Below are 57,384 nucleotides of genomic sequence, written 5' to 3'. Positions count from 1 at the left end.
GCTGCGGCGGGGCTGGTTGTTGCGGCCGGGCTGCTCGGAGCATGTTCTGGGCACGTCGAGATTGGGAAGACCGCCGGCGTCGACAAAGAACAGCTCGCGAAGGTCGTCAAGCAGAAACTTGAGGCCCAGGCGGGCTCCAAGGCCGATTCTGTGGTGTGCGATGACGATCTGCCGGCCAAAGTCGGTGCCACTCAGCGGTGCGTGCTGACTGTCGACGGCACCAAATATGGCGTGACCGTCACGGCCAACTCGGTCGACGGCGGCAAAGTCAACTTCAATGCCAAGGTTGACGACGAGCCTATGGGCTGAGTGGATTTCGCGGCATGGGTTTGTTTTCGCGGCTGAGCGGCAACCGTAAACCTGATCCAGATGTTGTCCCGGTGTCGTCGCACGAGTTGTGGCATCGCTTGATGGGGCTGAACAATGAAGCGGCGCCGTGGCATGTCCGCAGGGGCGATGACGAAGAGGTCGATCTCGTCGCCGAGTGGAAACGAGGCCACCCGTACTGGCAGCCGATCTTCGATGATGTCAACGTCAACGACACCTACATCATCCGGATGGTCTTCGACCATGAAAAGAAGGAAATCCGCGCCAAGGACAGAGCTCGGGAGTGGAAGCGTGATTCCGACGATCCCTTGCACTGGAATCAGACGAAAACCAATGGTGATCTTCGCTTTTCGGTGACCGGGTGGGTCAATGGCCAGCGATATGACTTCGATACCAACGACATGAAGAATCCGATCCGCGACGTCGTGGCGGCCTCCGGGTGGACATACCGGGCCTTGATTTTTCGTGGTTTGTGACGGGCGCTCCGTTAGTCGCGAAAGCTGAGCCAGACGGATTTACGGCCTACCCCGACGGCGACTGCGGACCCCTTCCCTGCGCAACCGCGCGGCTCATCGCTTGGAGCACGGCGCCGCGCTTAGTCCTGAAGTCGGTTCCGTCGCGCTCGATGCGCGAATCGCCGCTGTGTGCATCCTCGGTCTTTACCGCAGTGTCACTCGGTTTGGGCTCATAGTGCGGCGGCGTCAAGCCCATGCCTCCGAGGATTTCCTCGCACCTGGCCGCTTCAGCAGCCAGCTCGGGGTACGGCGCCACCCACAGCCGCTCGCCCGGCCAACGGGCCCAGAACGCCGACGAGAATGTATATAGACGGGCCCGCTTCTGATATTCCGACTTCTTCGTATACCACGCGGCCACAAAAAATAGGAGTGCACATGTAATACCGATTATCAGAATAACGGTGATCAAGAAGGGAACCGGCCCCTCAAATTGAGAACGCAGATCGAATTGAGCAGCGGATATCACTGGGAATACCTCCCGGTTGCAGGCTGTCGCTCGCGCTCAGCGGCCGAGTTTAACGCCGCTACTACGGTATCGATCCAATGACGTAACTCAGAAATCTTGCTTCCTTCAGCGCCGTGCGGGTAGCTCTTCGAATTATCGGAATGTTCAAGAACAAAGATCAAAGCCCAACACCGCTGCGCTTCATCGCTCAGCTCACTGTAAGGCGCGAAGTTCAGTTGGTCCTGCGGCCAACGCGTGCGGAATTCAGCCGATTCCTTTTCCAACCGTCGACGGTAAGCATTCGGCCGGTTGGTGAAGCACCACCACCAGAGGAACCATCCCACTAGACCAACCAATCCTGCGCCAATCGCGACGGCGCACACGAGTGCGATCAGGTTGGCCAATGCCTCCTCAGGAGTGTCAGGCCAACTACGCCCGGACAGCGGTTCGATTGCCACAGCAAGGGCCAGCATGGCGGCAGTCTACTGGGCTTGGGCGTCAGTTGAGGGCCGCCAGCTGGCCAAAAATGGCGCATGGACGGTGGCCGAGACCCTGTTAGGGTTACGTAGTCAAGAGGAAGGTGGGGATTAATGGGCCTGCTAAACCTGGATTCGGTGAAATCGTTCGCCGAATATACCTTCGCCGCCAAGGGGGCTTATGAGCACTTGGATGCGTTAGGCTCAGATGACCCGGGAAGTGTATTTCTGGCCAAGGCAGGTCTGGTCGCAGACGGTATTGGCGCTACCCAAATGGTGGGGGAGCTCGGTATTGCGAAATACGGAGATAAATTCGTCAATAAACTTCCACAGAATCTGAAGGTGTTCGGCGAGTCAACTCCCGGATTGAAATCCGCGTACAGCCCGGCGCGCCAGATGAAGGGGCTCGGCACGCCCATTATCGGCGCGGCCCTTCTGGCCATCAATGGGTTGCAGTTGATGTGCGGTGTGGGAGATCCGGAGACCGGTGACCGGTTTGCGAAGGGGGCTGATGGCTTCAATCAGATCTCAAACGCATTGGACCAGACTAAGCCCACCGAGCAGTGGCGTAGCAGTGGATCAGAGGCCTACGCGGCTCAGAATGAGCGGCAGCAGGAACGCGCTGCAACGATGAGCAAAATTGATGCCGAAGTGAAGGGCATCATCGCTGACGAGGCGGAGCAGATAAAAAACACGCGGGACGCCCTCGATATCGTCGCGACGTCCCTGACCGTCATGATTCCGATTGCGATTGTCATCGGAAAGATTCCCCCTACGGGCCCGGCGAATCAGATGGCGTTCGAGCTCGGTGCAGTAGCGGGAGCTATGCCCATCGCGTTAGGCGCGTTCGGGACGATGGAGGCGCTGACGTTAGGGAATGCGCAGAAATTCCAGCAAGCCGCCAGCGCCTACCGAGAGGTCGCCGCCGGCGCCAAGCCCACGGCGGCACCGCCGGCGCTCATATCGCCGCCCGGGGGAAGTACGAGGTCACGGCCATGGTCACCGTCCGGCGGCGCATCGACAGGAACCGGAGAGGGATCGATCAATGTCTGAGGGGATGCTTGGCGTCACTACGGCGCATGTCCGAGCACTCGCCGACGGGCAGAGCACGGTGAAGGACTATCTCGAGCAGGTATCTCAGGTGACTGATGGCGTCAGTGCCTCCATGATGGTCAATCATGGGCCGGTCTGCGCGGTGAGTATCACCGCCTTGGCTTTCGCCAACAGTGCCCGCGAGGCTGCATGTGCGGCGATGGCCTCTGTGTCGGAGGATCTGTCGGAGAAACTGAACGTCGCTGCGTCGGGATACGACCAGACGGACTGCCAAGCCGGAGGGTGGCTGGACAAAGAAATGCATCCACGGTGACCGTGGCTGACGGGTATCGAACGGTGCGCTGCAATTGGTATGACTGACACATGACGCCTGATGGTTCGGACAATTGGGACGACACCGAGGACGACAGCGGACTCGATGCGCTCGACTTCGACACTCCAGTGATCGATGACGACAGCTCCGATCTCGACGTGCTACCGGATTACGCCCTGGACGACGCCTGCCAGGTCGGCTTGCATGACGACGGCTTTGAAGCAGTCCACGACTACGCCAGCCACGAAGTCGAGGACTTCGAGGACGACGGATTTGAGGCGAGCGACGGCGAGGCGGAACCCGAAGATGAAGAGCAGATTCCGGTCGTCCAGGCTGTCAACCCACCGGGAACTGTCACCGTTGCCGCCTACCTCAATGGCTCGGTTGCCCGGGTGGATTTGGATCCGAAGGTGACGATGTTGACGGAGGCTCAGTTGGCCGACGAGGTCCGGTTCGTGGCTGGCGTGGCAGCCAAGCGCGCGACCGCGGTGGTGCACATCAGGGTGGTGAACATGCTCGTCGAACAGGGCATGGACTTCCGTGAGGCACGAGACTTCGTGGGTACCAACATGCCCTACGCGACCCCGGAACAGGCCGGTGAGGCCGAACTTGCACTCATCGCGCGCCACTCCGAACAGCACGCCTGACTTGCTATCACTGGGCAACCGAGACCGTTTGCACGAGCGTGAGGTAACTGGGTGCGGTGAGCACTGACCTCTATAGATTCGTGCCCGAGACCTGGCCTGGCCTCGGGTAGCATTTTTCTGGACTAGTGGTAGAGGGGCCCATGACGGTCGTCGCTGGAATGATGGGTTTTGGCGGTCGCACCTCGCCGTTGGACATTGACCTCCGGCGGCTGGTGCGCGTGGCCGTGAGTTCCTCGCGTCTACTTGATGGGGGTGTCTGATGACCGAGATGCGGGTCAACGTCGCAGAACTGCGGGCGGGCAGTTTGGGTTTTAAGGATGCTGCCGACGCGCTCCCAGATGCACCCAGTGCGTTCCCGTCGCTTGGTGAGGATCGATTGGCGCAGGCGTTGACGAGTCGCACTAACGAGATCGAAGCGCCGTTGCAGCAGTCTTTGCCAACCACCAGGAATGATGCGCGGACGACCGCCACCAATATCGGCGTGGCAGCTGATCGGTATGAGCAGACCGATCAGCAGGCGCATACCGACCTCAAAGCTCGGTTGGCCGAGTTCGACTCGCAGTTCGGCACCTCAAGCGGGAGCGCCGGCGGCGGGGCGACGGATGCAATGGGCCAGTTCGGTCAGATGATGCAGATGCCGATGCAGATGGCTCAGCAGTTGGGTCAAATCCCAATGCAGATGGCTCAGCAGTTGGGGCAGATTCCGCAGACCATCATGCAGGGTGTGCAGCAACTCGGTCAGATGGGCGGCGGACTCGGCCAAGGCGGTGCTACGGGGGCAGACGGTTCGGGAACCGGTGCCACTGGGCCGAAGTCAGATACTGAGCAGTCCGCCGCCTCGGATGACGAAAATCGCGACGACCGGGATGAGCGCGAGGATCGGGACGAGCAGAAGGATTCGGATGAGCAGCGAGAGGACGCGGCCGCACCCGACGGTGCGGCGGAGCGAGCTCCGGTAGCCGAATCGCCGGCGGCTCCTGCACCTTCTGGCCCGACGGTAGAGGCTGCGCCCGTCCAGCGGCCGAGGCCGCCGGTTGATCCTTCAGTGTTGTTGTGACCGATTAAGTGCTCTTGACGTGAAGGTTTGGTGATGACGCTTCCTCCCCAGGGTCCGTATGGTTCACAGCCCTCCGAGGGTGGTGGGCCGCAATGGGGTGGGCCGCCGCAAGGTCCTGGTGCCCAGCAGCCATACGGTGGTGGTCCGGCCGGACATCCGCAGGGTGGCCCGCAGTATGGGCAGCCTGGAGCGCCCTGGCCACAGCAGCCGTGGGTAGGCGGCCCTCCGCAACCGTCGAATAACGGTGGTGGCAAGGGCAAGTGGATTCTGATCGGACTGGCGCTTGTCGCGGTCATTGCTGTCAGCGTGGTCGGCACTGTGCTTGTTCTTCGGCCCGATTCGGGTGGGGGTAACGGCCAGTCCAACACCGCCAACGGTGCCTCCGAGTTCGCTAGTGCCAACGACACCGGGCCGGTGAATATCGTTACCGAAGACCCCACGTGTGAAGCATGGACAAAGATCTCGCATGAGATGGATGCGGCTGTCCCGGGATGGAATAAGCAAGATTATTCTGTGCCGGCGGCAGAGTGGTCGCAGGAACAGCGAGAGGTGTTTAATAAACAGGCGGAAGTACTTGCAAGCGTAATCCCCAAAGTGGCTAACCTTGCCAAGAAGACACCCCACAGGGTGATGCGTGAACTCTACGGCCAATTCAACGCATATGCCCAAGCGGTCATAGACTCGATTCCAACATACTCAACTGCAGATAACGAACTAGTTGCCGCGTCAAACAAATTTACTGGCGCGTTGATTCGGGTGTGCGATGCGATCTACTTCCATGCTGCGCAACAAACGGCTCCATTAGTAGACGTGCCAGCCCCCCCGTCCGAGGTAAATCGGCCAGAGGGCGATGGAAAGCAAGTGCCCGTGCGATTTTTGTCGGATAACAGTCACCAATGTGGCGATTGGATTCCGATGGTGGCGCGGTTCAATGACAATACTACGGCGTGGCGTGGAACCGATTCTAAACTTTCAGTTGCGGAATGGACGTCGGAGCAGAGGGCCATCATGGATGCTGTGGGCCCTGTGATGACAATTTATGCTGACGATATGGAACGTCTGGGCAGAGGCAGCAGCAACCCGATCTGGGAAGACTTCGCAGTATTCGCGGCGCAATACATGCGGGCGTATGTCCAGGCGATTCCGACCTATAACTCGAACGTCAGCTATATGGTTTCCCAGGCGACATCCGTCGCAAACGCGATCAATTGGGCGTGCAAGGCGGCATCGTGAACGCGGTTTCCAATCCTGTGAACGGTGGTCCGGTGCTTCCTACCGATCTCATGGGCCTTGCAATGCTGGGCGAGTCTACGATTAGCAAGCCGACGGGAAAATATCTCGATATTATGACTGGCCCGGACGCATGGCCGGATTTTGATGAATCGGTGTTCGATCAGCGAAAAGCCATGCTGGGCGCACTGCAAGTGGCAGTCACTCTTGCCCGTATGGGGTGGGATGCGACACACGCAAATATTTTCAACGGGGAACTCGTGTGGGTGGGCGACAGTGCGACGGCAGCTGGGACTAAGGCCCAGCAGCACAGCGAGGCGATGCAGCAGATCCAACAGCAACTGACTGATGCCATGGAATGGTGCGGCACCGCTCGGTTGACCGCCATGATGGCGAAAAAGGCAATTTACGATTTTTCTATGACTAAAGATCGGGAGATTACGGATCTCCTGAACGAGGCGACCGACAAGGGGGAGGACGCTTCCGATAAGGCGCAGGACATTGCCGAGCAAGCCTATCGTGCCAACAAGCAATTTCTTTCCGATCTGGCCGCCAGCCTAGTCGGAGGAACCAAAGCGGACGTGCCTCCGTCATCTGATGGTCCTGCCGCCACACCACTCGATAACGGCACGGAATCTCCTGGTTCGCCGGAATCCAATGGGGAGTCGTCGGGTTCGGGTTCGGGTCGTCCGGGGTCTGCTTCATTTATGAGTGGCCAAAACCCGGAGAACTCGGATGGCGAGGATAAGACACCCGGAAGTTCTGAGGATCCGGCCGCGGTGGATTATGGGGCTGCGGATTCGACTGGTCAGGACACGCCAAAAGCGGCGGCACCCGTCGATGGTGGCCCAGACCCTGCGGCGGCGGTAGATTATGGGGCTGCAGATTCGACTGGTCAGGACACGCCAAAAGCGGCGGCACCCGTCGACGGTGGCCCAGACCCTGCGGCGGCGGTAGATTATGGGGCTGCAGATTCGACTGGTCAGGACACGCCAATTGCGGGCGCACCCGCGTTTGTCGCGCCGAGCGTCACCCCGCCAGGATCTGGCACGAAATCACCCGCGAGCCCAATGTCTCCGTCTATCCCCGCAGCGCCGGGGGCTCCAAGCCTCGGTGGAGCTGGTGGTGGGTCCAGCGCCGCTAGCGGAGCGAGCAGCCCATTGAGCAGTGCAGCTTCCGCAGCATCGGGTGCAGGCAGTGGCTTGGACCCGTCGAAGGCAGCAGCAGGTGCTGAGGCGCTCGCCGGTCGTGCGCCTGTGGATCCGCTGCAGCAATTCTCGCAGGGGCTTGCGGATTCAGCGGGAACCCCGGTTCACAGCGCGTCCGCGGGCGGCAGCGCTCCACCTCCATTAGCCCCGTCTCCCACGGTGCCGGCCGGCGACACCATGGCCCCAGCCAGCACAGGCGCTGCGTCGACATCCGTCAGCAGTGCACAGGCTCCTGCCGCGCCGGTGCAGGCTCCGGCATCAGGCGGCGGAATGGGCATGGGTGGCGGAATGCCGATGGGTTCGCCACCGTTGGGTCCGCCGCCGACGGCGCCTCCTGCTGCACCGGTTCCGCCGCCGGCGGCAGCTGCTCCGCCTCCCGGACCCGTGCAGCCGGCGAACATCGCTGGCGGCGCCCAGGTTGCGCCTATTCCGGTGTCGGCCGCGCGGGCTGAACGCGATGCCGCACAGAACGCAGCGAAGCGGACCGGCTCGGGTCCCTTGGAGTTGGCCCGTAGGATCGCTGCGGCGCTCAACGCTCCTGATATGGCCAACGTCGAAGACTTCAACTTCTTCTGGATCACGGCGGTCACCGTGGACGGGCGAATCGCGGTGGCCAACAACTACGGGCTGGGTTACTTCCCCGCGCAAGTCAATCTGCCCGATCAGGTGGTAATGGTCTCCGCAGATGAGTCGATCTCGCCTGCCGAGCGCGCCACCTGGGCCACGTATCCGATTCTGGCAGTCCAGCGTTGGGCGCAGGAGAATGACACGACCTTGCGAGCGGTGATTGCGCTTGAGCACCAGTTCACCAACGCCGATTCCGGCGTGCACCAGGAAGTTTTGGCGCCAGAGGACATTCCGGCGAAAGGGAAGATGGCTGGCCGTGACCGTCTGCAGGTCATTTCCCCGCAGATCAGCGGTCGACTGGCGCAAATCGGTGATGGCGACCTGGTGAAGATTCTCCCGCCGGCGCCGGTTGATACGAATCCGCCCGAGGACCGCCGATCGGACTTGTGGGACAAGGTGTGGCAGCCGTTGTTCAGCGGCGCCTCCAACCGCGGTCAGGTGCACCTACAGGCATTCTTGGCGTATGCAGAGCATGCCCAGGAGTGGGCCGTCTATGAGGCACACGCCGTCGGCGACGGACCCGGGCAACGCCGGGCCGTTGCCGACTTCATCTACTGGCAGCACGTCGGACAGCTGGTTGCTGACGCGATCGCGGAGTAGATTGCCACTGTTCGCGCCAGGATTGACGGCGTCTAGCAAAGCCATGCGTAGCAACGTCGGCTGAGGTCGAGCGGACAGAAAGTGCCGCATTGCATGCCCCTGACGGGCCCTTATGATTGTCGCGAGAAAGCGGTATGGCTTGTTCGGCCGACATTTCGTTTTTCGTGAGGGGCGCGTGGGACGGTCGGTCGGCGTCATCGGCATAGGGAGGATGACTAGCTGTGGCAGAGGAGTTGGGGTGGACATCCGACGGAATGAAGCAAGCGGCCGCGAAAGTTGAAGAGTTTCCGGCGTCAGCGTCAACTGGAGTATCCGCGCCGGGGGCACCCAATGATCTGGCCATCACCCAAGCTGCGATAAATCAACTTCAAGCGTCGTCGGACACATTGAAAGGGATGCTCGACGCCGGGGATATCGAGTCGAAACGGATGGGGTCGGCCCTCCGTGCCGCGGCCGATACCTTCGACAAGGTTGTCAGCCAGTCGAAGGAAGCATTCGACAAGCAGATGCACAGCGACCGCGACCGTGCTCGGCCATCGCACGAGGTCGAGACCGTGGTTCCAAGCGCAGTAGATATGCTCGCCGCTCCGGCTATTGTGGATATACCGTACCCCCCCGCAGGGGAATGGGATTTCTTCAACGATTGGCGAACGGTGGCGAAAGCCATCCATTCGGGGGATACGGCCGCGTCGGAGCTAAAGCGTTTTCGGGATGACTGGGAGAGCTATAAGACATGGCTTCCGACGCATGCAAAAGATTTCGTTGCGCCGGACGGGAAGGGTACTGCAGCCGAGGCATATACGCAGGCTATGCGTCTCCTGGGTAGCTGGTGGGGCGACATGGCCGACGAGTGTGGGAGATTGGTCCAGCAGGTGGACAAGTTAATCGCCGCGCACGAGAAACTGGTCGCGGATCACCCCACGATGGACGATGTGGCGACATACGACAGCGTCCCTACATTGGCAGTAATGACGCCGATTGGAGCCGTTGGAAAAGGGGGTCTGTACGCGTATTTTCAGGCGCGTTCGGAGCAGGCGATGATTGAGTACGCGAATGGCGCCGGTCTCCAGGAGATAAGGCCGGGTAAGCCGCCGTCAATTCGCGGGTTGCCATCGACAAGCCCTGGCGGTAATCCACCCGGCGTCACCCCACCGCTGGGTGGCGGCCCCCCGCCCGGCGGTAGCCCTCCGCCGGGAGGAGGCGCTGTGCCCGAGATGCCGCCGATGCCTGAGATGCCCTCGATGTCACCCGCCAGCGCTGAACCGTCGGCGGGTGAGGGTTCGGGAGGTTCACCGAGTGGCGGCGCACCCTCCGGCGGTGGCGCGCCATCGGGCGGCGCGCCGTCTGGTGGCGCTCCGTCGGGTGGCCTTCCGAAGGGAACCGAAGGCATGCCCGAGATGCCGGGTGGTCTAGAGGAACCCAGCCTCAAGCCGGCCAGTGCCGGTGGTGGCGGCGGAGGTATGGGTGGCGGCGGTGGCGGTATGCCCGCTGGGCCACTCGGCCCCGCCGTCGGCGCAGAAACTGTCGCGGCATCTCCGGCTAGCGCCCGCGGCGTCGGCGCCGGACCCGCTGGCGCCCCGGGCGGTGCCGGTATGGGTGGTATGGGCGGCGGCATGGGTGGTATGGGCGGCGGCCACGGTCAAGGCCAGGGCAAGGAAAAGCGTCGCAATCCGAACCTTTCGGAGGACGAGGATCTCTATAAGGAGGACCGCGCCTACACCGAGGCGGTCATCGGCCGTCGTGCGCGCCCAGAGGCAAAGGACACCAAGAAGTAGCAGGGACGCGCCCGCCGCGATGGCTCGCGTTCAACGGTCAACCATATCGGCTGGTTGGGGTTCAGGGGTTGTCCCCCGAACCCCGCCCGGAAGACCTCGCAGGACTCCCGGCGCCGGGTCCAGAGGTCAAGTCCGGAGACGTGGTGTACGTCGACGCGTGATTCTTCGTGGCGGACAGTCCCGCAGCATCTACAAGTCTGGACTCATTGGGGGTAGTTCAGTCCCGTGAGGCGGGAGCTGAGGTCCACCACCGCGTGCGGTGACGTAGGCCATGGCTTGCTGAACTGTAGTCAATGTGGTCCGGTACCCGGAGATTTGATTGACCAACTCGTCATTGGCGGAGAGCGCGGTCGGGCTAGTGCGCCGCTTTTCGAGAATCGTAATGATCTGCCAGCACCGTGACGCCTCGCGGGCGAGGTCAGCGTACGGTACCTGCCACAACTGGACGTGCTGCCAGCGAGACCTGAACTCGGCCGATTCTTGGAGTAGGCGCTGCTCGTGTTCATCCTGTGGTCCATGGCCACCGAGCTTGTCGAGAATCCATGGCCCGACGATCACCAGGAAGAACAAGAACGCAAAAATGCTGAAGAGTATGCCCGCATAAATGCCGAGGAGAAGCAGCCATTCGCCTGGCGTGGTCGGAGGGTGTCTCAATCCATCCTCGCTACGGTCAATTTGCAGTCGATGGGGTGCGGCAATCGCACGGTGTCGGGGACTGCTTAGGGCGGGCATACCAGTGGACTGGGTTTTGTTTGACGTTAGCTTACTGTTGCCCAGCCTGGCCGGCGAGGAACGACAACGACGCCGTGGTCAGTCGCATCATGGCTCGGAAAGAGGGGGTCGCGACGGCCACCTGATTCGGCGCGAGGCCGGGTGAGGTGTCGTCAGGAGTGGGCAGAAATGGTGCATCGACGCGGGTGGGAGCGCTGTTAGGCTTGCCGGGTTGGGGGATAAGTTTGGGGATGCGAGGTTACTTTGGCTATCAAAGAGGCGATCGAAGTTGTCTTCGCGGGCAAAGGTTGGTTCGACCACATCCAAGGAGCCACGGATGAGAAGGCCAATGTCGTAGACCAGGTGCTGGCGGGCGCCGGGCTTGGCGCGGACGCCCTCGGTACGGCTCAGATGGTGCCGACTATGGCGGCGAAGCTCTACCCCAAGGTGGCACCGGTGGTGGAGGGGGCGTTCCCCAAGGCCGCGTCCTTCGCGTCGAAAGCTATCCCCAAGGTAGCCGCTCTCGAGACCCCAATAATCGGATCCACGTTGCTTGCAATTAATGCTCTTTCCCTGACCTTGGGCATTGGTGATCCCGAAACTGGCCACCGCTTCGAACAGGGGGCAAGCAAGTTCGAAGGCGTACGCGGCACGCTGGAATCCGCAACACCGACTGGCCAGTGGGTGGGGGACGGATCTGAGGCCTATCGTCGGCAGAACGAACGGCAACAAGTCCGAGCCGAGCACATGCGTTCAACCGATGGCAAACTAAAAAGCGTTATCGCCAGCCAGGCCGATCAGGTCCTCATGGCAAGGCGAGTTCTCGACGGTGCGGCCACGGCGCTTACCGCGTGTATCCCGGCCGCGATCTCGCTTGGTTTGACTCCGGTTCCCCCAGTGGGCGTGCCTGCTCAGCTTTCCTTCGAAACCACCGTGTCGAACATCGCCCTGGTTACCTGCGGGGCAGCCCTGCAAATGTTGAATGCCGCAGTTCTTAAGAACGCCATGGACATAACGATGGTAAGTGAGGACTACGCCAAAGACCCGCACGCGGCGGCATCAGGGGCTAAGTCGGGTTATCTGCGCGTCGCCACCGGGCACGTCCGAGAACTGTCTTCTGCGCAGGGGCAAGCGAGAGGTCAGATTCAAGCCGCCTCAACCATAACCAACGGTGTCAGTGCGTCGATGTTCGCAAACCATGGTATTGCCTGTTCGGCGGCTAACACAGCAGTCGCTATGGCGGACAGTCGCCGTGGCAGTGCATGTTCAGAAATGGCGACTGCGTCCGAACGTCTTTCCGACAAGCTGGGCATTGCCGCAGACCGTTACGACGGTGTTGATGCAGCGATGAGCGGTCGACTCGGTAAACAGATGCACCCCCGGTGATGCTGACGATTTATGCGCCGCGCTTCGGCTGCAAATGCAATTCACAAAAGGACATGACTGCAAACGATGACTGGCATTTACGACGAGTCCGATAGCGGCCACGACTTGGACGCGCTGGATTTCGGCGAGTCCCAAGTCGTTGACGTTCCGTCTGATCTCGATGTCTTAGCTGAGGTATACACGCCGGAGGAGACGGGCTATGACCGCGCTGGGTGCGACGACACCCAGTTGGACGCGATACCGGACAGTGTGCCCGTTCCGGAGCAGGATGACTGGGATGCGCTCAGCGGTCCCGAGGAGGCCGACGAGGAAGTTGTTCCGGTCATCCAAGCGATGAATACGCCGGGCACCGTGGCGTGCGCCGTCTTCCTTAGCGGGACGATCTCTCATGTCAGCTTGGATTCAAGCGTATCTTCGCTCGACGAAGCGCAACTCGCTGAGGAAATCCGAGTTGTCGCTGACGTTGCCACCAAGAAGGCGTCAGCACTCCTCCATATCAATGTGGTGGAAACGTTCGTTGAACAAGGGTGGAACTTGCGAGAAGCTCGCGAATTTGTCGAGAAAAACGCACCGTTCACCACTCCTCAGCAGGCTTACGAAGCCGAACTCGCACTCAGTGCGCGGCATTCCGAACACCGGGAGTGAACCGACCGTAAGTCGAGGAAAAGCGCCGCAACGCGCTCGCGGAGGACGAGGACCTCTACGTCGAGGACCGCGACTACACCGAAGCGTTCATCGGTCGCCGCGCGCGCACGAATGCCAAGGACGGCAAGTAGTCAAGCGTCCGTGGACGAGGGCGAGTTTCGTTGGGCACTAGCCTAGTCAATTTCCGCCGAATGCGAGCCACACAAATCAGCCCGCCTCGCCAGGGCGAGACGGGCTGAACTAGTGGGGCACAGAGACTTCAGCCCGGCTGTTGGCCTTCCGCAGTCAATTCCGCAACCATCGCATCCAGCCGTTCACGGTCGGCTTCGATCGAGGTCGTCGCGGCGGCCGTGGCCTTTTGAATGGCCTCGTTGAGACGTTGTTCGACGGTCTGGGCGCCCAACCGCAACAAGCCATCTTTGATGTACACGTCGATCAGATGGTGGTGACCGTTGAGCGTCACCTCGACGCTCTGGGCTTCGTCTGTCGCGGTGAACGTTTCGGTGTTCATCTTGTGCAGTTGGTCGTCCATCAGGGACTGCAGCTGTTGCGCCTGGCGCAGGACCGCGGCGACCTGCGGGTGCATCTCGTCTGCCATGACTATTCCTCCCGACCTTTCTGGGTCCCCTCGCCCAGGAAGCTTGATGTCATTGCTCCAGCGCCATCTGGTAACGGCTCTCTTCACGCGGATTGATCAACGTGATGGGCAGCTGACGGTGCCGCGGTGTGTCAATGAAGTTGGGCCGCATGATCACTCGACCCACGCCTTGATGTGGTCCGAGATAGGTCGTGGCATTGGGCCAGGCGACGCGGGGCACGCGTCCGACACGGCCGTTGATCATGGTGGCGAATTCGCGCATCTGCGGCCCGAGGGTCACCACTGCGCCGGAGGCCGCCGAGCGGATGACGAACTGGGTGAACAGCCGGGCATCGCCGAGGTTGATGCTGACGTCGACGTTGTCGAACGGCATGTACACCGGGTAGCGGTCGGACGTTTCACCGACGAGCACGCCGGCCGAGCCGATCGGCAGGTCGTAATGCTTGTCGGTCACTGGGCTAATGCCTTGCAGCGCCGCGCGCTGACCTCCGTACAGGCACGAAAACCCGCGTGGCGTGGTCGGATTAGACAAGGTGGTGAGCAGCACGGTGCTGGTCGGGGCCATTCCGGGGCACAGTCGCACGCGGGTGGTGGTGTGATCGGCGCGTGCCGACCACCATGCATCCGGGCCGCCGGGCGCGATGTAGGCCGCGGTGAACGTGCTGCGGCCCTTGATCACCGACCAGGTTTCCTTTTCGAAGCTGATCTCGGTGGCCTTGTCGTAGTCGTCGAAGCTGCGTGCGCAGCGTGCGTCGATTCCGTTGCTGGCCAATTGATCTGCGATCCGGGTGGTCGAGGCCACGAGATACCGGGCCAGCCCGGACACTCCGCTGTCGCGGCGATGAGCCGAGCGTTGCGTCTTCTCCGGGTTGGCGCGCAACACGATCCAGGTGCGCCGGTTCGACGGTGCCGGATACGGACCGACCACCTGCTCGTAGAGGGCCACCAGGCTGGCCGGCGCCGTCTTGCCCACGCGATAACCGGCCGAGACCACGTCGGCCTCGAGATCGGGACAGTGTGCCTCGATCAGGTTCTCGACGAGCTTGGTGCTGACGGTGTCATCGGACACGGCACTGCCGTTGACGATCACCGTCGGGGTGAAAGGCCTTGGCACCAACTCGATCACGGCCACCAGATAGTCGCCCTGCCACCGCACGGCGACGTGATCACCAGGCATCACCGTGGCGCCGACCGCCGGCTCCGACGCCACGTCGGGCGTGCTGCGGTGCCTGCGTCGCCACGAGAAGACCGCCTTGACCCAGCCGGTGAGCCGCCGTCCGCGGATGGTCAGCACCGAGAAGATCGCGATCAGCACGGACAGCGTGATGCCGAGCCACAGCAGCTTGAAGTGCAGGCACAGCGCAATGCACGCCGGGATCAGCGTGGCCGCCCAGATGGCGTGACCCGTGGTGAAGCGGAAACCGAACTGCCGCAGGAAGTTCATTGGCGGCGCCGCAACGCGCGTCGGGTCATGGCTGCGATCCCGAGGATCAGCACCAGCGCGGCCCCGGCGACCACCACACCGGTGATCGGGCCACGGTCTGGCGGCGGAATGTACACGGGCGGGGGAACTTCCTTGACCCGGAACGGAGCCTTCTTCGGCCCGTCGGGGACCTCCCACGTCAGGGCGGCCACCGGATCGACCACACCGGCACCGACGTAGTTGTCGACGCCGCCGCCGGGGTGGCGGGCGGTGGCGGTGATCCGGTTGATCACCTGGGCCGGGGTCAGATCCGGGAAGCGCTGCTTGACCAGCGCGGCCAGACCGGAGACGAACGCCGCAGAGAACGACGTGCCGTTGAGCGGCACCGGGCCGTCCTCACCGGGGGTGGCGTTGATCGGCTGGCCCTCGTAACCCAGAGCGACGAGGTTCTCGCCGGGGGCGGCTGCGCCCACCCAGGGGCCCGACATCGAGAAGTTGCTCGGCTGACCGTTCTGGCCGATGCTGCCGACGGTGAGCACCAGCGGGTCGTACCAGGCCGGGCTGACGATGGTTTGCACACCCTTCCAGCCACGCGCATCGGCCGGGACCGCTGGATCCGGCGGCGGGTTCTGGGTGCAGTCCTGACCGGTGTTGCCGGCGGCCACGATGATCACCGCGCCCTTGACGTTGACGGCGTAATTGATCGCCGCGCCGAGGCTGGACTCGTCGATCCGGCGGGTGACCTTGTAGCAGGCGGCCTCACTGATGTTGATCACCTGCGCGCCGAGGTTGGCCGCGTGAACCACCGAGCGCGCGAGGCTGCGAATCGAACCTGCCGTCTGGGTGGTGTTCGGGTCATTGGGGTCCTGGCGGGAACCCTTGGGCTGGAAGGCCACCGACGTCTGGCGCAGCGAGATCAGTCGCGCATCCGGGGCGACACCGACGAATCCGTCGGTGGGTGCGGGACGTCCGGCGATGATCGACGCGGTGAGCGTCCCGTGGGCGTCACAGTCGGACATTCCGTTGCCGCCGGCGTCGACGAAGTCGCCGCCCGGCTCGGCAGGGACGCGGGGAGAACCGTTGACCCCGGTGTCGATCACGGCGACAGTTACCCCGGCGCCGGTTGCGAACTTCTGCGCCTCGGCCAGCTTCAGGTAGTCGGCCGCCCACGGCTTGTCGGCGAAGTTCGAGTTCGGCATGACCGTGGGGGCGGCGCAGATCTTGCGCTGTTCCATCGGCTGGTCGGGGCCAGTCTCATCAGGCGGAACGGCCCCGGCATCGATCGCCGGCGGGTCGATCGCCCACGCGGGCGGTGCACTGAAAAACGCCAGCAGAACTGCCAGCAGCATCACGGCTAAGCGCTGCACGCCTCACACTCCCCCAATGACATCGGACATGTCTGCAGTGTGCTGGTGCACTTTCAGCAAACAACGCCCGGTCCGCTCTAAAATGAATCGTCTCACGTCAAGCCGACCCGCGATTTGCACGCAGGCAATCATAAGGGTGTCTAACACAGGTCGACGACGCTTTCTCGCCCGTAGCACTAGGCATCGAGGTCGTGGCTCACCAGTTCTGCGACGGTCGCCAGCACACCGGCGTTGTCGCAAGCAACGGTCACCCGCGCACCGCAACCCGCCCCCAACGTCATGATCATCAGGGCCGAGCCGGCGTCGACGGGTTCCCCGCCGTCCAGGGACAAAGTCACCGGCACACCGGCATTGACCACCGCCTCAGCGATGAGCGCAGCCGGGCGAGCGTGGAGCCCGATGGCCGATCCGACGGTGACGGTCTTGCTGGGCATACCCCTCCTCGACGTAACTGCCCCGGCCGCTGCGGGCACAGCAAACGCATTTGTAACCTGTGTCACATGCCTTCGACAACTCCGGCCGTTCCGCCGACGGTTCTGCGGGGCGTGCCGGTGGTCGCCGGGGTGCGGTATGCGCCGGTGATCCGGCCGAGACGGGTTCCAACCCATGAGGAACAGACAAATGTGGCGGAGGAGGCCCGGCCGGCCGAGGCCGCCCGCTTCGCCGTGGCCGCAGGCATCGTGGCTGCCCGGCTTCGGGATCGGGCGACGCAGGCCGCAGACCTGGCGGCGCAAATATTGACCGCGCAGGCCACGTTGGCCCAGGACCGGGCCTGGCTCGCCGCCGTCGACAAGCGGATCACCGCCGGGGCGCCCGCCGTCCGCGCGGCCACCGACGCCACCGCGGAGTTCACCGAGATGTTCACCAAACTCGGCGGGGTGATGGCCGAACGGGTCGCCGATCTGAACGACATCCGCGACCGCGTCGTCGCCGAACTGTGCGGCGAATCGGAACCCGTTGTGCTCCGGCCAGATACACCGTCCATCGTGCTCGCCGAGGATCTGGCCCCGGCCGACGCCGCCACGCTCGACCCGGCCCTGGTCCTCGGTGTGGCCACCACTGGGGGTGGGCCGACGGGCCACACCGCGATCATCGCCCGCGAGCTCGGCATCCCGTGTGTGGTGGCGGTTGACGGGCTCGACGTGGTGCCCGAGAGCGCGATGGTGCTGCTCGACGGCGCTGCCGGCACCGTCACGGTGAACCCCGACCCGGCGCAGGTGCGGACGAGCGCCGCCGACGCCAGAACCTGGAAGGGGCCCGCCACCACGGCAGACGGGCACCGGGTCCCGTTGTTGGCCAACGTGCAAGGGCCGACGAGCGCAACAACACACGCCGAAGGCGTCGGCCTGTTCCGCACCGAGCTGTGCTTCCTCAACCGGGACACCGAGCCGACCGTCGACGAGCAGGCGAAGATCTACGGCGAGGTGCTCGAGGCCTTCGCCGGACGCACCGTCGTCATCCGCACCCTCGACGCAGGCTCGGACAAGCCGCTCACATTCGCACATCACAAAGACGAACCCAACCCGGCCCTGGGCGTGCGTGGCATCCGAACAGTCCACGGCAATCCCGGCCTGCTGGACCGTCAGCTAAAAGCGATCGCCGCCGCGGCCGAGGCCGCCAAAACCCGGCCGGGGGTGATGGCACCCATGATCGCCACCGCAGCCGAGGCCAAACACTTTGCCGCCCAGGCTCGCTCATATGGACTCAGCCCAGGTGTGATGATCGAGGTGCCCGCCGCCGCACTGCAGGCCGACAAGATCCTCGAGCACGTCGACTTCCTGTCGATCGGCACCAACGATCTGGCGCAGTACACGATGGCCGCCGATCGGATGTCGGCAGAGCTGGCTGCCCTCACCGACCCGTGGCAGCCCGCGGTCCTGTCCTTGGTGGCGCTGGCCGCGAACGCCGGAGCCGCGGTGGCCAAGCCGGTCGGGGTGTGTGGTGAGGCGGCGGCCGATCCGCTGCTGGCCGCGGTGCTCGTGGGTCTGGGGGTGACGTCGTTGTCGATGGCGCCGGCCGCGATCCCCGCGGTGGGGGCCGAACTTGCGCAACTGACGCACCGGCAATGTCGGGCCGCGGCCCAAGCCGCGATGGCCACCGGTAGCGCCGGCGAGGCCCGCGACGCGGCCCGACGGGCACTGGAACGGGGAATAATCGGACCGCGGTCCGGTTATAGCTGACATCACCCCACATATCAGGAGGTAGGAGATGCCAGCCATCACCGCAGACACCTTGACCTTGCCCCGAATCGCCGCCGCTCAAGCCCCGGACACCGAACGTCCGGTCCGCTCGATCACCACCGGCCCGCGCGGATTCGAGGGCGAGGGCTTCCCCGTCGTCCGGGCCTTCGGTGCCGTCAGCGCGGCCGACCTGGACCCCTTCGTCCACATGGATCAGATGGGCGAGGTCGAATATCAGCCGGGCGAACCGCGGGGGACGGATTGGCATCCGCACCGCGGGTTCGAAACGGTCACGTACATGATCGACGGGCGCTTCGCCCATCAGGACTCACATGGCGGCGGCGGGCTGATCACCGACGGCGCCACGCAGTGGATGACCGCCGGATCGGGCATCCTGCACATCGAGACCCCGCCGGCCGAGCTCGTCGAGAGCGGTGGCACGTTCCACGGCGTCCAACTGTGGGTGAACCTGCCGAAGAAGGACAAGTTCGCCAGCCCGCGCTACCAGGCGATCGAGGGCACCGACGCCAAACTGCTGACGTCCCAGGACGGCGGCGCCCTGGTGCGCATCATCGCGGGCCAGATCGACGGCGCGAAGGGTCCGGGCAGCACGCACACCCCGATCACCTTGGCGCACGCCACGATTGAACCGGGTGCCCAACTCAACCTGCCGTGGGACCGCGAGTTCAACGCCCTGGTGTACGTGCTGAGCGGGCGCGGCAGCGTCGGCCCGGGGGGTCATCCGATTCATCAGGGACAGTTGGCCGTCCTGGGCCCCGGCGACCGGATCACGGTGTCGGCGCAGCCCACCCAGGATTCGCACCGGCCCGCGATGGAGGTTCTGCTCCTGGGCGGCAAGCCGATTCGCGAACCGGTGTTCCATTACGGCCCGTTCGTGATGAACTCGAAGTCCGAGTTGATCCAGGCGCTGGAGGACTATCAAGCGGGCAAGTTCGGCCACATCCCACCGAACGCGCTCATGCCCCACCGGGTCTGATCAACCCACCGACTCGGCAGGCTGCGGGTAGAGAAGTTCCAGCTCGCCGAGATGCGCCGCCGCCGTCACCAGCGGCAGGGCCGCCGAGACCGCCAGATCGGTTCCGGCGGCTTCGGCGCGCAGTGACACCACGAAGCTTTCCCCGATCGGCACCAGCACCGACGTGGTGTCGGCGCGGGTGAGCCGGGCGCAGATCGCCGCGGCATGCTCCTCGATCACCGCGCGGGTGTCCGGATAGACGCCCAGCGGCGGCGGCACCACATCGGCGATCAGCTCGGCCGCGGCGCGCACCCGATTGGCCCGGTTGGCCGCCCGCACCACTGGTGCACGCTGGTCACTGGGCCCACCGTTCTCCGAAAGGTATTGGCGCACAGCATCATCAAGGGTGCGCGAGGCCGCGAGATTGCGGTGGCTCAAGGCGATGACGCGGTTGGTGGCTTCCTCGGAGGCGCCGCGGGTGACGCGGACCACCGCCGCCTGAAGGAACTGTGCGCCCATGTCGCGGGCCCGGTCGACGGCCTTGGACACCGACGCCGTGGCGCCGCGCGGCCACAACATCACCGACGCCACGATGCCTACGAGCGCGCCGAGGATGACGTCTTCGATCCGGACCAGGCCCACGCGCCAGCCGGTCGGGGCGATCAGGTTGAAGTTGATCAGCACCATCATCGTGAAGGCCGCCTGCCCGGCGATGAACGATGCCACCTTGGGGACGTAGGCCGATCCGAATGCCACGAGCGGCAACAGAATCCACATCACCACCGGTTCCACGCCGAGCAATTCGATGACCACCGCGCCGAGGATGAACCCGATGGCCGTCCCGGCCACCGCGCGCAGCACGCGCGTCCCGGTGTCCAGTGCGCTGCTGCGCAGCACCGACATCACGCCGAGCACCACCCAGAATCCGTGCTGCACCGGAAAGACGTGGGTGACGGCCACCGCGAGGGCCAACCCCAGCCCGGTGCGCAGACTGTTACGCAGCACCACCGCGCGGGTGGCCACCAGCCCGCGGGTGATCGCGGCGACGGCGACGGTCTCGGGCATCACCCAGTCCGCGGCGCCGGTCGCGGGCAGGCGCCGACCCAACACCCGGGCCCACACCGGGCGGGCATCGGCCAGCGCGGCATTGCCGATCACCCGCCCGGTGACCGCGATCGTGGCCGAGATGGTGCGGCGCACCAACAGATCCCGACCGACTTCTACCGCGGCTGCGTCGTCGGCGGTGCCGAGAATTTGGGCGATGTCTTCGCGATAGTTGCCCTGGGCCACGCTGCGCTGCTCGGCCAGCGCGGCGCGCAGATCGACGCTGCGAGCGGCCCGTTCGGCGCGGTCGGTGATGCGCAGCAGCGCGGCGCTGTCGCGCAGGACCCGCACCGCTGGGTCGCGCATCGCGCCGAGCAGTTCCCCGGTGTCGTCGGTCACCTGGTCGCAGATCCACCCCAGGTCGTCGACGACGCGGACCAGGGCGCGGCTGCCCGCGGTGAGGGCGACGGGTCGATAGTCGGCGCCGAGGAAGCTTTCGTAGAGCGCGTTCATCGCCCGGGTGACGTCACGGCCGGAGGCCTGGCCTTCGAGCCGGTCGGCCAACAACCGGCACACCTGCGCGGCGTGGCGGCGCAGCTCGTCGTGGTGGCGGGGCGCGAACAGGAACAACGCGGCGGGCACGCAGACCGCCAGGGCGATCAGCCAGCCCAGCAACCGCTCCGGGATGGGACCCACCGGTGTGCACAGCGGCAGCACGAACAACAGCAAGGTGGCCCGTTGGCCGGCGGCGACGATCTCGCTGAGGACCCCGGAAAACGACACCACCACGCCGACGACGAACATCGCGGCCACGCTCAACCAGGGATGCGGGGCCAGCACGGTGCCGAGCACGATCAACACCGCGCCGTTGAACGCCAGACCGCCGTAGGCCAGGGCACGGGCCGGCCGGTTGCCCGGGAAATCCGCGGTGATCAGTACCGAGACCGCGCCGAAGATGGCGAACAGCGGCGTCTGGGAATCCCCGCCGACGACGAAGCCGATCGCGGCGGCGACGGGCAGCACGATGGCCGCGCGCAGCGCGCGGCGCAGCGCGTCGTAGTCGGGATCTTTCTCACGTAGGCGGTCAGCTGCCCGGCGCCAGATTTCGGCCGGGGTCAGCATGACCGCCGATGTTAGACGGGTTCGTCGGATCCGGCGTCGGGAGCGAACCGGCCCGCTTCGAGCGCGTCGCGCATCTGGGTGGTGATCCACCGCAGGGTCTCGGTGTCGCGGGGCAGGGTGCTCTGCTCGAAGCCGACGATGAGGAACACGCCCCAGGCCGCGAAGTACCGGGCGTTGCGCTCGTCGCCGATGAGCTCGAGGGCGGATTCGAAGAGGATGTCGAAACGCAGCTGGTCCACCACGGCCTGCACGGCGTAGACATCGGGATCCAGTGAGCTCCAGACCCGGATGGCGGCTTCGGCGCCGTGGGGCAGGTCGAGCGTCTCGACGATCAGGGTTTCGATGCGGTGGTGCGGGTCCCGGTCGGCGCGCACGGCTTCGACCACCCGCAGGGTGCGCGCCTCACGCCAGTGTGCGATGAGTTCGCGGGTATAGGACGCCCAGTTCGGAAAGTAGTGATAGAAGGAGCCGGTGGTGACCCCCAGCCGGTTGCACACCTCGGCGAGCTTGAGCCCGCCGTAGCCCAGATCGGACAACACATCCATACCGGTGTCGAAGTACGACTCCCGTGAAGCAACCCCCGCCATGAAAGCCAACGCTAGTCGCCGTCAATTTTGGGACGCGCCCGGGCTTTGCTGGTCAGCCGCTTGTCAGTGACCGCCAGATGACAGCGTCGGACGCCTCAGGTGACGTGTGGCACAATTCGAACGTGGCCCACATCGCGAGCCGGGGACCGGGACGTCCACCCGCAGCAAAGGCGGCTGAGACCCGTGAACGCATCGTGCACGCGGCCCGTGAAGTTTTCAGCGAACTGGGTTATGACGCGGCCACATTCCAGGCGATCGCGATCCGTGCGGACCTCACGCGCCCGGCGATCAACCATTACTTCAGCAGCAAGCGAGTGCTGTACCGCGATGTGGTGGAGCAAACCAATGCGAAGGTGATCGCCGCGGGCATTGCCAAGGCCCGGGAGGCCAGCACGCTGCTGTCCCGGCTCTCGACGTTCTTCGCCGCGGCGATGGATGCCGATTCCGCCGACCGCTCGGCGGCGGCCTTCCTGGTCACCTCCGTACTCGAGGCCCAGCGACATCCGGAGCTGGTGTCCGAGGAGCACGATGCGCTGCGAAGCTCACGGGAATTCGTCCGATGGGCCGTCGATGATGCGGTGCAGCGCGGTGAGCTGAGCACCGACACCGACATCCCGACGATCGTGGAAATGCTGGTCGCGGTGATGTGGGGCATGGGCTTCTATGCCGGCTATGTGGGTCACCGTGATGACGTGGCGGCCATCGTGGACAAGTTCGAGCTGCTGCTGGCGAACAAGCTCTGGCAACTGCGCGATTGATCCGCGATTTGCGTGAGGTCGCCCACATAGCCGTATAGCCTGGCTAAGTTCTTGGGTAGCATGGCTTGACAAATGACTGATCTGAGCGACGTGCGGCCGGGTCGGGCCGCGGGCGACAGTTGGGACATCACCGAGAGTGTCGGGGCCACCGCGTTGGGCGTGGCCGCCTCCCGCGCCGCCGAGACCGCACAACTCGAACCCCTGATCCGCGATGAGTTCGCCTTCTTGCTGGTGGCCGCCGCGGGCCCGGCTTGGGCCCAGCTGGCCGGCAGTGAACCGCACTGGATCGGCGAGGATCCGGACGCCCGTCGCATCCACGAGATGGCCCGCAACTACCAAGCGGTCCGCACCCACTACTTCGACGACTATTTCACCGACGTGACCCACGACGGCATCCGCCAGATCGTCATCCTGGCCGCCGGTCTGGATTCGCGCGCGTTCCGGCTGGACTGGCCCGCCGGCACCACGGTGTACGAGATCGACCAGCCCAAGGTGCTCGAGTACAAGACCGCGACGCTGCAGGCCCACACCGCAGTCCCCCGCGCACAGCACGTGCCGGTGCCGGTCGACCTGCGTGACGACTGGCCGGCCGCCCTGCTCGACGCCGGATTCGACCCGACGCAGCCGACCGCGTGGCTGGCCGAAGGCTTGCTGCCATACCTGCCGGCCGAGGCCCAGGACCGGCTGTTCGAACTCGTCGGCGCCCACAGCGCACCGGGTAGCCGTATCGCGGTCGAGGCCTTCGTGATGGATCCGGCCCGCTACACGCCCGAGAAGTGCGCGCAGCGCCGCGCCCGCAGCGAGCACATGCGTACCGCTCTGGGCCTGGATCTCGACGTCGACGCCCTGATGTACACCGATGACGAGCGGGCCGACGCCGCCGAGTGGCTGACCGCGCACGGCTGGGATGTTGACGCCGTGGCCGCCACAGACGAGATGGCCCGGCTGGGCCGGCCGGCCGCCGTCGACGAACTGGCCGAACTCGGTTTGGACAGCGTGCTGTTGCGCGCCCGATTGGACGGAGAAACCCGATGAGCTCACTGCGCAGTCATGACGACACCTGGGACATCGCCACCAGCGTGGGCTCGACGGCCGTCATGGTGGCCGCCGCCCGCGCCGGCGAGACCAAGCGTGAGAACCCGCTGATCCGCGATCCGTACGCGGCGATCCTCGTCGCCGGGGCCGGCACCGGCGTCTGGGAAACCCTGCTGGATCAGGACATCGCCAACAAGATTGAAGAGCTGGACGCCGAAGCCGCCAGGATCTTCGAGCACATGGGCAGCTACCAGGCCGTGCGCACCCACTTCTTCGACGAGTACTTCACCAAGGCCGCCGAGGCCGGCATCCGCCAGATCGTGATCCTGGCTTCGGGGTTGGACTCCCGCGCCTACCGGCTGGACTGGCCGGCGGGCACCACGGTGTTCGAGATCGACCAGCCCAAGGTGCTCGAGTACAAGGCCGAGACGTTGGCCGCTCATGGGGCGCAGCCGTCCGCGCAGCGCCGTGAGGTCGCCATCGACCTGCGCCAGGATTGGCCGAAGGCCTTGCGGGAGGCGGGTTTTGACGACGCCCAGCCGACGGCGTGGCTGGCCGAGGGGCTCCTGATGTACCTGCCCGCCGATGCGCAGGATCGGCTGTTCGAGCTCGTCACCGAGTTGTCGGCACCGGGCAGCCGCATCGCCGCCGAAACGGCCGGGGTGACGGCGAGCGAGCGTCGCGAGGAGATGCGGGAGCGCTTCGAGAAGTTCGCCGCGCAGTTCAACATGGAGCAGGCGCTGAATGTCCAGGACCTGATCTACGAAGATCCCGACCGGGCCGATGTCGCCGAGTGGCTCGGTACCCACGGTTGGCGGGCCGACGGTGTGCACTCCCTCGACGAGATGCGTCGGCTCGGTCGCTACGTCGAGCTTGAGCATGACGACAAGGGAGCGTTCTCGACGTTCCTCACCGCCGAACGGCTCTGAGCTTTCCCTGACAATAAGAAGGGGCGCCCCCGATCATGGGGCGCCCCTTGCTTGTTCGCCGTGCTTCAGCGGCCGACGTTCATGCTGGACAGGTTGATGCTGGTGTGCTTCACGGTGTTGTCGACCTGCGGCACCTGAGCCTTCTGGTGCAGCTGGTGTACCCAGATGTGGTGGTCGACGCCGGCGGATGCCGGTGCGGCCAGGCCCAGAACGGCAGCTGCCAATCCACTGGCGGCGATTGCGGTGAATCCGAACTTTTTCACTATTGATTCCTTCATTTTTTTAAAACTTTCTCAGCTTCCAACCCTCGGTCAGGGCGCTTTATTTCTGTTAAGCTCCCGCGCTCGCCGTGATAGTGGTCACCGCCGGTGACACTCAGCGGCTCTGGTGCACGCTGTGGTCGACCTGTGGAACGGTCGCCGACTGGTGCTGCTGATGCACCCAGATGTGGTGGTCGATCCCGGCGGAGGCCGGTGCGGCGAAGCCGACGACGGCGGTGGCCAGGGCACTGGCGATGACGGCGGTGAAACCCAACTTCTTCATTACTGCATCCCTCTTCTGTATCGCTTTCTTGAATGGTTCAACTAAAGCAATACTGGAATGATTCCAAAATAAACCTCCGAACGCCGTGACAGTGGTCACTCGCCGACCCGGTGCACCGACCATGAGGCAGCCGCCGTATACAAGAGGGGAGTTGAGCCGTATTTCCGGCCCCTACCGAGGAGGAATCCCCATGCCAGGAGTGCAGGATCGCGTCGTCGTCGTCACCGGAGCCGGTGGCGGTCTGGGTCGTGAATACGCCCTGACGCTGGCCCGCGAGGGCGCCAGCGTCGTCGTCAATGACCTCGGGGGTGCCCGCGACGGCACCGGTGCCGGCCACAACATGGCCGACGAGGTGGTCAACGAGATCAAGGCCGCCGGCGGCCGGGCCGTGGCCAACTACGACAGCGTGGCCGAGCCTGAGGGCGCCGAGAACATCATCAAGACCGCCATCGACGAGTTCGGCAAGGTCGACGGCGTCGTCAGCAACGCCGGCATCCTGCGCGACGGCACCTTCCACAAGATGACGTTCGAGAACTGGGACGCCGTGCTCAAGGTGCATCTCTACGGCGGCTACAACGTCATCCGCGCCGCCTGGCCGCACTTCCGTGAGCAGAGCTTCGGGCGCGTCGTCGTGGCCACTTCCACCAGCGGCCTGTTCGGCAACTTCGGCCAGGCCAACTACGGCGCCGCCAAGCTCGGCCTGGTCGGCCTGATCAACACGCTGGCCCAGGAAGGCGCCAAGTACAACATCAAGACCAACGCCGTCGCCCCGATCGCGGCCACCCGGATGACCCAGGACATCCTGCCGCCCGAGGTATTCGAGAAGCTCACCCCCGAGTACGTGGCCCCGGTGGTCGCCTACCTGATGACCGAGGAACTGCCCGACACCGACTCGATCTTCATCGTCGGCGGCGGCAAGGTCCAGCGCACCGCACTGTTCCAGAACGAGGGCGTCACGTTCTCCGACGGCGTGCCCTCGGTTGACGACGTCGCCGCCAAGTGGGGCGAGATCACCGATCTGTCCGCCGCTCAGCAGGCGTCGTTCAAGCTGGGCTAGAACCAGTGAAAGCGCTTGTCGCGCAGGCACTTACCGGTACGTCCGGGCTGGCGTACGTCGACGTCGAGGAACCGACCCCAGGGGATGCGGTCATCATCGACGTCGGCGCCGCCGGCGTCTGCTTCCCCGATCTGCTGTTGCTGCGCGGTGAGTACCAGCTGCGGCTGGAACCGCCGTTCACGCCCGGCATGGAGGTGGCCGGAACGGTGCGCGCGGCACCCGAAGGCTCCGGTTTCACACCGGGGCAACGGGTTTCGGCGTTCTCGATGATCGGTGGGTACGCCGAGCAGGTGGCGGCCGTACCGGCCAACGTGATCGCCACCGCCGACGGTCTCGACGACGGCGAGGCGGCCTCGCTGCTGGGCAACTACTACACGATGCAGTTCGCGCTGGCCCGCCGGGGCGGGCTGGTGGCGGGCGAGACCGTGCTGGTGCTCGGTTCGGCCGGCGGCATCGGCGCGGCGTCGATCCAATTGGCCAAAGCCATGGGCGCCAAGGTGATTGCCATGGTGCACCGGTCCGGCGCCGAGGAGTTCATCTCGTCGCTCGGTGCCGATCTGGTGTTGCCGCTGGCCGATGGCTGGCGTGAGGCCGTGCTGGAGGCCACCGGCGGGCAGGGCGTCGACCTGGTGGTCGATCCGATCGGTGGCCCGGCCTTCGACGACGCCATCCGGGTGCTGGCTCCCGAAGGCCGGCTGCTGGTCATCGGCTTCGCCGCCGGTGGCGGGATCCCGACGGTCAAGGTGAACCGGCTGCTGCTGCGCAACGTCAGTGTCGTCGGGGTGGGCTGGGGCGAGTTCGTGCGCCGCCACCCGGAAGCCCAGGCGCAGGTGGGTGCCGAGCTCAACAAGCTCGTCGCCGCCGGGCTGCGGCCACCCCCACCGGTGCGGTACCCGCTGTCCGAGGGGGCGGCGGCGCTCGAGGCGCTGGCAAACGGTGCGGTGCGGGGAAAGCTGGTCCTCGAGCCCTGATGACGCACGGCACCGCCCGACTCGGTGCGTAGCGTAGAGGTGTGGACACCGCATCGAGCCGGGCATTGACCAAGGCGCTGGAGCTTCTTGCCGATCCACCGGCCCAGCCGGACGTCAGCAAGGGATATCTCGACCTGCTGGGGGCAGGCAGTGACGCCCCGAAGAACGCCGGGTTCATCCAGAAGGTGTGGGCCTCGCCGCTGGGCTCGAAGCTGTACGACAACGCCCAGGCGCTGGGCCGCAAGCTCATGACGGCGTGGCAGGAGCCCACCGAATGGCTGGACATCCCGCCCGGGGGCATCGCCCTCGACGTCGGCAGCGGCCCCGGCAACGTGACCGCCGCGCTGGCGCGGGCGGCCGGCCTCGACGGGATCGCGCTGGGCGTGGACATCTCCGAGCCGATGCTGGCTCGTGCGGTCGAGGCGGAAGCGAGCCGGCAGGTCGGTTTCCTGCGCGCCGACGCCCAGAACCTCCCGTTCCGTGACGACGTCTTCGACGCGGTGACCTCGATCGCGGTGGTGCAGTTGATCCCGCAGGCCGAGGTGGCGCTGGCGGAGATGGTGCGGGTGCTGCGCCCCGGCGGCCGCATCGCGATCATGGTGCCGACGGCCACCGACCGCGGCCCGGCCCGGCTGCTCGCGAAGGGCGGGGCACGGTTCTTCGGCGACGACGAACTCGCCGACGAGTTCGAGCGGCTCGGCTTGCAGTGGGTGCGGTCCAAGAGCATGGGCGCCATGCAGTGGGTGCGTGGGCAGAAACCGTGAGCACACTCGGGGTTGTTCTCGTCGCGTTGGTGATCGCTGTCGGGCTCGTCGGCATCGTGGTGCCCGTGCTGCCCGGCGGCGGCTTTCTGGTGCTCGCGGCGATCGCGGTGTGGGCGATCGTCGAGGGAGGCGTCGTCGGGTGGGTGACGCTGGCGGTGGCGGCGGTGTTCTCCGTGACCGCCGAGGTGATCAAGTACGTGTGGCCGGTGCGGCGGATGCGCGCCGCCGAGGTGCGCACGTGGAGCCTGGTGGCCGGTGGGGCGCTCGGCCTGATCGGCTTCTTCGTCATCCCGGTGATCGGACTGGTGATCGGATTCGTCCTGGGCGTGTACCTGGCCGAGCTGGCCGCACGCCATGACAATCGCCGGGCCTGGGCGTCAACCGTCCACGCTCTCAAGGGTGTTGCCCTCTCGGTCGGGGTCGAGCTGGCGGGCGCATTGCTGGCCACCGTCACCTGGGTGACGGGTCTGGTGCTTGCCTCATGACGCAATGGACCCTCGGCCCCGAGTCGGGTCAACTGCTGCTGCATACCGGTGTCACCGGTAGTGCCGCCCGCATGGGCCACCGGCTGACGCTCACGTTCACGTCCTGGCAGGCGGTCGTGGAGTGGGACGGGGATCGGCCTTCTGCCGTGGAGATGACCGTCGACCTCGGCTCCCTCGACGTCGTGCGTGGAGACGGTGGGTTGACCCCGCTGACCGGTGCGGAGAAAACCCTGATCCGGTCCAACGCGTTGAAAACCTTGCGCGCGAAGCGATTCGGTCAGGCGCACTTCGCGACGACGACGATCGAGCCCGACGGCGATTCGCTGCGGCTGACGGGCACACTGGACCTGAACGGACACACCGGACCGCAGACCGTAGAGGTGCAGGCCGAGGACGCCGGCGATTCCTGGCGGATCTCGGGCGAGGCGCAGGTGCGCCACAGCGACTTCGGCGTCAAACAGTTCTCGATGCTGATGGGCGCGATGAAGGTCGCCGACGAGGTTCGTGTGACGTTCGCTTCGACTGTTCCGCGAGACGCTCCCTGACCGGTGCACAAACCCGGGCCCTACGCGTTCTGCGAACTTGCTGTCAGCTTTGCCCGAGTTGGGTGTAGACCAGCGGTGAAGGGGGTAGTTGTTGAGACGGTGAAGTGAGGAGTCCGATCGTGAACATCGTCTCAGGCGCCGTGCAGGCGGTCAGCCGCACCGCGGACGCCACCACCGCAACCGCAGGAGCGATCGGCGGGGCAGCAGTCAACGGAGTGGTCGGGGGAATCAAAGGGGTCGGCGCAGGGATTCGCAGCGGGGTGAGCCAGGGCAGCAGATCCCCGGCCGCGGCCGCCCTCACCCTCGCCGCGGTCGGAGCGGCAGGCCTTGTCGAGTGGCCGGTGTTGCTCACCGTGGGCGGTGCGGCTCTCGTTGTCCACCAACTGAATCAGCGTGACGGCGAGGAACCCGAGGAATCCCCGGATTCGCGTCCGGCGTCCTCGGCGGCCAAACGCTCAGCGGCGACCAAGCGTCCCCCGACCCGGTCTTCGACGAGCACCACCGCCAAGTCGTCCGGTCGCTCGGCGACGCGACGCACCGGTGCGGCTTCGCGCGCTAAGTGATCACCGCGCTCGGCCGGATCGTCAACGGCGCGGCTGCCCTGGCCGCGGCGCCGGTGCAGACGGCTCTGGCCGCCGCGGCGGAAATGGTCGGTGGGACGCCGGCCCGGCGTTGTTGGCGTGGAAACGGCCGGTGCTGGATCGAGGTGCGCGGCCTGCCCGCCGAACATGGTCGGCGTATCGGCGCCGCGGTGTTGCGGGAGATCCGTGGCCTGCCCGGGGTGCGCACGGTGCAGCTGAACTTCTCCTTGTCCCGCGTGATCGTCGAAATCGACGAGGACCAACCTGGTGCGGTCGGTCTGCCGCAGCTGTGTGACGCGGTGGCGCGCGCCGAAGCCACACAGCCGGACCCAGAGCCGGCGCCACGACCTACCGACCTGCCCGGCGACGGAATCGTTTTGGCACTCAAGGGCATTGCGGCAGCAGCCAGCGGTGTCGGAGTCGGTGTGGCGGCGGTCGGCCGGGTGGTGCCGCTGCCCCGGCTGCCCGCAGGCCCGGCCGCCGTCGTCAGCGCCGTCGACTACCAGCCCAAGGTGCGGGCGCTGGTGGAAGCCCGGCTCGGTCCGGTGGCCGCCGACGCGGCGCTCGGCGTCGGCGCCGCCACCGTCTATGCGCTCACCCAGGCCCCGGCGGTGGTCGCCGTCGAGTTCGTGCGCCATCTGTCCCAGCTCGCCGAATCCGCGTCGGCCGCCAACGCATGGCGGGCCCACGAGCCCCGGCTCGCCGCACACGCCGAATCGCTCGCCGCGCCACCGGTGCCGCCGCGTCCCTGCCCAGTGCCCGACGGGCCGGTGGAGCGGCACGCGAAGCGGTGTGCACAGGCTCAGGCCGCCGCCGCTGCCTCCGTCGGGCTGCTGACCCGGGACGTCGGCGCGGCCGCGACCGCCGCCGTGGTCACCGCACCCAAGGCGGCCCGTAATTCCCGCGAGGCGTTCGCCAGCACGCTCGGCCGCGGAGTGGCTGACCGTTTCGGCGTCCTACCCTTGCGGGCCAACGCATTACGACTCCTCGACCGGATCGACGCCGTGGTGGTCGATCCGCGGATCCTGGTCACCGACCAGTTGCGGGTGGGGCAGTTTCGCGATGTGGCCGAATCCGACCGTGCCGCGGTCTGGCAGTGGGCGCAGGGCCGGCTCGAGGGCGGGGCGCTGGACGTCGGTTGGCATCCCGTGGCACCGGCATTCGCCGGCTCCGAGCGCAACGGCAGGACCCGCGGCCGGGTCCTGGTGCGCCACAGCCACCACCCTCTCGCGCACAGCGTGCTGACCGAGATCCGCCGGGCCGGTGCCCAGGCGGTGTCCCTGGCCCTGGACGATCTCGGGGATCTGCGCTCGTCGTTCGACGAGCTGCATCAGGGCGACGGTGACGTCGATTCGGCGTTGGTCGACGCGGTCGATGCGCTGCAGCGCGACGGCCGCACCGTGGCGGTGCTCGCGGTGGACGCCTCGCGTGCCCTCGGTGCCGCCGACCTCGCGATCGGCGTCCTCAACGGGCACACCGGTGCCGCCATCCCCTGGCACGCCGATGTCCTCACCGACGACCTGGCCGCGGTGTGGCGCCTGCTGCACGCCATGCCTGCCGCGCGCCGGACCAGTGAGCGGGGTGTGGAGCTCGCCACCGGTGGCACTCTGCTCGGCGCCTTGCTGATGGTGCCCGGGGTGCGGGGCCGCGGCCCGGGACCGGTGACCGCCGGCGCCGCTGTCGGCCTGGTTTCGGGATACTGGCAGGCCCGCCGCGTGCTGAGGGATCCGGCGCCCAAGGCTGCCTCCTTCGAGGACTGGCATGCGATGACCCCCGAGCAGGTGCGGCAGCGGATTGCCGAATCTGCAGCACCGGACGATGATTCCCGTGCCTGGCAGCCGCGTGGCGGGCCGCTGTCCCGGACGTTCGGTGATCTTCTGGCGGCGCTGCGGGCAGAGTTGTCCGATCCGCTGACTCCCGTGCTGGCCGTCGGTTCGGCGGCCAGCGCGATGCTCGGCTCCCCGGTGGACGCCGTGCTCGTCGGGTCGGTGCTGACCGGCAACGCCATTCTGGCTGCCACCCAGCAGGTCCGGGCGGAGCGGTTACTCAGCCGGCTGTTGGCGGTCCAGGATCCGCCGGCTCGCCGGGTGACGGGCGACGCCGGTGGTTACGAGAGTGTGCCGGCCAAGCTGCTGCGTCCCGGTGACGTCATCGAGGTGCGCCCCGGCGAGGTGGTGCCCGCCGACGCCCGAATCCTCGAGGAAGTCGATGCCGAGGCCGACGAAGCGTCGTTGACCGGTGAATCGCTGCCGGTGGCCAAGCAGGTCGCGGCCACTCCCGGCGCCGCCCTGGCCGAACGGCACTGCATGCTGTACGCCACCACCACGTTGGTGGCCGGAACGGTCGTCGCGGTGGTGACCGAGGTGGGCGCCGCGACGCAGGCGCGCCGCGCCACCGACGTGGGTCAGGGCGCCGGCCCGGCCGTCGGCCTACAGGCGCAGCTGCGTGAACTCACCAACCGGGCCCTGCCCTACAGCCTGGCCGGTGGCGGGCTGGTCAGCGGGTTGGGTCTGCTACGCAAGTTGCCGCTGCACAGCGCGGTTGCCAGCGGGGTCGCGGTTGCGGTGGCGGCCGTGCCCGAGGGCCTGCCGCTGGTGGCGACGCTGGCCCAGCAGGCCTCGGCGCGGCGGCTGACCAGCTCCGGGGCGCTGGTGCGCAGCCCACGGTCGGTGGAGGCGCTCGGTCGCGTCGACGTGGTGTGTTTCGACAAGACCGGCACGCTCAGCGCGAACCGCCTACGCGTCGCGCAGGTTCGGGCCCCGGGTGGGCGGGCCTCCGAGCAGCAGGTGCTCGACTGCGCGGCCCGCGCCACCCCGCCCAAGAATGGCGAGCAGTACGAACACGCCACCGACGCGGCGGTCGCCGAGGCGGCCGACCTGGCGGCGATCGACGAGGTCGGGGTCTACCTTCCGTTCCGCTCCGGCCGTAAATTCTCGGCCGCGATGCTCGGCGACGAGCTGGCCGTCAAAGGCGCCCCCGAAGTGGTGTTGGCCGGCTGTGGGGACGTGGCCCGGGCTGTGAGCCGCACCGTCGACGAGATGGCCCGCAACGGCCTGCGGGTCCTTGCGGTGGCCCGCCGGCCGTTGACCCCGGCGCAGGTGGCGCGCGCCCGCGACGACGTCGACGCCCTCGCTGACCTGGCCTCCGGTGAGCTGCAGTTCGTCGGCCTGCTGGGGTTGTCCGATACGCCCCGTCCGGAATCCGCCTATGTGTTGAAGTCGTTGCGCCGCAAGGGTATCGGCATCCGGCTCATCACCGGAGACCATCCCGTCACCGCGAAGGCGATCGCGACGGAAATGGGGCTGCCGGTCACCGCCGAGCAGGTGATGAGCGGCGAGGAATGGGTGGCGATGCCACGCCGCAGCCAGGAACGCGCGGTCCGCGAGCGCCTGGTCTTCGCGCGGATGTCGCCCGAGCACAAGGTCCAGATCGTGCAGACCCTGGAACGTACCGGGCAGGTGTGCGCCATGGTCGGTGACGGAGCCAACGACGCCGCCGCCATTCGGGCGGCCACGGTGGGCATCGGGGTCGCGGCCCGCGGTAGCGATCCGGCCCGCAGTTCGGCCGACGTGCTGCTGCTCGACGGACGGATCGGCGCCTTGATCGACGCGCTGGACGAGGGACACGAGCTGTGGCGGCGGGTGCAGTCCGCCGTGTCGGTGCTGCTGGGCGGCAATGCCGGCGAGGTGGTGTTCTCGATCGTGGGCAGCGCGCTCACCGGACGTTCACCACTGAACACGCGGCAGCTTCTGCTGGTCAACATGATGACCGATGCGCTGCCGGCGGCGGCCCTGGCGGTGAGCCCGACGACACGCACCGCAACCCGCGCCGGTCACGGACCCGATCAGGCCGAGCTGTGGCGCACCGTGGCGATTCGGGGTGCGACGACGGCCGGCGCGGCCACCGGTGCCTGGTTCTCGGCGGGTTTCTCCTTGGCGCCGCGGCGCGCCTCCACCGTGGCGCTGGTGGCCCTGGTCTCCACCCAGCTGGCGCAGACCTTGATCGACTCCCACAGTCCATTGGTGGTCGCGACCGCGGCCGGTTCGCTGGTGTCATTGGGCGCGGTGATCAGTACGCCCGGCCTCAGCCAGCTGTTGGGCTGCACACCGCTCGACCCGCTCGGGTGGGCGCAGGCGCTGACCGCGGCCGGTGTGGCCACCGGCGTCGCTGCTGTCGCGCCGCGGTTGGTGCCCCGCCTCGCGCAGGTTGCGCGGGCGTCGGAGCCGCCGGATCAGTCGTCGACGTCGAGTACACCGCAGCGCCACAGCACGGCGTACAGCTCCCGCAACGGGAGAACCAGGACGCGCGATACCGCGTCGGTCAACGGATCGGACGGAGCGCCGGAGCCGGAAGTTCTCACGCCTCTCACGGTGCGAAGCCGAGATCTCGAGAAATCGAAGTCGACGTGACCGAAAGGTGAGCAATGGCCGAAAAGTCGAAATCAACCCAGGGTCAGCGTGGCGCCGTGCACACGGTGCGCCACGCGCGCGGATTCGCTGTGACGCTGCCCTTGGTGGGCCGGGTGAAGGTGCCTCACCCCGAGCAGCTGGCCTATTACGGTGCGCTGGGCATTCTGGCCGCGGTCGAGATCATCGACTGGCCGGTTGCCTTGTTGCTCGGTGCCGGGCACATGCTGATGCAGAACGAGCACAGTCAGACGGCGCGGGAGCTGGGTGAGGCGCTAGAGGAGGCGTGACCCGCCGCTATCCCAGCAGGTTCGTCCGCAACGCCGTGATGGTCTCCGGGGACACGCCGGCCGCCTCCACGAAGCCGCTCACTGAGCCGAAGTCCTGCACCAGCCGGTCCCACGCGGCGGCCAGGTACTCCTCCCGCACGCCGAGCACCTCGTCGGTCAGCCGGGCCTCGGCGTAGGTGACCATCTCCGGCGCATCCTGGGCCCGGGCCCGCACCGAGTCCATGATCCGGTTACGCAGGGCCGGGATCGCGGTGTTGCTGGCCAGGAAGTCGGCGATGATGCGGTCGCGCTCGACGCCGACGGTCGCGAGCACCGTGGCCACGGTGAATCCGGTCCGATCCTTGCCCGCGAAGCAATGTGCGATCACCGGACGGTCCTGGGCCAGCATCGAAATCACCTCGCGCACCGCGGCGTGCGCGCCGGGGAGCGTCGGGAACTCCTCGTACACCTCGGTCATGTACCGCCGGGCCGCGGTGGCGACGTCCTCGTCGTCCCCGGATTCCGACATCACCCGCTGAAAAGTGTTCTCGTGCGGCGCATCCTGGTTCGACGGGTCGTCGGGGTGGAACGGCAGCAGGTGTACGGCCACGCCGTCGGGCACCTGCCCCGAACCTTGCCGTTGCACCTCCTGGTGCGACCGCAGATCGGCGACATCGGTGATGCCGAGCCGACGGAATACCGCCCGGCCCGCGTCCGAGAGCTGGCTGAGCAGACTGGAGCGGTAGAGCAGCCCCGGTCGGATCGCGGTCTCGCCCGCGACGTCCCGAAAATTCCACGCCCCCGACAGTTCCCCCAGCTCGACGGTCATTTTGTGGCCGCCGTCGCCAGCGGCGACTTCTCCCGCCCCAACTCAGCACGGGCGATGGTGCGCATGTGCACCTCGTCGGGTCCGTCGAACAGCCGCATGGCGCGGTGCCAGGCGTACAGCCGAGCCAGCGGGAAGTCGTCGCTGACCCCGGCTGCGCCGTGGACCTGGATGGCCCGGTCGAGGACGTTGCAGGCGATCTGCGGGGCGACCGACTTGATCTGGGACACCAGCACGTGGGCGGCCTTGTTGCCCTCCTGGTCGATGGTCCACGCGGCTTTCTCGCACAGCAGCCGGGCCTGATCGATCTCGTTGCGGGACTTGGCAATCGACTCGCGCACCACACCCTGCTCGGCCAGCGGCTTGCCGAACGCCACTCGCTTCTGCACCCGGTCGACCATCAACGCCAGGGCCCGCTCAGCCGCACCGAGGGCACGCATGCAGTGGTGGATGCGGCCCGGCCCCAGCCGGGCCTGCGCGATCGCGAACCCGCTGCCCTCCTCGTGCAGCAGGTTCTCGGCAGGCACCCGCACGTTGTCGAACACGATCTCGCAGTGTCCGTGCTGATCCTGCCAACCGAACACCGGCAGCGAGCGCTGGATGTCGACCCCCGGAGTATCCACCGGCACCAGGATCATCGACTGCTGCTGATGCGAGGCGGCGTCGGGATTGGTGCGACCCATCACGATCAGGATCTTGCAGCGCGGATCGGCCGCACCGGTGATCCACCACTTGCGCCCGTTGATCACGTAGTCCGCGCCGTCACGCAGCATCGTCGTCTCGATATTGCGGGCATCCGAGGACGCCACGGCCGGCTCGGTCATCGCGAACGCACTGCGGATCTCGCCCTTGAGCAGGGGTTCGAGCCACTGTTTGCGCTGCGCCTCGTTGGCGAACAGGTGCAGCGTCTCCATGTTGCCGGTGTCGGGCGCGGCGCAGTTGAGCGCCTCGGGAGCGATCTCCATGCTCCACCCGGTCAGCTCGGCCAGCGGCGCGTACTCCAGGTTGGTCAGCCCGGATTCCGAGGGCAGGAACAGGTTCCACAGGCCCAGCTCGCGGGCCCTGACCTTGAGTTCCTCCACCACCGGGGGGACCGTGTGATCCTTCGGGCCCTTTTCCTCGCGATAGGCGTGGTAGGACGCCTCGGCCGGGAGAACATATTCGGTCATGAAGTCGGTGAGCCGGGAGTGGTGATCAGCCGCCTTGGCCGACATCGCGAAGTCCATGGCAGCCACGATAGCCACATGGTTAGACAGGTAGAAAGGTGGCATGACCGGAAGCTCCGCTGGAAGCCGCCCGCCGTTCCCACCCTTCACTTTGGACACCGCGCTGCAGAAGGTTCAAGCCGCCGAGGATGCCTGGAACACCCGCGACCCGCAGCGGGTCAGCCTGGCCTATACGCCGGATTCGCATTGGCGCAACCGTGACCAGCACATCCTCGGGCGCGAACAGATCGTGGAGTTTCTCACCGCCAAGTGGGAGCGCGAACTGGATTACGTTCTGCGCAAAAGTCTTTGGGACTTTCGGGAGAACCGGATCGCGGTGCGGTTCCAGTACGAATGGCACGACGCCGGCGGTCAGTGGTACCGCAGTTACGGCAACGAGCTGTGGCAGTTCACGCCGGAGGGGCTGATGTCGCGCCGTGAGGCCAGCATCAACGACGTCCGGATCGAGGAGTCGCAGCGGCGCTACTTCGGCCCGCGCCCGGAATCGGAGTACGGCCGCGACATCGAGCTCTGGTAGTTGCGCGGCTCGCCGCTCTGGTAATTACGCGGCTCGCCGCGGTGGTAATTACGCGGCTCGCCGCGGTGGTAGCCGAGCGTGCAGGCCAGCGCCCCGGCCAGCACCGCCAGCCCCATCACGGTGGCGGCCACGGCCGGCCAGCCCGCCGCGTCGAACGCCAGGCCGCCGACCCAGCCGATGACGCTGGACCCGGCGTAATAGAAAAGGTTGTACAGCGACGAGGCCTGGGCCTTGCCGGTGCCGGCGGCGACGCCGACCCAGCCGGATGCGATGGCATGCGCGCCGAAGAACCCGGCGGTCGCGATCACCAGCCCGGCCAGCACCGCGAAGACGTTGCCGGCCAACGTGATAGCGACACCGGTGACCATCGTGGCGATCGAGCCAAGCAGCACGGCCTTGCGGCCGAACCGGCCGGCCTCGGCACCGGCCCGGGCCGAGGCCCAGGTGCCCGACAGGTAGGCCAGAAAGACCAGGCTGACCACGGTCTGCGGCAGTCCGAACGGCGCCGCCATCAACCGGAAGCCGAGGAAGTTGTACATCGCCACGAACCCGCCCATCAGCAGGAAGCCCTGGCTGTAGAGCACCAGTTGGCGGGGTGAACGTAGGTTGTCCGTCAGTCGCCGGAGCAGGTCGTGGGTGCGGGCCGGGGTGAAGCCGCGCGCGGGCGGGGCCAGCTTGACGAAGGCGAATGCCGACAGACCGCACAGCACCGCCACCACCAGCACGCCGACCCGCCAGCCGGCGAACTCCGCGATCGGTCCGGTGACCAGGCGGCCCGCCAGCCCGCCGATCGTGGTGCCCGCGACGTACGTGCCTGCCGCGCGGGCGGCGTGCCCGGCATCGATCTCCTCGGTGAGGTAGGCGATCGCGACGGCCGGCACCCCGCCCAGCATCAACCCTTCGGCCAGCCGGCCGGACAGCAGCAATTCGGTGTTCGGGGCCATCGGCACGATCAGGCCGAGAACCGTTGCCGCGGTGATGGATATCGTCATCGCCTGGACGCGGCCGATGCGGTCGGCCAGGGCCGACCACGGAATCACGCCCAGCGCAAGACCAACCGTGGCCGCCGAGATGGTCAGGGCGGCGTGCGCGGCGCCGGTGCCCAGGTCGCGCGCGATCAGCGGCAGGACGGCCTGCGGCGAGTACAGCTGGGCGAAGGTTGCGACGCCGGCGCAGAACAGGGCCGCCAGCAGACGTCGGTACTCAGTCGAGCCACGCGTGTGCCCCTGCCACTGGACGGAGGTGGGGGAGGTGGTCACTCAGTCGACGGTAAGTCGCAGGCAAAGATGTGTCCAATGCATGGAATTAGTCACCCTTATGCACATTCTGCATAAGGAAGTCGGCCAGGCGGGCCGCCGCCGGCGGGAGTTGCCGGTCGGCGTTCCAGGTCAGACCGATCTGGCGTTTGGCCGAGCTCTCTGACAGCGGCACGTACGCGGCGCCCGGTTCGGTGCGCCCGGGGCGGGGCACCGGGACGACGGCAACACCGAACCCGGCGGCGACCAGGCCTTCCATGGTCGGAATCTCCATCGCCTCGAACACCACCGTCGGCGCGATCCCCGCTTCGGCCAGCAGTTCGTCGGTGAGTTGGCGCAGCCCGAAATCCGGCGCCAGTGCGATGAAGGGCTCGGCGCCGGCGTCGGCCAGCCGGATCCGCGCCCGACGGGCGAACCGATGTTCGCGCGGCACCGCCAGGCACAGCCGTTCCACATACAGCCCGCGCCAGCGAAAGCCGTCCGGCCGCGGTGAGGTGATCGCCAGGTCGGCTTCGCCGTTGGCCAGGCGTTCGACGATGTGGTGCGCGGCCCCCTGGAACAGGTCGAAGCGCACCAGCGGCGCCTCGACCCGGAACCGGCGCAGGAGATCCGGTACGAACCAGCCGGCCTGCGAATGCAGGAACGCCAGCCGCACGGTGCCGGTGTCGGGATCGCGAAGCTCGGCGATCCGCTCGGTGGCCGAACGGATTTCGGCGATGCTGCGGCGGGCATGCTCTAACAGGATGTGCCCGTAGGCGTTGAGTCGCAGCCGCCGGTGCACCCGGTCGAACAGCGGCACCCCCACCTGCTCCTCGATCCGGGCCAGGGCGCGCGACAGCGTGGGCTGGCTGATGCCGAGTTCGGCTGCGGCGTCGGTGACATGCTCGGTTTCAGCGAGCACCACGAACCAGTGCAGCTCGTCGGAATGCATACGGCTGACTCTAAACGCGCTGATCACCGGGCGGGCTGTGCGATGCTGAGCCGCATGACCGGCAAGGTGCGGGTGGTGGTGGGTGATGACCACCCGATGTTCCGCGAGGGCGTGGTGCGCGCCTTGACCTCCAGCGGCGAGATCGACGTGGTGGCCGAGGCCGACAACGGTGCCGACGCATTGGAATTGATCCGAACCCACCGGCCGCAGGTGGCGCTGCTGGACTACCGGATGCCGCAGCTCGACGGGGCGCAGGTGGCCGCCGCGGTCAGCCGCGACGAGTTGCCGACCCGCGTTTTGTTGGTCTCGGCACATGACGAGTCGGCCATCGTCTACACCGCGTTGCAGCAGGGCGCGGCCGGGTTCCTGTCCAAGGAATCCACGCGCAGCGAGCTGGTGAACGCGGTGCTGTCCTGCGCCAAAGGACGTGACGTCCTCGATCCGAACCTGGCCGCCGGACTGGCCGGTGAGATCCGTCGCCGCAACGAGCCCGACGTGCCGGCGCTGAGCCCGCGCGAACGCGAGGTGCTTGATCTGATCGCCAAGGGTCGTTCGATCCCGGCGATGGCCAAAGAGCTGTATCTGGCTCCGTCCACGGTGAAGACGCATGTGCAGCGGCTCTACGAGAAGTTGGGCGTAAGCGATCGCGGTGCGGTGGTCGCCGAGGCGATGCGCCGCCGGCTGCTGGACTGACATGGGCAACGGGCGCGTCGTCGAGTTCTTCACCACTCAGCCCGTCCGGGTCTCGGCCCTGCTGCGGCTCCCGTTGATCGGATTGATCGTGGTGCTGGTCTCGGTGTGGGAGGTCGACCACTGGTTGCCGGCCCTGTACGCGGTGATCCTGAGTGTCTATGCTGCCGTGGCGGTGCTGTGGCTGGTGGTGGTGTTCCGCGGACCGATGCCGCCGTGGGCCGAATGGGCTTCCACCGCAGTCGATGTGCTGGTGCTCGTCACGTTGTGTGCCGTCTCCGGTGGCGCCACCGCCGCGCTGCTGCCGGTGTTCTTCCTGCTACCGATATCCGTTGCGTTCCAAGACCGTCCGTGGCTCACCGCGCTGCTCGGTGCCAGCACGGCGCTGGGTTACCTGGCGGTGTGGATCTTGTACTCCAAGCGCGACGATAACGTCGGCCTGCCCGACATCGTCTACATGCACGTGGGGTTTCTGGCCTGGCTGGCGGTCGCGTCGGCCGCGTTGTCGTTCGTGTTGGCCCGCCGGTCCGCCCGGGTGCAGGCGCTGCAGGAAGTCCGGCGCCAGTTGGTGTCGGAGTCCACCCGCGCCGACGACCTGCGCAATGCCGAACTGGCCGAACACCTTCACGACGGACCACTGCAAACCCTGCTGGCCGCCCGCCTGGACCTCGACGAGATCCGGGAACACAACCCCGATCCGGGGCTGGATCGGGTGCATGCGGCACTGCAGGAGACCGCGGCCGGCCTGCGGTCCACGGTGACGGCACTGCATCCGCAGGTGCTGGCACAGCTGGGCCTCACGCCTGCGGTGCGGGAACTGTTGCGCCAGTACGAGAATCGTCCAGATCTGACGGTGCGGGCAGATCTCGAAGATGTGGGCCACCCCGACGGACAGGCGCTGCTCTACCGCGCAGCCCGCGAACTGCTGTCCAACATCAACAAGCATGCCGGGGCCCGCACGATCTCGGTGGGTCTGCACCCGTCGGGCGGGCGGGTCCTGCTGACCGTGGCCGACGACGGTTGCGGCTTCGACCCGTCGACCGTGAGCCGGGCCGTTGCCGAGGGACACATCGGCCTAGCCTCGCTGCAGGTCCGCATCGAGGCCATGGGCGGCTCGATGGCCATCAGTTCCGAGCTCGGCTACGGCACACAGGTGCGGGTCACGTTGTAGCCGCGGCTACTTCACACACGGAACGCCGGATACTTTCATCTGGCTCAGATCCGTGGGCGCCGCGGATTTGGTGCCGGTCGCCGTTGCAGCCACCGTGGTCACCGGTGTGCTGGAGGTGGTCTCCTCCGTCGACGTCGCGGCGGTCGAATCCCAGCTCGAGTCCGTGCTCGAATCCCACTGCGACTCCGAATCGCTGGATCCGGTCAGGTACTCGTCGCCGGGGAAGTCGGTGCCCAGCGTCAATTGCACTGTCCCGGGTACGATCTCGGAGGACGGGGTGGTCATCAGACCGAGTTCCTCGGCCAGTGACTGCGCGGCGTCCTCGGCGCCGGTCCCGTAGTCGATCGTGGTGACGGCCGCCAGGGATTCGGCGTCACCGATCTGTCCCTGAATGAATCCCTCTGCCCCGAAGGTGGTTTCGAGTTGCGCCGCCAAGCCGGTGTAGGTGGAGGCGTTGATCACGTCGAGCACCGCACCGTGTCCGTCGAGCACATGCGCGGGTGCGGTAGGGGCGGTGCTCCCGTGGCCGGTGTCGCTGACCAGGTCACGGACGATGGCCCGGATCGTCGGGACGTCGACGATGTTGATGTCCTCGCCGAGCGAGTTCTGGCCGAATTCCTTGATCGGCAGGGTGTAGAGCGTGGGCGGTTCGCCGGTCAAGGCTGAGGCGCGGCTGGCGAAGCTGGCCAGGTCGAAACCGGAGTCCAGCGCGACGTTCTGCTTGGTGACGTCAAGCAGCTCACGCAGCTTGCTCGGGCTGGACAACGCGCCGCTCTTGCCGAGGGCCGATACCAGTGCGGCGATGAACGCCTGCTGGCGCCGGGTGCGGTCGAGGTCGGTGAAGTTCTCGTCGTTGATGTCGCGACGCTGACGAACGAAGGCCATGGCCTGTGCGGCGTCGATCTGCTGAACTCCCTTGCGGAAGTCGGCTCCCGAGTACGGGTCTGCGGTATCGGCGTTGAGGCAGACGGTGATCGGTGCCACCGCCTTGGCGATCTGGAAGAAGGCGCCGAGGGTGACCTCGACGAAATGGTCGATCGGGATGCCCAGCAGGTTTCGGACCGTGGCGATCTGGGCTCGGCGCCCGGCTTCGCGGGCCTGCTGCTCGTGCGTCGACGTGTCTTCTTCGGAATCGGACTCCAGTGATTCCATCTCGCGTTGGTAGGCCCAACCGTAGGCCTGCTTGATCTTGCCCTTGCAGGGGTCGACGTCGCAGCCCGCCAGCTCGACATAGTCGTCGCGGGGGATGGAGAACGCGGTGGCCGGGCTGCCGTCACCGGGCAGGTGCACCACGATCAGCACATTGGCGTTGTATCCGCCGACGGTCTCGTCGCCGGCGTGCAGTGCCTGATAGATGTCCTCGGGGAGCGGGTTGCCGTGCTGATCCAGCCGGCTGTCCAGGCCCATGATCAGAATGTTCTCGGTGTCCCCGGTGGAGACCGGTCCGCCTTCGAGCGCATTGGACGTCGTGATGCCGTCCAATGCGCCGTGGTAGGTCACCCAGCCCATACCGGTTCCGGCCAGCACAGCGGCCGCGGTCAGACCGATGGCGGCACGGCGGGCGACCTGCACGCCCCGTCGCGGCATCCGGTGCCGGGGAGCATTGGTGGCGTGCGCAGGTGCATTCATGGCACCTGCCATTATGAGGCCGTTCGCTGAAGCTGCTCGCACCGGGGAAAATCCCTGGTCAATTCGGCTGTCACAGCATTACCGTGCGCACCATGAAACTGCGCATCGCTGTGGGCATGCTGGTGCTGGCGGTGCTCGCGCTGCTGTTGAACGAACTCCTGGTGACCAGGGCACATCGCCCGGCCGAGGCGTCGGCCGGCGGACATGTGCTGACCTTGGACGGACCGGATCTCAACGTGCGGGAGTACGGACCGCCGGGGGAGCGCGCGGTGGTGTTGTTGCACCGGTATTCGGCGTCGATCGAGTGGTGGGATCGCGTGGCCTCGCACCTGGCCCGCGATCAGCGGGTGATCGCGATCGACCTGGTGGGCCATGGTGGCTCCGAGGCACCCAACGACGCGGCGGACTACGCGGCCGAGGGGCAGGCCTCCGCGGTGCACGACGCTCTGGTGGCCTTGGGCGTGCGCGAGGCCGTGTTGGTCGGGCATTCGATGGGCGGAAAGGTCGCCGCTGCGTTGGCACAGCAGCACCCCGATCTGGTGGAGCGCATCGTGGTGTCCGACACCCCCGGCGCCGACGATCTGGTCACGATGCCCCTCCTCGGAGCGATGGTGTGCTGGCCTGTCATCGGGCCTGCGCTGGATCGGTTCCGCAGTGTCGACGCCATCACCGAAAGCTCCCTGCAGACTGGGTTCGCCGCTGACTACCCGGTGCCGGAGTTTGCCCATCGTTCGCTGGAGAGCCTCACCTACGCCGGAGTCTGTGATTCGAAAGCCGAGGCCTCACCCGTCGCGGAAACACTTGCCGCACTGGACAAGCCGGTACTCGTGCTGTGGGGCGAACACGACGTGCTGACCCCGACGGAGCCCAACGTCGCGCGCTATACGGCAGCCGGGCTGCCGCCGGTGGTCATCAAAGATTCGGGGCACAGCCCGATGGTCGAGCAGCCCGAGCAGTTCCTGGCCGCGGTCACCGACTTCGTCAGGAGCCCAGCGCTCTAGTCCCTCCGCGAGCAGTCACAAACCCGTACTGTTTCGCCCGAAAAGCTACCGGTTTACGTCTGCTCGCGGCACTCAGGAGCCCAGTCCGCGGCACTTAGGAGCTGAGCCCCCGCGAGATGACCAAGCGCTGAATCTGATTGGTGCCCTCGAAGATCTGGGTGATCTTGGCTTCGCGCATGTACCGCTCGACCCGGAAGTCCCGTGTGTAGCCCACGCCACCGAACACCTGCACGGCATCGGTGGTGACTTTCATGGCGGCGTCGGTGGCGACCAGTTTCGCCACACTGGCTTGCGTGGAGTACGGCAATCCGAGATCGCGGCGGCGCGCGGCATCCAGGTAGGTGGCCCGCGCACTGACCACCGCGGCGGCCATGTCGGCCAGCAGGAACCCGAGGCCCTGATGGTCGACGATCTTGCGGCCGAACGTGGTTCGCTCATTCGCGTACCGGACCGCCTCGTCCAGTGCGGCCTGGGCGATGCCGACGGCCACCGCGGCGATGCCGAGCCGGCCGGAGTCCAACGCGGAGAACGCAATCGACAGACCCTGGCCCTCGGCGCCGATCAGCCGGTCGGCATCCAGACGGGCGTTGTCGTAGAAGGCCGACGTGGTGGGCACCGCGTGCAGACCCATCTTCTCCTCGGGTTTGCCGAAGCTCAGCCCGTCGAGATCCCCGGGCACCAGGAAACAGGAGATGCCCTTCGACCCTTCGCCCGTGCGGGCGAACAACGTGTAGAAGTCGGCCTTGCCGCCGTGGGTGATCCAGGCCTTGGAACCGTTGAGCACATATGCGTCGCCGTCGCGGGCGGCCTTGCAGTTCAGCGCGGCGGCGTCGGATCCGGCCTGCGGCTCAGACAGGCTGTAAGCGCCGATCTGTTCCCCGGAGAGCATGCCGGGCAGCCAGCGCTGCTTCTGCTCGTCGGTGCCGAACACCAGCAGCGCGTGCGACGACAGGCTGTGCACGCTGACCGCGACGCCGATGGCGGCCCAGCGCGCGGCGATCTCCTCGAGAACCTGCAGGTAGACCTCATACGGTTGCCCGCCGCCACCCCACTCCTCGGGTTGAGGCAGGCTCAGCAGCCCGGCCGCGCCGAGCTGGGCCATGACGCCCTCGGGGTACTTCTCGTCGCGTTCGTACTCGTCGACGATCGGGTCGAGGACCTTGTCGGCGATGTCACGGGTGAGCTCGATGAGGTCACGAGCCTCATCGGAGGGAAGTAGGCGGTCCACCGGCATAGTTGCATCTCCTAGTTTCTCGGTAGGACTGTACCCAGCCGCCTGGTCTACGGTGTCGGGGTGTGCACCAGGCCGGCGATGTCTGGATCGAGTTGTTGCAGCGCGACGATGACCGCCACCCGGTAATCCCGGCCGATCTGGGACCGTACGGTCGCCGTGCGGCCACGTCTTTCGGGCGGCCGGATCTCCTCGATGCGTGTTTCGAGGGCGTCGATGAGGTCCTCGAACTCGGTGATGAGCCCGGACAGGATCAGAACCTCCGGATCGAGAACCGCCTCCATCAGGATGGCGGTGTGTGCAATGCGATCGATGACCTCCCGAATGAGTTTCTGGGCGTTCGTGTTTCGGCTCGTTTCCTGCGCCACGGCGTCGAGGTCGATATCCTTCAGTGGCACACCTTCGGTGTGCGGGGCGACCGATTGCATGGCGTGTAGCGACATGCTGGCGTTGACGCAACCGGTTCTGCCGCACGAACATTGGGCATCACTGCCCGAGACCGGCATGTGTCCGACTGCTCCGGCCACCCCCGTCGCCCCCGTGTACGGCCGTCCGCCGATGATCAGGCCGACATTGACATGTCCTCCACAATCAAGCACCAGTGCCGAACGCACCTCCCGGGCATCGCCGGCGATCGTCTCGGCCAGCGTCATGGCTTGCGTGGTGTCCTGCACCGCCGTCGGTATGCCGAGCGCGCGGGAGATCGGTCCACCCAGCTCCACGCGGGACCAGCCGAGTGATGCGGATTCGACGACCAATCCCGTTGTGCCATCAATGAATCCGGGCAAACAGATTCCGGCGGCGGCGACCGGACCCCCACTGGGGTCGTCGATCAGCTGCGTGGCGATCCGGATGATCGAACGGATCACCGATGCCGGGGTCCTTCCGGGGGTAGGGGTCTCGTCTTCACGGAAGATCGTGCCGGTCGCGTCGGCGACGACGACACGCGCGCGACGCTCGTCGATCCAGATGCCCAGCACTCGTCGGGCCTGGGGGTTGCAGCCGAGCAGTTTGCGTGGACGACCGCGGTAACCCGGCCCCTCGACGCGGGAATCCAGCTCGACAAGGGTGCCGTCGTCGATCAACTCGCCGACGATGGCCGTGATCGAGGGCCGGCTGAGGCCCAGTTGGTCGGCGAGGTCGGCTCGGGCCAGCGGTCCCTCGGTTCGAAGCAGGTGAACGACGCGCTGGCGATGCAGCAGGTGCAGCACCTGCTTTTCCCGCCGCGCCGATTCTGACCGGTTCAGCAGAACCTCCTTGACGCCTCGAACAATATCTTGCTATTAAGTTCGTCACAGAAATTAAATAGGCATCTAGGGCATCGGAGCCGCGCCATGACCGCTAGCAATCCGCTCATCAATCCCTCGTTCACCTCGCGTTCGTCGAGCGCGCCGGCAAGCTCGACGCCGTCACGTCGAACATCCCAAACTACCGCGCGTATCGGTGCATACAGCGGTGTCGTGGTGACCGGTTGGCTGGTCGCAGCACTCGCCACCGGCGTTGGCGTCGCCGCTGCGGATACGACCGGAACCTCCTCGTCGGACTCCTCGACGACGAGTGCGGCGAACTCGGCGTCGTCCGGAGAGGACTCGGCGGTGAAGCGAGCGGGGTCCGGCGCCACAGACAAGACCGGCCCCACGGTGGGGAAGGCCAAGAAAGCCGGCAAGCCGAAGCGGCAAGGAAAGACGTCGTCCGCCCGGGAGGTGGCGCCTGGCGTCACCGTCTCGAGCAGTGGCGGGGCGCAGCACACCGATACCGACAGCGACACAAAAACCGCAGGCGCCCAGGAGGAACCGAGCAAGACAACGTCGTTGTCCGAGGCGATCGAGGCGCCCTTGAAGGCGCTGTCGTCGATACCAGACAAAGTTCGGTCGACGGTGCTGGACCTCTCGTTGCACAGCGACAAGCCGAGCGTGGCGGCGCCGGACCCCACACCGAGGGTTGCCTCTTCCCATACCTCGGACACTGCACAGTCGGCCGCACCGGTGAGTCGAGTGGACGTCAGCGAGACGATCAAGAGGTCAGTTGAGCGCGTCGAGGAGGTCACGGGCACGATCGCCGACACGGTTTCGGAGCAGATCACCGAGAAACTCGCCGTGCCGAAGCTGGCGGCTACCGTGCGTGAGGCCAAGTCGTTCGCCGTGTCGAGTGGTACGAAGGCACAGATCGCCACTGCCGCGGTGGTGACGCCGAAGAATCAGGTGGCCACGCCGGATCCGGCCGGCGTGCTCAACGGGATCGTGACGAATCTGCTGAATCCGTTCCTGGCGCCGTCCCCGGATTCTCCTGAGCCGTTCACCCCGATGGCGTGGGCAGTGTTGGGCTGGGTGCGGCGCAATCTGTTCAATCAGGCGCCGGTGATCAGCAGCCCGACGACCACCGTGCAGACCGGGCAGACGGTGACCGGCAACATCGGGGTGACCGATGCCGAGGGTGACGCATTGACGTATACGGTGACGAAGGCGCCCGAGCATGGCACCTTGACGATCGATCAGAAGACGGGTGAGTTCACCTACACCCCCGACGACATCAACTACGATGCGGCGCAGACGGATACGTTCACGGTCTCGGTCACCGACGGCAACCGGGTCAATCTGCTCAGCCTGTTCAAACCCCGGACTGCGCAGCAAGATCTCGACGTCACCGTGCTCAATCCCACTGTCGAGCGGGTGATCCTGAACCTGCCCGACGGCATCACGAAGCCCAACACCCCGCGGTTCTCCGAAGACGGGCAGTCCATCTACTTCGGGGCCACGCCCGCCGACGGCGGCCGCCAGGAGATCTACCGGATCAGCGTCGACGGCACGAAGGTGGAGTGCATCACCTGCGGTGTGTCCACAGAAGTCACCGCCGGCTTGTCGAGAGTTGTTCCCTTCCAGGATGGTTCGGGACGATTGATGATCCAGGTGACAACCAGCCCGAACTCCTATGTCGTCTACGAAGAGGGTGTCGACGGCAGGCGGCTGGTTCCGGTCATCACCCCACCGGCCGGCGCACGCGTTCTCGATCCTCAGCGTGAGATGCGGATCTCGCCCGACGGAACGCATGTGCTGTTCAGCCAGATTCAGATGACGCCGCAGGGTCTCATCACCGCGGTACCGGTGGTCGGCAAGCTGCAACGGACAGACGCCGGTTACGAGATTGCCGACGCCCGGGTGGTTTACCCCGTCGGCGAGGGTAAACAGTGGACGCCGGACGGCAAGGGCGTGATCATCCTCGGCGGCCGCTATGAGGCGGGCAATGTCGACGACATCGTGGTTGACCTGGAGACCGGCGAGGTCACCCGGCTGACCGGCAATCTCGACTACGACGAGGACACCGACCTCTCACCGAACCAGGAATGGATCGCCATCGGCAGTACCCGCGGCTACGGCGCCCTCACGCCGATGACGCGAATTGTGCGGCCGGCGTTCTTGCCCGCCGACATTCAGGGCGCGGTGTACCAGGCCTATGCCGGCTCCTCGGATGGCATGAACATCTCGAACCAGGAGTGGGCACTGGCGGTCGAGGATGACCTGAAGGGCGAGAACGGGATTCCATTGTTCGTCGACGGCGACGGATACACCGCGCGCAGCATGGCGAGCTGGAACAACACCGGAGACGCGGTGAGCTTCTGGGAGGCCAGTCCAACCGGCGAATCCCGGCTCGTCATCGCCAACCTGAAGTACACCACCAGCGTTGGGCCGGTGGAGGGCGATCGGGTGACGCCGGATCCCACCTGGGCGCCTGAACTCAAGACCTACGTCCCGAGCGCGGCGCCGCTACCGCCGACAGGAACGTATGCCGGCGCGGGCGGTGGTACCGCGGTCGTCAGTGAGGTCACCGATGCCACGGGCCACATCACTCGCACGGTCACATATACCGATTACGTCAACGAAGCCGGGATGATCCTCAACGGCACCGAATCGACGAACACCACCGCCAGCCAGTCATCCATCCACTACCTCGCCGATATCACCGTGACCGGTGAGCACACCGGGTATCTGAAGGCGGATGCCACCATCAACAAGCTCCAGCGAACGATCACCGGCAACATCACCTCTGATCTCGACGGTGACGTGCAAAGCATCGTCGACCAGGACAGGATCGACGAGGACCGGGCGAACATGTAGTCCCTCGAACGCCCCGACCGCTCCGGCCCGCTCACCCACAGTGAGTGCGTCGGAGCGGTTGGCGTTCAGCGCATCCGGGCGAGGATCTGAATCTCGACCAACGCCCCCAACACCAGCTCGCTGACACCGACCGCGGTCCAGGCCGGATAGGGTGCCGCCACGAACTCGTCTTTGACCTCGCCGAAAAGCTGGATGTGTTGCTGCAGGCCGACGTGGTAGCTGGTGATCGAAACGACGTCGGCGAACGTCAGGCCGGCCTCGGCCAACAGTCCGCGCAGGTTCTCGAACGCCAGCGTGAACTGGTCGCGTGGGTCGTCCGGCAAGGACATGTCGGGACGGATGCCCATCATTCCGGAACAGCGCAGGTGCTCGCCGTCGATCACCGCGGGCGCGTAATGGTGGACGTCGTACATGTGCTGCATCCACGCCGGCACAACGATTTTCATGGGTCGATTCTTATCCGCGAACAGACACAAAACCGTCCCTCTTCCGAGAAAAAGGGACGGTTTTGTGTCTGCTCGGCAGTGAAACTAGACGCGCTCCGGAGCGGGCAGGGCCGCCAGGATGTCGTTGACGCGGTCACGGGCGTCGCCGAAGAGCATCTGGGTGTTCTCGCGGAAGAACAGCGGGTTCTGCACACCGGCGTAGCCGGAGGCCATGGACCGCTTGAACACGATGACGTTGTCGGCGTTCCACACGGTCAGCACCGGCATGCCAGCGATCGGGCTGCCCGGGTCTTCGGCGGCGGCCGGGTTGACGGTGTCGTTGGCGCCGATGACCAGGACGACGGAGGTGCCGTCGAAGTCGTCGTTGATCTCGTCCATCTCCAGCACGATGTCGTAGGGCACCTTGGCCTCGGCCAGCAGCACGTTCATGTGCCCGGGCAGGCGACCGGCGACGGGGTGGATGCCGAAGCGCACGTTGACCCCGCGCTCACGCAGCTTGCGGGTCAGATCGGCCACGCCGTACTGGGCCTGCGCGACGGCCATGCCGTAGCCCGGGGTGATGATCACCGAGTCGGCGTGGGCGAGCAGCTCGGCCGCACCTTCGGCGTTGATCTCGCGGTGCTCGCCGTAGTCCTTGTCCTCGGCCGGGCCGGCCTCGATCCCGAAACCGCCCGCGATCACCGAGATGAACGAGCGGTTCATGGCCTTGCACATGATGTAGGACAGGTAGGCACCGGAGGAGCCGACGAGGGCGCCGGTGATGATCAGCAGGTCGTTGCCGAGCAGGAAGCCCGAGGCCGCCGCGGCCCAACCCGAGTAGCTGTTGAGCATCGAGACCACGACGGGCATGTCGCCGCCGCCGATCGAGGCAACCAGGTGCCAGCCCAGCAGCAGGGCCAGCACGGTGACCACCACGAGCAGCCACAGGTGCGGATCGATGACGAACCACACGGTCAGCGCGATGAAGACCACCAGCGCGCCGACGTTGAGGGCGTTCTTGCCGGGCAGCATCAGCGGGGCGGACTTGATGCGCGCCGAGAGCTTGAGGTTGGCCACGATCGAACCGGTGAAGGTCACCGCACCGATGAACACGCCGATGAACACCTCGGCGGAGTGGATGCCCAGCATGCCGTCGCGGGCCAGCGCTGCGGCTTCGGCGCCGGCGGGGTCACCTTCGACGTGCAGGTAACCGTTCCAGCCGACCAGCACGGCGGCCAGACCGACGAAGGAGTGCAGCAGGGCGATCAGCTCGGGCATGCCGGTCATCTCGACGACCTTGGCGCGCCACAGGCCGATCGCCGCGCCGACGATCATCGCGCCGACCAGCAGGGCCAGGCCCAGCGGTTCGATCTTGCGGTCGAAGGCCAGCGCGACGGTGGCGATCAGGGCGATCGCCATACCGGCGATGCCGAAACTGTTTCCGGCGCGCGAGGTTTCGTGTTTGGACAATCCGGCCAACGCCAGGATGAAGAGCAGTGCTGCGACGACGTAAGCGGCCGTGGCAACGTTTTCTAAGGTGAGCATGGAATCCGTTCCAAAGTTCTTGTGGGCACGCAGGTTCTAGCTGCGGGAGAACATCGCGAGCATGCGACGCGTCACCGCGAAGCCGCCGAATACATTGATGCTGGCCAGCAGGATCGCTGCGCAGGCCAGGACGGTGATCGGGAGGTTGCCGTGGCCGATCTGCAGCAGTGCGCCGACGACGATGATGCCCGAGATCGCGTTGGTCACCGACATCAGCGGGGTGTGCAGCGCGTGGTGCACATTGCCGATTACGTAGTAACCGATCACGATTGCCAACGCGAACACCGTCAGGTGCACCTGCAACGCCGCCGGGGAGGCCGCGATCAGCGCGAAGATCACCGCTGCCGCGGCGAACGTGATCCCGAGCCGACGCCCGGTCGACATCGGCGGCTTCTCTTCCTTGACCACCGGGGCCGCGGCCGGCTGGGCGGCGGCCGGGGCCGCCGAGACCTGCACTGGCGGTGGCGGCCAGGTGATCTCCCCGTCGCGCACCACCGTCACCGAGCGTTGCACCACGTCGTCCCAGTCCAGGACGACCTTGCCGTCCTTCTCCGGGGTCAGCAGCTTGAGCAGGTTCACCAGGTTGGTGCCGTAGAGCTGTGAGGCCTGAGCGGGCAGACGCCCGGCCAGATCGGTGTAGCCGATGATCGTCACACCGTTGTCGGTGACGATCGCCTGGTCCTTGACCGTGCCCTCGACGTTGCCGCCGTTGGCCGCGGCCATGTCGACGATCACGCTGCCCGGCTTCATCGAGGCCACCATCTCGGCGGTGATGATGCGCGGTGCGGGCTTGCCGGGGATCAGCGCGGTCGTGACGATGATGTCGACGTCCTTGCACTGCTCGGCATACAGCGCGGCCTCGCGCGCCTTGTAGTCGTCGCCCATCTCCTTGGCGTAGCCGGTGGCCGACACCTCGGCGGCTTGCGGATCGACAGCCAGGTACTCGCCACCCAGGGAAGCAACCTGATCGGCCACCTCGGGGCGCGGATCGGTGGCGCGCACCACCGCACCCAGGCTGCCGGCGGCACCGATGGCGGCCAGGCCGGCCACACCGGCACCCACGACGAGCACCTTGGCCGGGGGCACCTTGCCGGCTGCGGTCACCTGACCGGTGAAGAACCGGCCGAACTCATGGGCGGCCTCGATTACCGCGCGGTAGCCGGCGATGTTGGCCATCGACGACAGCACGTCCAGCGACTGGGCGCGGGAGATACGCGGCACCGCGTCCATGGCCAGCACCGTGATCGGGCGGGCCGACAACTTCTCGACAAGCTCGGGCTTGAGCGCAGGCGAGATCAGGCTGACCAAGGTCGCACCATCGCGCAGCTTGGCGATCTCGTCATCCTCAGGTGCATTGACCTTCAACACCACGTCGGCGTCCCAGGCCTGGCCGATCTGCGCACCCGCGTCTACGTAGGCCCCGTCGGCAAAACTCGAGGCGGCACCCGCGCCAGACTCCACGACTACTGTGTAGCCGAGCTTGACAATCTGCCCGACGGTTTGAGGTGTGGCAGCAACGCGCGTTTCCCCAGGCAGGGACTCGCGCGGTATCCCGATGATCATCGACTCCGGTCCGATCTGTTGGTTGGACTGGAGAAGAGTCTCCCATCTGCGTAACCGCTGTTGCGCTCCCCCCTCGAGGGCGGGCCCGCGAAGTTCCTACTGAATCGTTACAACCAGTCACGGCGTTTGAACATCACGTACAGCAATACGACGAGCGCCACGATCAGGGCGCTACTGACGACGAACCCGGCCACGGTGTCGATTCCCGGGTAGGTCACGTTCTGTCCGTAGAAGCCGGTGACGGCCGTGGGCACCGCGATGATCGCGGCCCACCCGGTGAGCTTCTTCATCACCGTGTTGAGCCGGGCGTCTTGCAGTGACAGGTTGGTCTCGAAGACCGTGGTCACCATGTCCCGCAGGGATTCGGTCCACTCCGAGGCCCGCAGGACGTGGTCGTACAGATCGGCATAAAGGGGATCGAGTTCGGGCGAGGTGGGTGAATCCAGCCTGCGGTGCTGAATGGTGCTGACCACTTCGCGCATCGGCAACACCACCCGCCGCAGCTCGACGAGGTCCTTGCGCAGTGTGAAGGTCCGCCGTTGCAGGCCGCGCCGGGGACCGCGCTCGTCGAACAGTTCGTCTTCAAGGGATTCGATGGCGTCGTCGAGTGCCTCGACGGCTTCGAAGTGCCCGTCGACGACGACGTCGAGCAGGCCGTGCACGAGTGCGCCGACGCCGTAGCGCTGGCCACCGAGATCGTCGAAGCGGCGCGACACCTCGTTGACGTCGAACTCTGTGGCCGCACCGTTGACACTGGGCAGCCGGACGGTGATGAGACCGCGCGGCAGGACGAATGCCGAGATGCGGTGTTTCACCAACTGCGACGTGGACGGCTCGGCGTTCCCATCGGGCTCCCGGACGTCCACCGCATACACCGTGAAGAACGTATGTGTGTGGTACACAGACGCTTTCGTGCGCTCCTTGGGGGCGACGGCATCTTCGACGGCCCACGTGTTGAGGCCGAGTTCCTTGGCGAGTTCCCGAAGCGCCTCGTGATCGGGATCGTAGATGTCGGCCCAGATCAGCGTGTCCTCGTCGGCCAGGCATTCGGAGATGGCCGAGAACGTGAAACCGTCGACCGGTTTCCCGGACCGCCAGATGCGTCCCTGCACGTGTCTCACATCCATCAGTCAAGCACCGCGGGATCGTTGCAGCGGTAGCCACGCGCGTGCTCGGTACTCTCGATGGGGACCTGCCCGATCTTGAACGCGAGGCCCAATATCCGATGAAGGATTCCCCACTCGACGGACTGATGGCCCGTGTCGGCGGTGTCAGCGGCATGGTCTATTCGGCGCTGCCGGTGACCGTGTACGCGACGGTCTCCGCGCTCTCGGGGCGGGTGCCCGCGATCATCGCCGCGCTGGTGACCGCGGCCGTCGTCCTCGGCTGGCAGGTGCTGCGCCGCGAGTCCGTCAGACCGGCGCTGTGGGGATTCGTCGGGGTGGCGGCTTGTGCGCTGCTGGCCCTGGTGACCGGGCAGGCCAAGGACTTCTACCTGCCGGGCATCTGGATGTCGCTGGCCTCGGCCATCGTGATGACCGGCTCGATCCTCGTCGGGCGTCCCCTCGTCGGGGTGATCTGGGCCTGGGCCACCGGCCGGGACGGCACTTGGCGCCAGGTCCCCGGGGTGCGGCTGGTCTTCAATGTCGTCACCGCGGTCTTGGCGACGGTGTCCTGGTCGCGCTTCCTGGTGCAGAACTACCTCTACGACACGGGCCAGGACGGGCTGCTCGCGGTGGCGCGCCTGGCGATGGGGTGGCCGCTGTTCGTCGTCACCACGACGCTGGTCCTGCTCAGTGCCCGCTACGCGATCCGCGCGACCACCTGAGCTGCCGATAAAACTCACCGGGATTTCAGCCCTTCACCACGGCGATCCCGGCCGGTACCAATACCCGGGTGAACGAGACGCTGCCCGGATGCTGTCGTCGCTGAAGCCTTGAACCCCCCGCTTCAGCAACAGAAAGCAGTCCAGAAGTGTCTGTCTTCGTCGATATCACCGCCGGCGAGTCCGAAGCCGAGCCGCGTCGGGTCGCGCCGTCATCCCGCGGGCGTTTCCCGCTGATCCACCTCGCCCTGCCAGTGCTGTCGGTCGTGGTGTTCCTCGCGGTGTGGCAACTGGTGGCGTGGGCCGGCATCTGGAACCAGACGTTCGTGCCGTACCCGTCGGCGGTCTGGCGCGCCTTTCTCGACGTCTCGACCACCCACGACGGCGTCCGCGGCTACGCCGGATACCTGTTGTCCGAGCACCTTTACATGACGCTGCGCCGAGTGTTGGCCGGTGTGGTGATCGGCGTGGTCCTCGGCGTGCTGCTCGGACTGCTGATGGGCTCGGTCGGGTGGTTGCGCAGCGTGCTCGAACCGTGGTTGACGTTCCTACGAGCGCTGCCGCCGCTGGCTTACTTCTTCCTGCTGGTGATCTGGCTGGGCATCGACGAGGCACCCAAGATCACGCTGCTGGCGCTGGCAGCGTTGCCACCGGCCGCGGTCGCCACCACCGCGGCCGTGGTGGCCGCGCCGGTCGGATTGCAGGAGGCGGCCCGGGCGTTGGGCGCCACCCAGGCCCAGGTGATCCGCGACGTCGTGGTGCCTTCGGCATTGCCGGAGACCTTCACCGGAATCCGCCTGGCTGTCGGCATGGCCTATTCGTCGGTGGTGGCCGCCGAACTGTTCAACGGTATCCCCGGTATCGGCGGATTGGTCAAGGACGCAAGCAATTACAACAACACCCCGGTCGTGCTGGTCGGGATTTTCGCCATCGGGATCTCCGGTCTGGTGATCGATGGAGGTTTGCGCGCCGTGGAGCGGCGCGCTGTTCCCTGGAGAGGACGGATATGAAATTCAAGTCATTGCTGGCCGCCGCCGCGATCTCGATGGTCGCGCTGTCCGGCTGCGCGGTGGACCACTCCGGAGACAACTCCACGAAACCCACCATTCGCTTTGGCTACCAATCCTTTCCGAGCGGAGATCTGATCGTCAAGAACAACAAGTGGCTCGAAGAGGCATTGCCGGATTACAACATCAAGTGGACGAAGTTCGATTCGGGCGCCGACGTCAACACCGCGTTCGTCGCCAAGGAACTGGATTTCGCCTCGATCGGCTCCAGCCCGGTCGCCCGTGGTCTGTCCGCGCCGCTCAACATTCCGTACCAGGTGGCGTTCGTCCTCGACGTCGCCGGGGACAACGAGGCGCTGGTGGCCCGGGACGGCGCCGGCGTCAACTCCATCGCCGATCTGCGCGGTAAGCGGGTCGCCACCCCGTTCGCGTCGACCGCGCACTACAGTCTGCTAGCCGCTCTGGCCCAGAACGGCTTGTCGCCCAATGATGTTCAGCTGATCGATCTGCAGCCGCAGGCCATCCTCGCGGCCTGGGACCGCGGCGACATCGCCGCGGCCTACAGTTGGCTGCCCACCCTCGACCAGCTACGCAAGACCGGCAAGGATCTCATCACCAGCCGGCAGCTGGCCAAGGACGGCAAGCCGACGCTGGATCTCGCCGTGGTGTCCGACGAGTTCGCCGACGCGCATCCCGAGGTCGTCGACATCTGGCGGCAACAGCAGGCGCGTGCGCTGGATGTGATCCACAACGATCCGCAGGCCGCAGCCAAGGCGATCGCCGCCGAGGTCGCCCTGAGCCCGGAAGATGTTGCCGGACAATTGAAACAGGGTGTCTACCTGACCCCGGACGAGGTGGCCTCACCCGAGTGGCTCGGCACCGACGGCGCGCCGGGGAACCTCGCTGCCAACCTGCAGAGCGCCTCGCAGTTCCTGGCGGATCAGAAACAGATTCCCGAGGCAGCTCCGCTGCAGACGTTCTCCGACGCCATCTACACGAAGGGGTTGCCCGATGTCATTGCCAAACAGTGACGTTGCCGGTGGCCTGAAGATCAAAAACGTCGCCCACCGTTACGGGCGTGGAGCGCAGGAGGTCACCGCGCTCGGTCCGGTGGATCTCGATGTCGAAGCCGGATCGTTCCTGGTCCTGGTGGGGGCGTCGGGGTGCGGTAAGAGCACGCTGCTGCGGCTGATCGCCGGGTTCGAAACACCGCAGGGCCAGGTGGAGGTGTCCGGCACCCGCCCGACGCCTGGCGTCACTTCCGGCGTGGTGTTCCAGCAACCACGGTTGTTTCCGTGGCGCACGGTGGGCGGCAATGTGGATCTGGCGCTCAAGTACGCCGGTGTGCCGCGTGAACGACGCTCGGAGCGCCGCGAAGAGCTGCTGGAGCGCGTCGGGCTGGAAGGTACCGCTCGCCGCAAGATCTGGGAGATCAGCGGCGGGCAGCAGCAGCGGGTGGCGATCGCCCGGGCGCTGGCCGCCGAGACGCCGCTGTTCCTGCTCGACGAGCCGTTCGCGGCGCTGGATGCCCTGACCCGTGAGCGGTTGCAGGAAGACGTCCGCCAGGTGAGCGCGGAGTCGGGCCGCACTACGGTTTTCGTGACGCACAGCGCCGACGAAGCGGCGTTCTTGGGGTCGCGGATCGTGGTATTGACCCGGCGGCCGGGAAAGATCGCGCTGGACCTGCCGGTGGAGTTGCCGCGAACCGGCGTCGACGCGCACGAACTGCGACGTTCGCCGGAGTACCTCAAACTGCGGACGGATGTGAGTGACG

General features: G+C 66.2%; 55 protein-coding genes and 2 pseudogenes (1 of these 57 only partly in view). 35 read left to right on the top strand and 22 right to left on the bottom strand.

The genetic code is table 11. From position 1 onward, the window contains the following. Together A5733_RS14030 and A5733_RS14025 are read left to right on the top strand one after the other, a co-directional pair. On the top strand, positions 1–309 hold the 3' portion of the coding sequence (locus A5733_RS14030; RefSeq protein ID WP_076240558.1) for a DUF4333 domain-containing protein. Its footprint begins 30 nt before the window's first position; only the last 309 of its 339 coding nucleotides appear in the window; the start codon falls outside the window, past its left edge; its stop codon occupies positions 307–309. Positions 310–323: 14 nt separating this feature from the next. Next, positions 324–803 carry a hypothetical protein gene (locus A5733_RS14025; RefSeq protein ID WP_076240557.1) on the top strand — a complete coding sequence of 160 codons (480 nt, stop codon included), beginning with the start codon at positions 324–326 and terminating at the stop codon, positions 801–803. A 501-nt stretch (positions 804–1,304) separates the two neighbouring features. Here A5733_RS14025 and A5733_RS27120 read toward each other — a convergent pair. Next, complete coding sequence (locus A5733_RS27120; protein ID WP_142253992.1) at positions 1,305–1,760, bottom strand: hypothetical protein; 456 nt, start codon at positions 1,758–1,760, stop codon at positions 1,305–1,307. Positions 1,761–1,877: 117 nt separating this feature from the next. Between A5733_RS27120 and A5733_RS27510 the strand changes: the two genes are divergently transcribed. From A5733_RS27510 to A5733_RS13970, 11 genes and pseudogenes are all read left to right on the top strand, one after another. Continuing rightward, complete coding sequence (locus tag A5733_RS27510; protein WP_076240555.1) at positions 1,878–2,816, top strand: EspA/EspE family type VII secretion system effector; 939 nt, start codon at positions 1,878–1,880, stop codon at positions 2,814–2,816. Beyond that, a complete protein-coding gene (locus tag A5733_RS14010) occupies positions 2,809–3,129 on the top strand; it encodes an ESX-1 secretion-associated protein (RefSeq protein WP_076240554.1) in 321 nt (106 codons plus the stop codon). The genes A5733_RS27510 and A5733_RS14010 overlap by 8 nt, the downstream gene beginning before the upstream one ends. Positions 3,130–3,179: 50 nt before the next feature. Beyond that, positions 3,180–3,776, top strand: a complete 597-nt coding sequence (locus tag A5733_RS14005; protein ID WP_233152689.1) for a hypothetical protein — start codon at positions 3,180–3,182, stop codon at positions 3,774–3,776. Between the two features lie 259 nt (positions 3,777–4,035). Further along, positions 4,036–4,833 carry a type VII secretion target gene (locus tag A5733_RS14000; RefSeq protein ID WP_076240553.1) on the top strand — a complete coding sequence of 266 codons (798 nt, stop codon included), beginning with the start codon at positions 4,036–4,038 and terminating at the stop codon, positions 4,831–4,833. A 33-nt stretch (positions 4,834–4,866) separates the two neighbouring features. Further along, positions 4,867–6,066, top strand: a complete 1,200-nt coding sequence (locus A5733_RS27115) for a hypothetical protein (RefSeq protein ID WP_076240552.1) — start codon at positions 4,867–4,869, stop codon at positions 6,064–6,066. After that, the gene (locus tag A5733_RS27935; RefSeq protein WP_233152688.1) at positions 6,063–8,498 is read left to right on the top strand and encodes a hypothetical protein; all 2,436 of its coding nucleotides are present in this window, start codon (positions 6,063–6,065) and stop codon (positions 8,496–8,498) included. The genes A5733_RS27115 and A5733_RS27935 overlap by 4 nt, the downstream gene beginning before the upstream one ends. A 254-nt stretch (positions 8,499–8,752) precedes the next feature. After that, positions 8,753–8,959, top strand: a pseudogene (locus A5733_RS27930) (hypothetical protein); the annotation flags it as partial. Between the two features lie 927 nt (positions 8,960–9,886). Then, positions 9,887–10,273 (top strand): hypothetical protein, encoded by a 387-nt coding sequence (locus A5733_RS27925; protein WP_233152691.1) that lies wholly within the window; start codon positions 9,887–9,889, stop codon positions 10,271–10,273. Between the two features lie 516 nt (positions 10,274–10,789). Then, positions 10,790–10,996: a hypothetical protein gene (locus A5733_RS27110; RefSeq protein ID WP_142253991.1), complete on the top strand. Its 207-nt coding sequence runs from the start codon at positions 10,790–10,792 to the stop codon at positions 10,994–10,996. A 252-nt stretch (positions 10,997–11,248) separates the two neighbouring features. Continuing rightward, positions 11,249–12,370 (top strand): EspA/EspE family type VII secretion system effector, encoded by a 1,122-nt coding sequence (locus tag A5733_RS26810; RefSeq protein ID WP_083666183.1) that lies wholly within the window; start codon positions 11,249–11,251, stop codon positions 12,368–12,370. A gap of 66 nt (positions 12,371–12,436) precedes the next feature. Next, on the top strand, positions 12,437–13,015 hold the full coding sequence (locus tag A5733_RS13970) for a hypothetical protein (protein ID WP_083666181.1): 579 nt from the start codon (positions 12,437–12,439) through the stop codon (positions 13,013–13,015). Between the two features lie 259 nt (positions 13,016–13,274). Here the strand turns inward: A5733_RS13970 and A5733_RS13965 are convergent, their stop codons facing one another. The 4 genes from A5733_RS13965 to A5733_RS13950 all read right to left on the bottom strand — a co-directional run bounded on the left by A5733_RS13965 (position 13,275) and on the right by A5733_RS13950 (position 16,837). Continuing rightward, a complete protein-coding gene (locus tag A5733_RS13965; protein WP_076240549.1) occupies positions 13,275–13,613 on the bottom strand; it encodes a YbaB/EbfC family nucleoid-associated protein in 339 nt (112 codons plus the stop codon). A gap of 49 nt (positions 13,614–13,662) precedes the next feature. Beyond that, on the bottom strand, positions 13,663–15,057 hold the full coding sequence (eccE, locus tag A5733_RS13960) for a type VII secretion protein EccE (protein ID WP_067770132.1): 1,395 nt from the start codon (positions 15,055–15,057) through the stop codon (positions 13,663–13,665). Continuing rightward, positions 15,054–16,403, bottom strand: coding sequence for a type VII secretion-associated serine protease mycosin (gene mycP / locus A5733_RS13955; RefSeq protein WP_076240548.1), 1,350 nt, complete (start codon positions 16,401–16,403; stop codon positions 15,054–15,056). The genes eccE and mycP overlap by 4 nt, the downstream gene beginning before the upstream one ends. Positions 16,404–16,579: 176 nt before the next feature. Then, positions 16,580–16,837: an HPr family phosphocarrier protein gene (locus tag A5733_RS13950; RefSeq protein ID WP_076240547.1), complete on the bottom strand. Its 258-nt coding sequence runs from the start codon at positions 16,835–16,837 to the stop codon at positions 16,580–16,582. Between the two features lie 66 nt (positions 16,838–16,903). On the opposite strand from A5733_RS13950, the gene A5733_RS13945 reads away from it, so the two are divergent. Both A5733_RS13945 and A5733_RS13940 read left to right on the top strand, forming a co-directional pair. Then, positions 16,904–18,583 (top strand): putative PEP-binding protein, encoded by a 1,680-nt coding sequence (locus A5733_RS13945; protein ID WP_076240546.1) that lies wholly within the window; start codon positions 16,904–16,906, stop codon positions 18,581–18,583. A gap of 28 nt (positions 18,584–18,611) precedes the next feature. Next, positions 18,612–19,580, top strand: a complete 969-nt coding sequence (locus tag A5733_RS13940; RefSeq protein ID WP_076240545.1) for a pirin family protein — start codon at positions 18,612–18,614, stop codon at positions 19,578–19,580. On the opposite strand, the gene A5733_RS13935 is transcribed toward A5733_RS13940, so the two are convergent. Together A5733_RS13935 and A5733_RS13930 are read right to left on the bottom strand one after the other, a co-directional pair. After that, entirely contained in the window at positions 19,581–21,725 is a 2,145-nt protein-coding gene (locus tag A5733_RS13935; protein WP_076240544.1) for an FUSC family protein, read from the bottom strand. It lies immediately after the preceding gene. An 11-nt stretch (positions 21,726–21,736) separates the two neighbouring features. Beyond that, positions 21,737–22,312 (bottom strand): TetR/AcrR family transcriptional regulator, encoded by a 576-nt coding sequence (locus A5733_RS13930; protein WP_067770120.1) that lies wholly within the window; start codon positions 22,310–22,312, stop codon positions 21,737–21,739. A gap of 122 nt (positions 22,313–22,434) precedes the next feature. On the opposite strand from A5733_RS13930, the gene A5733_RS13925 reads away from it, so the two are divergent. From A5733_RS13925 to A5733_RS13915, 3 genes are all read left to right on the top strand, one after another. Beyond that, entirely contained in the window at positions 22,435–23,070 is a 636-nt protein-coding gene (locus tag A5733_RS13925; protein ID WP_076240592.1) for a TetR/AcrR family transcriptional regulator, read from the top strand. A gap of 72 nt (positions 23,071–23,142) precedes the next feature. Next, entirely contained in the window at positions 23,143–24,105 is a 963-nt protein-coding gene (locus A5733_RS13920; RefSeq protein ID WP_076240543.1) for a class I SAM-dependent methyltransferase, read from the top strand. After that, the gene (locus A5733_RS13915; RefSeq protein ID WP_076240542.1) at positions 24,102–25,034 is read left to right on the top strand and encodes a class I SAM-dependent methyltransferase; all 933 of its coding nucleotides are present in this window, start codon (positions 24,102–24,104) and stop codon (positions 25,032–25,034) included. Before A5733_RS13920 ends, A5733_RS13915 begins: the two co-directional genes overlap by 4 nt. 65 nt (positions 25,035–25,099) lie before the next feature. Here the strand turns inward: A5733_RS13915 and A5733_RS13910 are convergent, their stop codons facing one another. Next, positions 25,100–25,297 (bottom strand): hypothetical protein, encoded by a 198-nt coding sequence (locus A5733_RS13910; RefSeq protein ID WP_076240541.1) that lies wholly within the window; start codon positions 25,295–25,297, stop codon positions 25,100–25,102. Positions 25,298–25,409: 112 nt separating this feature from the next. Further along, complete coding sequence (locus A5733_RS27725) at positions 25,410–25,577, bottom strand: hypothetical protein (RefSeq protein ID WP_197508289.1); 168 nt, start codon at positions 25,575–25,577, stop codon at positions 25,410–25,412. Between the two features lie 190 nt (positions 25,578–25,767). Between A5733_RS27725 and A5733_RS13905 the strand changes: the two genes are divergently transcribed. The 7 genes and pseudogenes from A5733_RS13905 to A5733_RS28235 all read left to right on the top strand — a co-directional run. Next, positions 25,768–26,634, top strand: a complete 867-nt coding sequence (locus A5733_RS13905) for an SDR family oxidoreductase (RefSeq protein ID WP_036390642.1) — start codon at positions 25,768–25,770, stop codon at positions 26,632–26,634. Positions 26,635–26,639: 5 nt separating this feature from the next. Further along, positions 26,640–27,605, top strand: a complete 966-nt coding sequence (locus A5733_RS13900; protein ID WP_076240540.1) for an NADPH:quinone oxidoreductase family protein — start codon at positions 26,640–26,642, stop codon at positions 27,603–27,605. 41 nt (positions 27,606–27,646) lie between these two features. After that, complete coding sequence (locus A5733_RS13895; RefSeq protein ID WP_076240539.1) at positions 27,647–28,369, top strand: methyltransferase domain-containing protein; 723 nt, start codon at positions 27,647–27,649, stop codon at positions 28,367–28,369. Beyond that, on the top strand, positions 28,366–28,854 hold the full coding sequence (locus A5733_RS13890; protein WP_076240591.1) for a DUF456 domain-containing protein: 489 nt from the start codon (positions 28,366–28,368) through the stop codon (positions 28,852–28,854). The genes A5733_RS13895 and A5733_RS13890 overlap by 4 nt, the downstream gene beginning before the upstream one ends. Continuing rightward, on the top strand, positions 28,851–29,399 hold the full coding sequence (locus A5733_RS13885) for a YceI family protein (protein ID WP_076240538.1): 549 nt from the start codon (positions 28,851–28,853) through the stop codon (positions 29,397–29,399). Before A5733_RS13890 ends, A5733_RS13885 begins: the two co-directional genes overlap by 4 nt. 119 nt (positions 29,400–29,518) lie before the next feature. Next, a complete protein-coding gene (locus A5733_RS13880) occupies positions 29,519–29,962 on the top strand; it encodes a hypothetical protein (protein WP_076240537.1) in 444 nt (147 codons plus the stop codon). An 83-nt stretch (positions 29,963–30,045) separates the two neighbouring features. Continuing rightward, positions 30,046–34,140: pseudogene (locus tag A5733_RS28235) on the top strand (HAD-IC family P-type ATPase); the annotation flags it as partial. A 71-nt stretch (positions 34,141–34,211) separates the two neighbouring features. Here the strand turns inward: A5733_RS28235 and A5733_RS28105 are convergent. Further along, positions 34,212–34,340, bottom strand: a complete 129-nt coding sequence (locus A5733_RS28105; protein WP_255376488.1) for an Rv1535 domain-containing protein — start codon at positions 34,338–34,340, stop codon at positions 34,212–34,214. Between the two features lie 63 nt (positions 34,341–34,403). Between A5733_RS28105 and A5733_RS13870 the strand changes: the two genes are divergently transcribed. Next, complete coding sequence (locus tag A5733_RS13870; RefSeq protein ID WP_076240535.1) at positions 34,404–34,676, top strand: hypothetical protein; 273 nt, start codon at positions 34,404–34,406, stop codon at positions 34,674–34,676. 7 nt (positions 34,677–34,683) lie between these two features. Here the strand turns inward: A5733_RS13870 and A5733_RS13865 are convergent, their stop codons facing one another. Both A5733_RS13865 and A5733_RS13860 read right to left on the bottom strand, forming a co-directional pair. Next, positions 34,684–35,484, bottom strand: a complete 801-nt coding sequence (locus A5733_RS13865) for a tyrosine-protein phosphatase (protein ID WP_076240534.1) — start codon at positions 35,482–35,484, stop codon at positions 34,684–34,686. Beyond that, entirely contained in the window at positions 35,481–36,695 is a 1,215-nt protein-coding gene (locus A5733_RS13860; RefSeq protein WP_198938820.1) for an acyl-CoA dehydrogenase family protein, read from the bottom strand. The genes A5733_RS13865 and A5733_RS13860 overlap by 4 nt, the downstream gene beginning before the upstream one ends. Before the next feature lie 55 nt (positions 36,696–36,750). Here A5733_RS13860 and A5733_RS13855 point away from each other — a divergent pair, with 55 nt between their 5' ends. After that, entirely contained in the window at positions 36,751–37,224 is a 474-nt protein-coding gene (locus tag A5733_RS13855; protein ID WP_067770078.1) for a nuclear transport factor 2 family protein, read from the top strand. Here the strand turns inward: A5733_RS13855 and A5733_RS13850 are convergent. After that, a complete protein-coding gene (locus A5733_RS13850; protein WP_076240532.1) occupies positions 37,170–38,483 on the bottom strand; it encodes an MFS transporter in 1,314 nt (437 codons plus the stop codon). The genes A5733_RS13855 and A5733_RS13850 overlap by 55 nt on opposite strands. Positions 38,484–38,529: 46 nt before the next feature. Next, complete coding sequence (locus tag A5733_RS13845; RefSeq protein ID WP_067770074.1) at positions 38,530–39,411, bottom strand: LysR family transcriptional regulator; 882 nt, start codon at positions 39,409–39,411, stop codon at positions 38,530–38,532. Positions 39,412–39,453: 42 nt separating this feature from the next. Here A5733_RS13845 and A5733_RS13840 point away from each other — a divergent pair, with 42 nt between their 5' ends. Both A5733_RS13840 and A5733_RS13835 read left to right on the top strand, forming a co-directional pair. Further along, a complete protein-coding gene (locus tag A5733_RS13840; protein ID WP_082957702.1) occupies positions 39,454–40,104 on the top strand; it encodes a response regulator transcription factor in 651 nt (216 codons plus the stop codon). 1 nt (position 40,105) lies between these two features. Continuing rightward, the gene (locus A5733_RS13835; protein ID WP_076240531.1) at positions 40,106–41,272 is read left to right on the top strand and encodes a sensor histidine kinase; all 1,167 of its coding nucleotides are present in this window, start codon (positions 40,106–40,108) and stop codon (positions 41,270–41,272) included. A gap of 6 nt (positions 41,273–41,278) precedes the next feature. Here A5733_RS13835 and A5733_RS13830 read toward each other — a convergent pair whose 3' ends face one another. Continuing rightward, a complete protein-coding gene (locus A5733_RS13830) occupies positions 41,279–42,901 on the bottom strand; it encodes an LCP family protein (RefSeq protein ID WP_076240530.1) in 1,623 nt (540 codons plus the stop codon). 92 nt (positions 42,902–42,993) lie between these two features. Here A5733_RS13830 and A5733_RS13825 point away from each other — a divergent pair, with 92 nt between their 5' ends. Beyond that, positions 42,994–43,902 (top strand): alpha/beta fold hydrolase, encoded by a 909-nt coding sequence (locus A5733_RS13825; protein WP_076240529.1) that lies wholly within the window; start codon positions 42,994–42,996, stop codon positions 43,900–43,902. A gap of 94 nt (positions 43,903–43,996) precedes the next feature. On the opposite strand, the gene A5733_RS13820 is transcribed toward A5733_RS13825, so the two are convergent. The 3 genes from A5733_RS13820 to A5733_RS27920 are packed head-to-tail and all read right to left on the bottom strand — an operon-like array spanning position 43,997 to position 47,150. Then, positions 43,997–45,136, bottom strand: a complete 1,140-nt coding sequence (locus tag A5733_RS13820; protein ID WP_076240528.1) for an acyl-CoA dehydrogenase family protein — start codon at positions 45,134–45,136, stop codon at positions 43,997–43,999. A gap of 47 nt (positions 45,137–45,183) precedes the next feature. Beyond that, entirely contained in the window at positions 45,184–46,344 is a 1,161-nt protein-coding gene (locus tag A5733_RS13815) for an ROK family transcriptional regulator (protein ID WP_076240527.1), read from the bottom strand. Between the two features lie 32 nt (positions 46,345–46,376). Continuing rightward, positions 46,377–47,150 (bottom strand): hypothetical protein, encoded by a 774-nt coding sequence (locus A5733_RS27920; protein WP_233152687.1) that lies wholly within the window; start codon positions 47,148–47,150, stop codon positions 46,377–46,379. Between A5733_RS27920 and A5733_RS13810 the strand changes: the two genes are divergently transcribed. After that, positions 47,128–49,245 carry an Ig-like domain-containing protein gene (locus A5733_RS13810; RefSeq protein WP_233152686.1) on the top strand — a complete coding sequence of 706 codons (2,118 nt, stop codon included), beginning with the start codon at positions 47,128–47,130 and terminating at the stop codon, positions 49,243–49,245. The genes A5733_RS27920 and A5733_RS13810 overlap by 23 nt on opposite strands. Positions 49,246–49,310: 65 nt before the next feature. On the opposite strand, the gene A5733_RS13805 is transcribed toward A5733_RS13810, so the two are convergent. From A5733_RS13805 to A5733_RS13790, 4 genes are all read right to left on the bottom strand, one after another. Next, complete coding sequence (locus A5733_RS13805) at positions 49,311–49,691, bottom strand: RidA family protein (RefSeq protein ID WP_076240525.1); 381 nt, start codon at positions 49,689–49,691, stop codon at positions 49,311–49,313. Between the two features lie 84 nt (positions 49,692–49,775). After that, the gene (gene pntB / locus A5733_RS13800; protein ID WP_076240524.1) at positions 49,776–51,215 is read right to left on the bottom strand and encodes a Re/Si-specific NAD(P)(+) transhydrogenase subunit beta; all 1,440 of its coding nucleotides are present in this window, start codon (positions 51,213–51,215) and stop codon (positions 49,776–49,778) included. A 36-nt stretch (positions 51,216–51,251) separates the two neighbouring features. Beyond that, complete coding sequence (locus A5733_RS13795; RefSeq protein ID WP_076240523.1) at positions 51,252–52,778, bottom strand: Re/Si-specific NAD(P)(+) transhydrogenase subunit alpha; 1,527 nt, start codon at positions 52,776–52,778, stop codon at positions 51,252–51,254. A gap of 107 nt (positions 52,779–52,885) precedes the next feature. Continuing rightward, on the bottom strand, positions 52,886–53,899 hold the full coding sequence (locus tag A5733_RS13790; RefSeq protein WP_142253996.1) for a magnesium transporter CorA family protein: 1,014 nt from the start codon (positions 53,897–53,899) through the stop codon (positions 52,886–52,888). A 104-nt stretch (positions 53,900–54,003) separates the two neighbouring features. On the opposite strand from A5733_RS13790, the gene A5733_RS13785 reads away from it, so the two are divergent. From A5733_RS13785 to A5733_RS13770, 4 genes are all read left to right on the top strand, one after another. Continuing rightward, positions 54,004–54,606 carry a DUF3159 domain-containing protein gene (locus A5733_RS13785; protein WP_076240590.1) on the top strand — a complete coding sequence of 201 codons (603 nt, stop codon included), beginning with the start codon at positions 54,004–54,006 and terminating at the stop codon, positions 54,604–54,606. Positions 54,607–54,752: 146 nt separating this feature from the next. Further along, positions 54,753–55,613 (top strand): ABC transporter permease, encoded by an 861-nt coding sequence (locus tag A5733_RS13780; RefSeq protein ID WP_076240521.1) that lies wholly within the window; start codon positions 54,753–54,755, stop codon positions 55,611–55,613. Then, positions 55,610–56,641, top strand: coding sequence for a glycine betaine ABC transporter substrate-binding protein (locus tag A5733_RS13775; RefSeq protein ID WP_076240520.1), 1,032 nt, complete (start codon positions 55,610–55,612; stop codon positions 56,639–56,641). The genes A5733_RS13780 and A5733_RS13775 overlap by 4 nt, the downstream gene beginning before the upstream one ends. After that, positions 56,622–57,384, top strand: a 763-nt coding sequence (locus A5733_RS13770; RefSeq protein WP_142253988.1) for an ABC transporter ATP-binding protein, incomplete at its 3' end; no start/stop codon positions are given. The genes A5733_RS13775 and A5733_RS13770, both read left to right, overlap by 20 nt.

Origin of the sequence: Mycobacterium sp. NS-7484, assembly GCF_001953975.1 — a bacterium.
GTDB lineage: Bacteria > Actinomycetota > Actinomycetes > Mycobacteriales > Mycobacteriaceae > Mycobacterium.
The sequence above is the reverse complement of the archived record's forward strand: the minus strand, read 5'-3'. Positions and strand labels throughout refer to the sequence as shown.

Coding starts and splice junctions, on each gene's coding strand:
- A5733_RS13905 (WP_036390642.1), top strand. CDS start 25,768: ATGCCAGGAGTGCAGGATCGCGTCGTCGTCGTCACCGGAGCCGGTGGC.
- A5733_RS13945 (WP_076240546.1), top strand. CDS start 16,904: ATGCCTTCGACAACTCCGGCCGTTCCGCCGACGGTTCTGCGGGGCGTG.
- A5733_RS13885 (WP_076240538.1), top strand. CDS start 28,851: ATGACGCAATGGACCCTCGGCCCCGAGTCGGGTCAACTGCTGCTGCAT.
- A5733_RS13865 (WP_076240534.1), bottom strand. CDS start 35,484: ATGACCGTCGAGCTGGGGGAACTGTCGGGGGCGTGGAATTTTCGGGAC.
- A5733_RS13820 (WP_076240528.1), bottom strand. CDS start 45,136: ATGCCGGTGGACCGCCTACTTCCCTCCGATGAGGCTCGTGACCTCATC.
- A5733_RS13930 (WP_067770120.1), bottom strand. CDS start 22,312: ATGGCGGGGGTTGCTTCACGGGAGTCGTACTTCGACACCGGTATGGAT.
- pntB (WP_076240524.1), bottom strand. CDS start 51,215: ATGCTCACCTTAGAAAACGTTGCCACGGCCGCTTACGTCGTCGCAGCA.
- A5733_RS13920 (WP_076240543.1), top strand. CDS start 23,143: ATGACTGATCTGAGCGACGTGCGGCCGGGTCGGGCCGCGGGCGACAGT.
- A5733_RS13860 (WP_198938820.1), bottom strand. CDS start 36,695: ATGTCGGCCAAGGCGGCTGATCACCACTCCCGGCTCACCGACTTCATG.
- A5733_RS13775 (WP_076240520.1), top strand. CDS start 55,610: ATGAAATTCAAGTCATTGCTGGCCGCCGCCGCGATCTCGATGGTCGCG.
- A5733_RS27510 (WP_076240555.1), top strand. CDS start 1,878: ATGGGCCTGCTAAACCTGGATTCGGTGAAATCGTTCGCCGAATATACC.
- A5733_RS27725 (WP_197508289.1), bottom strand. CDS start 25,577: ATGAAGAAGTTGGGTTTCACCGCCGTCATCGCCAGTGCCCTGGCCACC.
- A5733_RS13870 (WP_076240535.1), top strand. CDS start 34,404: ATGGCCGAAAAGTCGAAATCAACCCAGGGTCAGCGTGGCGCCGTGCAC.
- A5733_RS13830 (WP_076240530.1), bottom strand. CDS start 42,901: ATGAATGCACCTGCGCACGCCACCAATGCTCCCCGGCACCGGATGCCG.
- A5733_RS13970 (WP_083666181.1), top strand. CDS start 12,437: ATGACTGGCATTTACGACGAGTCCGATAGCGGCCACGACTTGGACGCG.
- A5733_RS14005 (WP_233152689.1), top strand. CDS start 3,180: ATGACGCCTGATGGTTCGGACAATTGGGACGACACCGAGGACGACAGC.
- A5733_RS14000 (WP_076240553.1), top strand. CDS start 4,036: ATGACCGAGATGCGGGTCAACGTCGCAGAACTGCGGGCGGGCAGTTTG.
- A5733_RS13950 (WP_076240547.1), bottom strand. CDS start 16,837: ATGCCCAGCAAGACCGTCACCGTCGGATCGGCCATCGGGCTCCACGCT.
- A5733_RS13840 (WP_082957702.1), top strand. CDS start 39,454: ATGCTGAGCCGCATGACCGGCAAGGTGCGGGTGGTGGTGGGTGATGAC.
- A5733_RS13785 (WP_076240590.1), top strand. CDS start 54,004: ATGAAGGATTCCCCACTCGACGGACTGATGGCCCGTGTCGGCGGTGTC.
- A5733_RS27120 (WP_142253992.1), bottom strand. CDS start 1,760: ATGCTGGCCCTTGCTGTGGCAATCGAACCGCTGTCCGGGCGTAGTTGG.
- A5733_RS13855 (WP_067770078.1), top strand. CDS start 36,751: ATGACCGGAAGCTCCGCTGGAAGCCGCCCGCCGTTCCCACCCTTCACT.
- A5733_RS13835 (WP_076240531.1), top strand. CDS start 40,106: ATGGGCAACGGGCGCGTCGTCGAGTTCTTCACCACTCAGCCCGTCCGG.
- A5733_RS27925 (WP_233152691.1), top strand. CDS start 9,887: ATGCCCGAGATGCCGGGTGGTCTAGAGGAACCCAGCCTCAAGCCGGCC.
- A5733_RS14010 (WP_076240554.1), top strand. CDS start 2,809: ATGTCTGAGGGGATGCTTGGCGTCACTACGGCGCATGTCCGAGCACTC.
- A5733_RS13940 (WP_076240545.1), top strand. CDS start 18,612: ATGCCAGCCATCACCGCAGACACCTTGACCTTGCCCCGAATCGCCGCC.
- A5733_RS27110 (WP_142253991.1), top strand. CDS start 10,790: ATGGCCACCGAGCTTGTCGAGAATCCATGGCCCGACGATCACCAGGAA.
- A5733_RS13825 (WP_076240529.1), top strand. CDS start 42,994: ATGAAACTGCGCATCGCTGTGGGCATGCTGGTGCTGGCGGTGCTCGCG.
- A5733_RS13845 (WP_067770074.1), bottom strand. CDS start 39,411: ATGCATTCCGACGAGCTGCACTGGTTCGTGGTGCTCGCTGAAACCGAG.
- A5733_RS13795 (WP_076240523.1), bottom strand. CDS start 52,778: ATGATCATCGGGATACCGCGCGAGTCCCTGCCTGGGGAAACGCGCGTT.
- A5733_RS13805 (WP_076240525.1), bottom strand. CDS start 49,691: ATGAAAATCGTTGTGCCGGCGTGGATGCAGCACATGTACGACGTCCAC.
- A5733_RS13915 (WP_076240542.1), top strand. CDS start 24,102: ATGAGCTCACTGCGCAGTCATGACGACACCTGGGACATCGCCACCAGC.
- A5733_RS14025 (WP_076240557.1), top strand. CDS start 324: ATGGGTTTGTTTTCGCGGCTGAGCGGCAACCGTAAACCTGATCCAGAT.
- eccE (WP_067770132.1), bottom strand. CDS start 15,057: ATGAACTTCCTGCGGCAGTTCGGTTTCCGCTTCACCACGGGTCACGCC.
- A5733_RS27115 (WP_076240552.1), top strand. CDS start 4,867: ATGACGCTTCCTCCCCAGGGTCCGTATGGTTCACAGCCCTCCGAGGGT.
- A5733_RS13935 (WP_076240544.1), bottom strand. CDS start 21,725: ATGCTGACCCCGGCCGAAATCTGGCGCCGGGCAGCTGACCGCCTACGT.
- A5733_RS13965 (WP_076240549.1), bottom strand. CDS start 13,613: ATGGCAGACGAGATGCACCCGCAGGTCGCCGCGGTCCTGCGCCAGGCG.